Origin of the sequence: Actinomyces minihominis, from assembly GCF_900187855.1 — a bacterium.
Lineage (GTDB): Bacteria > Actinomycetota > Actinomycetes > Actinomycetales > Actinomycetaceae > Scrofimicrobium > Scrofimicrobium minihominis.
Genome location: NZ_FYEG01000009.1, coordinates 1 through 57671 on the forward strand (window position 1 = coordinate 1; position 57671 = coordinate 57671).

The 57671-nt window shown below is 60.6% G+C and carries 48 protein-coding genes and 1 tRNA gene (1 of these 49 running past the window's edge); 11 read left to right on the top strand and 38 right to left on the bottom strand.

What is annotated here, in order from left to right; all coding sequences use genetic code 11:
• The 16 genes from CS903_RS08190 to rpoB form a co-directional block, all read right to left on the bottom strand.
• Window positions 1–223, bottom strand: a 223-nt coding sequence (locus tag CS903_RS08190; protein ID WP_242491819.1) for a GTP-binding protein, incomplete at its 3' end; no start/stop codon positions are given.
• A 199-nt stretch (window positions 224–422) separates the two neighbouring features.
• Window positions 423–2546 (bottom strand): elongation factor G, encoded by a 2124-nt coding sequence (fusA, locus tag CS903_RS08195; protein ID WP_099333074.1) that lies wholly within the window; start codon window positions 2544–2546, stop codon window positions 423–425.
• 36 nt (window positions 2547–2582) lie between these two features.
• The gene (rpsG, locus tag CS903_RS08200; protein WP_099333075.1) at window positions 2583–3053 is read right to left on the bottom strand and encodes a 30S ribosomal protein S7; all 471 of its coding nucleotides are present in this window, start codon (window positions 3051–3053) and stop codon (window positions 2583–2585) included.
• Window positions 3053–3427, bottom strand: a complete 375-nt coding sequence (gene rpsL / locus CS903_RS08205) for a 30S ribosomal protein S12 (protein WP_099333076.1) — start codon at window positions 3425–3427, stop codon at window positions 3053–3055. The genes rpsG and rpsL overlap by 1 nt, the downstream gene beginning before the upstream one ends.
• A gap of 361 nt (window positions 3428–3788) precedes the next feature.
• Window positions 3789–4298 (bottom strand): SixA phosphatase family protein, encoded by a 510-nt coding sequence (locus CS903_RS08210; RefSeq protein WP_099333077.1) that lies wholly within the window; start codon window positions 4296–4298, stop codon window positions 3789–3791.
• A gap of 449 nt (window positions 4299–4747) precedes the next feature.
• A complete protein-coding gene (locus CS903_RS08215) occupies window positions 4748–6001 on the bottom strand; it encodes a Gfo/Idh/MocA family protein (RefSeq protein WP_099333078.1) in 1254 nt (417 codons plus the stop codon).
• 95 nt (window positions 6002–6096) lie between these two features.
• The gene (locus CS903_RS08220; protein ID WP_099333079.1) at window positions 6097–7092 is read right to left on the bottom strand and encodes an ABC transporter permease; all 996 of its coding nucleotides are present in this window, start codon (window positions 7090–7092) and stop codon (window positions 6097–6099) included.
• On the bottom strand, window positions 7089–8078 hold the full coding sequence (locus CS903_RS08225; protein WP_099333080.1) for an ABC transporter permease: 990 nt from the start codon (window positions 8076–8078) through the stop codon (window positions 7089–7091). The genes CS903_RS08220 and CS903_RS08225 overlap by 4 nt, the downstream gene beginning before the upstream one ends.
• Entirely contained in the window at window positions 8075–9619 is a 1545-nt protein-coding gene (locus CS903_RS08230; protein WP_099333081.1) for a sugar ABC transporter ATP-binding protein, read from the bottom strand. The genes CS903_RS08225 and CS903_RS08230 overlap by 4 nt, the downstream gene beginning before the upstream one ends.
• 62 nt (window positions 9620–9681) lie before the next feature.
• Entirely contained in the window at window positions 9682–10785 is a 1104-nt protein-coding gene (locus tag CS903_RS08235; RefSeq protein ID WP_099333082.1) for a substrate-binding domain-containing protein, read from the bottom strand.
• A 299-nt stretch (window positions 10786–11084) separates the two neighbouring features.
• Window positions 11085–12266, bottom strand: coding sequence for an ROK family transcriptional regulator (locus CS903_RS08240; RefSeq protein ID WP_099333083.1), 1182 nt, complete (start codon window positions 12264–12266; stop codon window positions 11085–11087).
• A 199-nt stretch (window positions 12267–12465) separates the two neighbouring features.
• Window positions 12466–13377: a class C sortase gene (locus tag CS903_RS08245; protein WP_099333084.1), complete on the bottom strand. Its 912-nt coding sequence runs from the start codon at window positions 13375–13377 to the stop codon at window positions 12466–12468.
• Window positions 13378–13493: 116 nt separating this feature from the next.
• A complete protein-coding gene (locus tag CS903_RS08250) occupies window positions 13494–14930 on the bottom strand; it encodes a SpaH/EbpB family LPXTG-anchored major pilin (protein ID WP_099333085.1) in 1437 nt (478 codons plus the stop codon).
• Window positions 14931–15051: 121 nt separating this feature from the next.
• A complete protein-coding gene (locus tag CS903_RS08255; RefSeq protein ID WP_099333086.1) occupies window positions 15052–17619 on the bottom strand; it encodes an LPXTG cell wall anchor domain-containing protein in 2568 nt (855 codons plus the stop codon).
• A gap of 588 nt (window positions 17620–18207) precedes the next feature.
• On the bottom strand, window positions 18208–22116 hold the full coding sequence (locus CS903_RS08260) for a DNA-directed RNA polymerase subunit beta' (protein ID WP_099333087.1): 3909 nt from the start codon (window positions 22114–22116) through the stop codon (window positions 18208–18210).
• Between the two features lie 30 nt (window positions 22117–22146).
• Entirely contained in the window at window positions 22147–25647 is a 3501-nt protein-coding gene (gene rpoB / locus CS903_RS08265; RefSeq protein ID WP_099333088.1) for a DNA-directed RNA polymerase subunit beta, read from the bottom strand.
• Window positions 25648–26078: 431 nt separating this feature from the next.
• Between rpoB and CS903_RS08270 the strand changes: the two genes are divergently transcribed.
• Complete coding sequence (locus CS903_RS08270; RefSeq protein ID WP_099333089.1) at window positions 26079–26792, top strand: YggS family pyridoxal phosphate-dependent enzyme; 714 nt, start codon at window positions 26079–26081, stop codon at window positions 26790–26792.
• Window positions 26793–26923: 131 nt separating this feature from the next.
• Here CS903_RS08270 and rplL read toward each other — a convergent pair whose 3' ends face one another.
• From rplL to CS903_RS08290, 4 genes are all read right to left on the bottom strand, one after another.
• Window positions 26924–27307: a 50S ribosomal protein L7/L12 gene (gene rplL / locus CS903_RS08275; RefSeq protein ID WP_099333090.1), complete on the bottom strand. Its 384-nt coding sequence runs from the start codon at window positions 27305–27307 to the stop codon at window positions 26924–26926.
• 88 nt (window positions 27308–27395) lie between these two features.
• On the bottom strand, window positions 27396–27917 hold the full coding sequence (rplJ, locus tag CS903_RS08280; protein ID WP_099333091.1) for a 50S ribosomal protein L10: 522 nt from the start codon (window positions 27915–27917) through the stop codon (window positions 27396–27398).
• A gap of 308 nt (window positions 27918–28225) precedes the next feature.
• Window positions 28226–29158, bottom strand: coding sequence for an MIP/aquaporin family protein (locus CS903_RS08285; protein WP_207203794.1), 933 nt, complete (start codon window positions 29156–29158; stop codon window positions 28226–28228).
• A gap of 39 nt (window positions 29159–29197) precedes the next feature.
• Window positions 29198–29623: a GNAT family N-acetyltransferase gene (locus tag CS903_RS08290; protein WP_099333092.1), complete on the bottom strand. Its 426-nt coding sequence runs from the start codon at window positions 29621–29623 to the stop codon at window positions 29198–29200.
• 40 nt (window positions 29624–29663) lie between these two features.
• Here CS903_RS08290 and CS903_RS08295 point away from each other — a divergent pair, with 40 nt between their 5' ends.
• The 3 genes from CS903_RS08295 (at window position 29664) to CS903_RS08305 (ending at window position 32002) form a co-directional block, all read left to right on the top strand.
• A complete protein-coding gene (locus CS903_RS08295) occupies window positions 29664–30428 on the top strand; it encodes an alpha/beta hydrolase (RefSeq protein WP_099333093.1) in 765 nt (254 codons plus the stop codon).
• 156 nt (window positions 30429–30584) lie between these two features.
• A complete protein-coding gene (locus CS903_RS08300) occupies window positions 30585–30914 on the top strand; it encodes a PadR family transcriptional regulator (protein WP_099333094.1) in 330 nt (109 codons plus the stop codon).
• Window positions 30914–32002: a permease prefix domain 1-containing protein gene (locus CS903_RS08305; RefSeq protein WP_099333095.1), complete on the top strand. Its 1089-nt coding sequence runs from the start codon at window positions 30914–30916 to the stop codon at window positions 32000–32002. Before CS903_RS08300 ends, CS903_RS08305 begins: the two co-directional genes overlap by 1 nt.
• A gap of 70 nt (window positions 32003–32072) precedes the next feature.
• On the opposite strand, the gene rplA is transcribed toward CS903_RS08305, so the two are convergent.
• The 5 genes from rplA to CS903_RS08330 all read right to left on the bottom strand — a co-directional run bounded on the left by rplA (window position 32073) and on the right by CS903_RS08330 (window position 34902).
• Window positions 32073–32795: a 50S ribosomal protein L1 gene (rplA, locus tag CS903_RS08310; RefSeq protein WP_099333096.1), complete on the bottom strand. Its 723-nt coding sequence runs from the start codon at window positions 32793–32795 to the stop codon at window positions 32073–32075.
• A 74-nt stretch (window positions 32796–32869) separates the two neighbouring features.
• Window positions 32870–33301, bottom strand: a complete 432-nt coding sequence (gene rplK, locus CS903_RS08315) for a 50S ribosomal protein L11 (RefSeq protein WP_099333097.1) — start codon at window positions 33299–33301, stop codon at window positions 32870–32872.
• 190 nt (window positions 33302–33491) lie between these two features.
• Complete coding sequence (gene nusG / locus CS903_RS08320; RefSeq protein ID WP_242491820.1) at window positions 33492–34340, bottom strand: transcription termination/antitermination protein NusG; 849 nt, start codon at window positions 34338–34340, stop codon at window positions 33492–33494.
• 99 nt (window positions 34341–34439) lie between these two features.
• A complete protein-coding gene (secE, locus tag CS903_RS08325; RefSeq protein ID WP_099333098.1) occupies window positions 34440–34766 on the bottom strand; it encodes a preprotein translocase subunit SecE in 327 nt (108 codons plus the stop codon).
• Between the two features lie 63 nt (window positions 34767–34829).
• A tRNA-Trp gene (locus tag CS903_RS08330) sits at window positions 34830–34902 on the bottom strand.
• Between the two features lie 193 nt (window positions 34903–35095).
• On the opposite strand from CS903_RS08330, the gene CS903_RS08335 reads away from it, so the two are divergent.
• Genes CS903_RS08335 through CS903_RS08345 form a run of 3 tightly spaced genes read left to right on the top strand, consistent with a single transcriptional unit; the run spans window position 35096 to window position 38215 of the window.
• Window positions 35096–36301, top strand: a complete 1206-nt coding sequence (locus CS903_RS08335; RefSeq protein ID WP_099333099.1) for a pyridoxal phosphate-dependent aminotransferase — start codon at window positions 35096–35098, stop codon at window positions 36299–36301.
• Window positions 36302–36338: 37 nt separating this feature from the next.
• Window positions 36339–37145, top strand: a complete 807-nt coding sequence (locus CS903_RS08340) for an alpha/beta hydrolase (RefSeq protein ID WP_099333100.1) — start codon at window positions 36339–36341, stop codon at window positions 37143–37145.
• Window positions 37136–38215, top strand: a complete 1080-nt coding sequence (locus tag CS903_RS08345; protein ID WP_099333101.1) for an adenosine deaminase — start codon at window positions 37136–37138, stop codon at window positions 38213–38215. Before CS903_RS08340 ends, CS903_RS08345 begins: the two co-directional genes overlap by 10 nt.
• Here CS903_RS08345 and CS903_RS08350 read toward each other — a convergent pair.
• The 6 genes from CS903_RS08350 to CS903_RS08370 all read right to left on the bottom strand — a co-directional run bounded on the left by CS903_RS08350 (window position 38176) and on the right by CS903_RS08370 (window position 47567).
• Window positions 38176–38532, bottom strand: coding sequence for a DUF3017 domain-containing protein (locus tag CS903_RS08350; RefSeq protein WP_164996718.1), 357 nt, complete (start codon window positions 38530–38532; stop codon window positions 38176–38178). The two genes, CS903_RS08345 and CS903_RS08350, sit on opposite strands and share 40 nt — an antisense overlap.
• The gene (locus CS903_RS09395) at window positions 38525–39937 is read right to left on the bottom strand and encodes a cell division protein PerM (protein WP_164996719.1); all 1413 of its coding nucleotides are present in this window, start codon (window positions 39935–39937) and stop codon (window positions 38525–38527) included. The genes CS903_RS08350 and CS903_RS09395 overlap by 8 nt, the downstream gene beginning before the upstream one ends.
• Before the next feature lie 61 nt (window positions 39938–39998).
• Window positions 39999–40931, bottom strand: a complete 933-nt coding sequence (gene sucD, locus CS903_RS08355) for a succinate--CoA ligase subunit alpha (protein ID WP_099333103.1) — start codon at window positions 40929–40931, stop codon at window positions 39999–40001.
• A gap of 6 nt (window positions 40932–40937) precedes the next feature.
• Entirely contained in the window at window positions 40938–42161 is a 1224-nt protein-coding gene (gene sucC, locus CS903_RS08360; RefSeq protein WP_099333104.1) for an ADP-forming succinate--CoA ligase subunit beta, read from the bottom strand.
• Between the two features lie 144 nt (window positions 42162–42305).
• Complete coding sequence (locus tag CS903_RS08365) at window positions 42306–44852, bottom strand: ATP-dependent helicase (RefSeq protein WP_099333105.1); 2547 nt, start codon at window positions 44850–44852, stop codon at window positions 42306–42308.
• A 72-nt stretch (window positions 44853–44924) separates the two neighbouring features.
• Window positions 44925–47567, bottom strand: coding sequence for a rhomboid family intramembrane serine protease (locus CS903_RS08370; protein WP_099333106.1), 2643 nt, complete (start codon window positions 47565–47567; stop codon window positions 44925–44927).
• A 160-nt stretch (window positions 47568–47727) separates the two neighbouring features.
• Here CS903_RS08370 and CS903_RS08375 point away from each other — a divergent pair, with 160 nt between their 5' ends.
• On the top strand, window positions 47728–48636 hold the full coding sequence (locus CS903_RS08375; protein WP_099333107.1) for an alpha/beta fold hydrolase: 909 nt from the start codon (window positions 47728–47730) through the stop codon (window positions 48634–48636).
• A 9-nt stretch (window positions 48637–48645) separates the two neighbouring features.
• On the opposite strand, the gene CS903_RS08380 is transcribed toward CS903_RS08375, so the two are convergent.
• Window positions 48646–49296, bottom strand: coding sequence for a response regulator (locus CS903_RS08380; protein ID WP_099333108.1), 651 nt, complete (start codon window positions 49294–49296; stop codon window positions 48646–48648).
• Window positions 49293–50666 (bottom strand): ATP-binding protein, encoded by a 1374-nt coding sequence (locus CS903_RS08385; RefSeq protein ID WP_099333109.1) that lies wholly within the window; start codon window positions 50664–50666, stop codon window positions 49293–49295. Before CS903_RS08385 ends, CS903_RS08380 begins: the two co-directional genes overlap by 4 nt.
• A 138-nt stretch (window positions 50667–50804) precedes the next feature.
• Between CS903_RS08385 and CS903_RS08390 the strand changes: the two genes are divergently transcribed.
• Entirely contained in the window at window positions 50805–51680 is an 876-nt protein-coding gene (locus CS903_RS08390; RefSeq protein ID WP_129587640.1) for a M48 family metalloprotease, read from the top strand.
• Window position 51681: 1 nt separating this feature from the next.
• The gene (locus CS903_RS08395) at window positions 51682–52269 is read left to right on the top strand and encodes a hypothetical protein (RefSeq protein WP_099333111.1); all 588 of its coding nucleotides are present in this window, start codon (window positions 51682–51684) and stop codon (window positions 52267–52269) included.
• Between the two features lie 9 nt (window positions 52270–52278).
• On the opposite strand, the gene metG is transcribed toward CS903_RS08395, so the two are convergent.
• The gene (gene metG / locus CS903_RS08400) at window positions 52279–54141 is read right to left on the bottom strand and encodes a methionine--tRNA ligase (protein WP_099333123.1); all 1863 of its coding nucleotides are present in this window, start codon (window positions 54139–54141) and stop codon (window positions 52279–52281) included.
• Between the two features lie 104 nt (window positions 54142–54245).
• On the opposite strand from metG, the gene CS903_RS08405 reads away from it, so the two are divergent.
• The gene (locus CS903_RS08405; RefSeq protein ID WP_099333112.1) at window positions 54246–54851 is read left to right on the top strand and encodes an isochorismatase family protein; all 606 of its coding nucleotides are present in this window, start codon (window positions 54246–54248) and stop codon (window positions 54849–54851) included.
• Here CS903_RS08405 and rsmI read toward each other — a convergent pair.
• The 4 genes in view from rsmI to CS903_RS08425 are tightly spaced (at most 17 nt apart) and all read right to left on the bottom strand, a layout consistent with a single transcriptional unit that may run on beyond the window.
• A complete protein-coding gene (gene rsmI / locus CS903_RS08410; protein WP_099333113.1) occupies window positions 54848–55696 on the bottom strand; it encodes a 16S rRNA (cytidine(1402)-2'-O)-methyltransferase in 849 nt (282 codons plus the stop codon). The genes CS903_RS08405 and rsmI overlap by 4 nt on opposite strands.
• 17 nt (window positions 55697–55713) lie before the next feature.
• Window positions 55714–56643, bottom strand: a complete 930-nt coding sequence (locus tag CS903_RS08415) for an N-acetylglucosamine kinase (RefSeq protein ID WP_099333114.1) — start codon at window positions 56641–56643, stop codon at window positions 55714–55716.
• Complete coding sequence (locus CS903_RS08420; RefSeq protein WP_207203795.1) at window positions 56640–57566, bottom strand: MurR/RpiR family transcriptional regulator; 927 nt, start codon at window positions 57564–57566, stop codon at window positions 56640–56642. Before CS903_RS08420 ends, CS903_RS08415 begins: the two co-directional genes overlap by 4 nt.
• 13 nt (window positions 57567–57579) lie before the next feature.
• Window positions 57580–57671, bottom strand: the 3' portion of a protein-coding gene (locus CS903_RS08425; protein ID WP_207203796.1) for an ABC transporter ATP-binding protein. It continues 778 nt past the right edge of the window; 92 of the gene's 870 nt are visible here — the last part of the coding sequence; its start codon lies beyond the right edge, outside the window; its stop codon occupies window positions 57580–57582.

A 57671-nucleotide genomic window follows, 5' to 3' on the forward strand; every position in this document is an offset into this window, starting at 1 on the left:
CGGTCTGGTACTCAACGTGAGAAACGTTGATGGTAATGCCACGCTCGCGCTCTTCAGGTGCGTTGTCGACCTGATCGAACGGGCTGAAGGTGTTGAGGTCTGGGTACTTGTCAGCCAGAACCTTGGTGATCGCTGCGGTCAGCGTCGTCTTGCCGTGGTCAACGTGACCGATGGTGCCGACGTTGACGTGCGGCTTGTTGCGCTCAAACTTGGCCTTCGCCACTTTTTGTCCTCCTGGACTCGGGGTAGTTGATTCAAGCCTATGGGCCGATGTAACTCTACAACGGGGGCTAGCAACTACGGGGTTTCCTATTATTTTTGTGAGGGAAAACGCGGTTTCATAGGCGGCGGTCCTTCTCCGGAGCGATCGTCTCGCCACCGTCAAAGTTAGGCCGCCTATGACCCACGTCTATACCCCGGGGTTACTCGCCCCGAGACTTACCGATAACTTCCTCGGCCACGTTACGTGGAACTTCCGAGTAGCTATCAAACTGCATGCTGTAAACAGCGCGACCCTGGGTCTTCGAACGAAGGTCACCAACGTAACCGAACATCTCCGACAGCGGGACGAGGGCGCGGACGACGCGAACGCCGGCTGCTTCATCCATGGACTGGATCTGACCACGGCGACTGTTAAGGTCACCGATCACATCACCCATGTACTCCTCAGGAGTACGGACCTCAACGTCCATGACCGGCTCGAGCAGCACGGGGTTCGCCTTCTTGACGGCCTCGCGCATTGCCATGGTACCGGCGATCTTGAACGCCATTTCAGAGGAGTCAACGTCGTGGTAAGCACCGTCGAGCAGGGTGGCCTTGATGCCAACCAGCGGGTATCCGGCGAGAACACCGGACTCCATGGCAGCCTGCATACCCTTGTCGACCGAGGGGATGTACTCGCGGGGAACGCGGCCACCAGTGACCTTGTCCTCGAACTCGTACTCGGCCTCTGCGTTTGCTTCCATCGGCTCGATCGCGACGATAACGCGAGCGAACTGACCGGAGCCACCAGTCTGCTTCTTGTGGGTGTACTCCAGCTTTTCGACGCCCTTGCGGATGGTCTCACGGTAGGCAACCATCGGCTTACCGACGTTGGCCTCAACCTTGAACTCACGACGCATACGATCAACGATGATGTCCAGGTGAAGCTCACCCATACCACCGATGATGGTCTGGCCGGTTTCCGGATCCAGCTCAACGGAGAAGGTGGGATCCTCTTCCGCCAGTTTCTGGATGGCGGTGCCCATCTTTTCCTGGTCGGCCTTCGACTTGGGCTCGACTGCCACGTGAATCACGGGCTTGGGGAACGACATGGTCTCAAGGACGATCGGCTTGTCAATGGCGCACAGCGTGTCACCGGTGGTGGTGTCCTTCAGACCCACAACCGCGTAGATGTGACCCGCATGTGCCTCATCAACCGCGTTCTCCTTGTTGGAGTGCATCTGGAAGATCTTTCCAATGCGCTCCTTCTTACCCTTGGTCGAGTTGAGAACCTGCGAACCGGTGTCAACCTTTCCGGAGTAGACGCGGATGAACGTCAGCTTGCCGAAGAAGGGGTGAGCAGCGACCTTGAATGCAAGAGCCGAGAAGGGCTCATCCTCGCTGGGCTCACGGACCTCGGTGTTGCCGTCTTCTTCGTGGCCGGGCTTGAAGCCCTCCATTGAACCAATGTCCAGGGGTGAGGGCAGGAAGTCAACGACGGCGTCGAGGACGGGCTGCACACCCTGGTTACGCAGTGCGGTACCACAGTAGACGGGGAAAGCATCGCCCACGACAGTCAGGGCGCGAACTCCGGCCTTGATCTGCTCGTTGCTCAGCTCGAGGTTCTCAAGGTAGATATCCATGAGTTCCTCGGAACCTTCCGCGGCAGCTTCCATAAGCTTCTCGCGGTACTCCTCGGCCTTCTCCTGCATGTCAGCGGGGATCTCGCCCTCAACGATCAGGGCACCCAGGGTCGGGTTACCCTTTTCGTCCTTGGCTGGGAAACGCAGAGCCTTCATTTCGATGAGGTCGATGACGCCCTCAAAGTCGCTTTCAGCGCCAATGGGAAGTTCCATGACGATGGGCTTTGCACCCAGGCGATCGATGATGGTCTGGACTGAGAAGTAGAAGTTCGCGCCCAGCTTGTCCATCTTGTTGATGAAGCAGATACGCGGAACGTTGTACTTGTCAGCCTGGCGCCAAACGGTCTCGGACTGAGGCTCAACGCCTTCCTTACCGTCAAACACCGCAACAGCACCGTCGAGGACGCGCAGCGAGCGCTCAACCTCAACCGTGAAGTCAACGTGACCGGGGGTGTCGATGACGTTGATCTGGTAACCCTTCCAGAACGTCGTCACAGCAGCTGAAGTAATCGTGATGCCACGTTCCTTCTCCTGCTCCATCCAGTCGGTGGTGGCGGCGCCGTCGTGGGACTCGCCAATCTTGTAGTTGATGCCCGTGTAGAACAGGATGCGTTCCGTCACGGTGGTCTTGCCGGCGTCAATGTGCGCCATGATGCCAATGTTGCGGACCTTGTTGAGGTCGGTCAACACGTCAAGTGCCACAGGTAATCCTTACTTGTCGTTCGCGGAAACTCGCGACTACCAGCGGTAGTGCGCGAAGGCGCGGTTGGATTCGGCCATCTTGTGCATGTCTTCGCGACGCTTCACAGCAGCGCCAAGACCGTTTGAAGCGTCCATGATCTCGTTTGCGAGACGCTCAGTCATCGACTTCTCACGACGCTTGCGCGAGAAGTCAACCAGCCAACGCAGACCCAGCGTGGTTGCACGCGAAGCGCGAACCTCAACCGGAACCTGGTACGTGGCGCCACCAACGCGGCGTGAACGTACCTCAAGTGCGGGGCGGATGTTATCAAGGGCGCGCTTCAGAACAACGACGGGGTCCTGGTCGGTCTTTTCACCGACGATTGCAAGCGCACCGTAAACGATGCCCTCAGCGATGGACTTCTTGCCGTCCAGAAGGACGCGGTTGACCAGCTGGGAAACCAGCTTCGAGCCGTAAACCGGATCGTCAACCAGGGGGCGCTTGGGAACTGGACCCTTACGAGGCATTACTTCTTCTCCTTCTTGGCGCCGTAGCGGGAACGAGCCTGCTTGCGGTCGCGAACACCCTGGGAGTCCAGTGCGCCACGGACGATGCGGTAGCGAACGCCGGGGAGGTCCTTAACACGACCACCGCGAACCAGGACCATCGAGTGCTCCTGAAGGTTGTGGCCTTCGCCGGGGATGTAAGCGGAAACTTCCATGCCGCTGGAAAGGCGCACACGTGCGACCTTACGCAGAGCTGAGTTCGGTTTCTTAGGGGTGGTGGTGTAAACGCGGGTGCATACGCCACGACGCTGGGGGGAACCCTTAAGCGCGGGGGTTGCGACCTTGCGAGGCTTGGGCTTGCGGCCCTTGCGGACCAACTGCTGAATTGTTGGCACTACTGCTCCGTCTCTTCTGACATATCGGGTGGTGTTTGATCTTCCCGTAAAGTCCCCTGCGCGCACCGGAGACCGCCAGGGGCCGGCTCGCCATGACTGAAACCTTGACCAAACTGATTGGTCGGGGCCAGGAGGATGACGCCCGGAGCTCCGACGGAGATGGAGCCCGCTGCTGCTCTTTCATCCAACCAAATGGCTGGAACCCGGCACAAAACCGGTGCAGACTGGGAACCCGACGAGTCGAGTACCGAGAAACAGCGTAGTTGCAACGCTAACTCCCGGTCAATGCAATCCCTGTGCGATCCGACGCACTTTGCTGCCGATCCCCCACCAAGATGCGCCTAAACCAGTCCGCAGCTCTCTACTTCCCGCCGTGTTTGCGCTCCGGGACGTGGAAGTCCACCAGGGTCATATGCCCGGTCTCCAAACCAGAAAAAGGACGGGATCCCTTGAGCAGTGCGACGCCCGAGGTCGGGTACTTGGCCTCCATCTGCCGCGCCGCAGGATCGGCGCGATTACTAATGAGTGCCAGCGCAGTCGCCGCGATAGCCGGTTCGTGTCCGACCACAGCGATACGGGAATGCTCCCCACCTTGGGCGCGGATGACGTCGATGTACGCCAGGTGCGATTCATCGTAAAGATCGTCCAGGTACACCACCGGACCCTCCAGTCCAGCGTGCTCCAGGGTTTTACGAGTCCGGGTGGCAGTGGAACAGAGAATGAGGTCGAATGGCCCCACCTTGTCATTGATCCACTGGCCCGCAAGCGTCGCTTGCCTCTCCCCTCGGGCAGCCAGGGGCCGGTCATGGTCGGGCACCCCGTCGGGATATGCCGACTTGCCGTGCCGTAGGAAAACCAACTTCTTCTTCATAATCGCCCCCAGAAGTCAGCCCCACCACTCGACTTGAGGATGGGGCTGACCAAAACTAGATCCTTATCGACCTGTCTCCTAGAGAGGAAGACCGGCCTTCTTCAGTGCTTCACGAACCGGCTGGAACTGGATGGCAACAACTGCGCCACCGGCAAGCAGGCCCATGCAGAAAAGTGCCTTGAACAACTTCTTCATACCCGTACCTCTTTTCATAGACCGTCACCCGAGACCTCAGGATGAGGACTGCGGACAGGTTGACTCACCCCACTTTAGTACGGCAATGACCTGCGACACGTAGGACCAGACACCTACAACAGACCAGATATCCCGACTTCGCGCTAGGCGGAGCTTTCCAGATACCTCATCCACAGCAGCAGAGCGGCCCCACCACCGCAGACTCGCAGCAGGTGGGGCCGTAGTAGAAGTGCTGGTTGATGATTGGCTGTTGGTTAGGCGCGGGGGTTCCACTCCCCCTTGGCAACGGCGGGGACGAAGTCTTCCAGGTCGAGGGGCCAGGTGATGGTGCGGCCCTGTTCGGCTGACTTGTAAGCGGCCATTAGTAGTTCGATGACTTCGAGGCCCGAGTTGAGGTCCTCTAGGGGTTGCTCGCCCTTGAGGAACATGGTGGTGAGGTGAGAGTTCTCGCCCGTGTAACCGTAGGAGACGGCCTCATCAGAAAGCAGGGGCATCAGACCCTGTTCGGCGTTTTGCTTTTCAATCATGTCCTCACCCTCGACCTGCTGCAGGTTGCGGGAAAGGAACAGCTTGGATTCGGTGGAGAGGGTGTCGTTCTCCATGGAGTACTCCGGACCCAGTAGTTCAAATGACAGCCTGAGGCCGGCCCCAACGAAGGACCAGGAAGTGGTGGCCTCCACGACCACGGGTTCACCATCACCGTTGATGAACTCAAAGACGGCGTGAGCGTAGTCCTCTGACGGGGTCTTGGTGTAATCCACTACGCCCTCATAGTTATCCTGCAGCCACTTGGCGTACTCGGGACGCCCAAACTTCAGGGAGGCGATGGTGGCGGTGACGGACACCGGGGTCAGCCATTCCGAGAGGCGCATGCCCGGAGGGGTGAGCAGGAAGCGTCCGGCCTCAACCGAGTGGCACATCATGTCGTTGAGGACGCCACCGCCCTCGGTCACTCCGTTCCAGAACCAGGTGTTGTGAGGACCCGAGTGTTCCTCGGCGGCGCGGGCCAGGTAGGGGGAACCTGAACCGGCGGCTCCCCTGGCCCAGACGATCTCACGGGAGCGGACGAGGCCGGGGGCATACACCTGGTTTTCCAGGTAACCGTGGAGGAGGCCGGCGGCCTGAACCATCTCAAGAACTTCACGGGCTTCGGCGACCGTGCGGCCCAGGGGCTTCTCGATGGCGATGGCCTTCAGTTCGGCGCGCCCCGCAATCACCTCGTCAGTAATGGCTTTGACGACCTCAACCCTGGTGAAGTTGGGGGTCAACACCCAGATGGCATCCACGCGGGGGTCCCGTACCAGCTCAACCACATCGTCGTACGCTGCTACGTCGAACCCGATGCCGATCTCTTCGGCCTTGCGTGCTAGTTCCTCTGCCTTGTGAAGGCGCCGGGAAGACACAGCCACCAGATCCCCGTCCCGGACGCCCCGGAATGAGTCAACGTGGAAGTGACCAATAAACCCCGCACCAAGTATTCCGACGCCCAGCGTCTTTCGATTTGCCATTGTCAATCAATCCTTTCCAGCCCCCTGCCGAAGCAGGATGCGTCAAACTGCAGAACTCGAGTAGAACCTAAGAAACAGTTGTCAAATGTGCCGGGCTAACTGCGCAGCTTGCGCTGCCTGCCGTAAACCGCCAGAAGCAGAATCAGTACCGTGCCGTTGATGATGATGCGTCCTGATTCCGGCATGTTGATGGTGGTGAGGAAAGAGGACAGAACCGTGAGCAGGACGGCGCCGATGGCCGAGCCCACGTAACCGCCGATTCCCCCGGCCACCAGTGTTCCGCCAATCACCACCGCTGCCACCGAGGGCAGAGTCAGGTTGTCAGCCAGGTTGAGGAAGACGGTTTCCGTGTAACCCAGAAGCATCAGACCACCCATGACTGCAAAGAATCCGGAGAGGACGTAAGAAAGCAGAACCGTCCTCGTCACCGGGATGCCAGAAAGTCGGGCGGCAGTGCGGTTCGCTCCCACCGCGAAGATGTTCCACCCGGTCCAGGTGCGGCGCAGGAAGATTGTCACCAGGATGGTGGCGATGACCCACAGGTAGAGGACCCCCGGGATGTTGAACAGCCAGCGTCCGTTGACGAGGGCGGTGAGGGCCGGGGCGCTTCGTCCTCCGGCAACGCCGCCGGTGTAAGCGAGGATGATGCCGGTAACCACACCCGACATACCCAGGGTCATTACGAAGGGGGGAATCCGCAGCAGCAGGATGCCGAGGCCGTTGAAGAAGCCAATCGCGCAGCCAACCGCAAGCGGAATCAGGATCCCCAGGATCAGGTTGTCGTTGGACCCCTCCATGATCTTGGAGGCGACGATGGCCCCGAGGGTGGCCACCTTCCCCACCGAGAGGTCGATGCCGTCCCCGCCGGAGAGGATGACGATGGTCTGTCCGATGGCGATGAAGCCGAGGAAGGACGCCACCCGCAGCATGGCCAGCACCTGGTTGTAGGAGCCAAAGCCGGGGGAGACAATCTGTCCCACCACGATGAGCAGGATGGTGATGACGAGGGCGATGAGGACCGGGTTCTTCAGGAACCCGAGGTTGCGTTCGCGGGTCAGATCCTCAACGGGAGTGTCGATTGCGGTGCTCATGCCTTACCCCTCTTCGTCGTCATCACGGAAAGTGCCAGGGCCACGATGATGATGAGGCCGGAAGCCAGGGCCCGGTAGGTCGTCGGGACGTTCAGGAAGAAGAGGATGTTGGAGGAGATGGCCAAAATCAGTGCGCCCGCAACAGCCCCGAACGGTGATCCCCGACCGCCCGACAGTGCGATGCCGCCAAGGACGACGGCAGCGATGGAGTCGAGCGCCATGTTGGCTCCGATGAAGGGGTCCCCGGATCCGGTGTTGGCGAGAACGGTCAGCGCGGCAATGCCCACGAACATGGAGGCAAACACGAAGCTGCGGAAGGTCACCGAGGTGACGGGTACCAGCGAGGCATAGGAGGCCTCACGGTTACCACCGACGGCGTAGAGCTGGCGGGTGTAACGCGTCCTCGACATCGCCCACCACAGCAACATGCCGAGGGCGACCAGCAGGATGGGCACGGGGATAGCTGCCACCGCCATGCGGTAGGTGGAGACCATAGCGGCCGGGACTGCCCCACCCGGGGTTGGCAGGACCACGAGGGCCAGGCCAGCGAAGACGGATGAGGTGGCGAAGGTGGCGATCAGGGGTTGCAGGCGGATGACCGCAACGATGAAGCCGTTGAGGGCGCCGCAGGCGGCCCCGGTGACCAGGGCTGTGATGACCCCCAGCCAGATCCGTGAGTCCTGACCGTCCATGACCCTGAGCGTCACCACGCTGATGAAGGCTACCTGTGCCCCCAGGGAGAGGTCGATGCCGCCGCCAATGATGATGATCGCCTGGGCAATCGCCGCGAAGACCAGCGGGGCGAAGGTGGCGAAGTTACTGGTCAGGGAGTACTGGGTAAAGAAGGTGGGTTGCAGCGCGGCGTTGATGACCACCGCCAGGATGAGAAGGCCGAGTGTGACGGCGTAGTTGAGGCGGAAGTTAAACCGCTTCGTCCACGATCCGTCACGCAGGACGTCCGTCAGGTCGGTTTTGGTTTCAGTCATCGCTGCCCTCCCTCAGTTGCGGCGGGTTCAGTGGTGCCGAAAAGTAGTGCGGCTGAGACCAGGTTGTCCTGGGTGACTTCAGAACCGTTCAAAACCGTGACGACCTCGCCCTCATACAACACGAACACCCGGTCGCAAAGTGCTACCAGTTCCTGGTCATCACTGGAGTTGAGGATGACGGTGACCCCGCTGGCGGCCAAGGTGCGGATGATTTCGTAGATTTCGGCCTTTGCACCGACGTCAACCCCCTTGGTGGGGTCATCGAGGAGGACGACGCGCGGGTCGTTCATCAGCCACTTGCCAAGCACGATCTTCTGCTGGTTGCCACCGGAGAGTGTCGAGACGGCGTCGCGTAGGCTGCCGATTTTGATTTGGAGGCGGTCGACTTCGGCGCCGGCCGCCTGCTTTTCGCGTCCAATGTTGACGAACCACTTGGCCATGAGGCGCTTGCGTCCGCTGATAATGGAGAGGTTCTCAAGGATGGGGCGCTTCATGAGCAGGCCCTGGCTGCCGCGGTCGCCGGGGACGAGGGCGACACCGGCAGAGATGCCGCCGCGAGGGCCACGGTAATTCTGGGTCTCACCGGCAATCTTGACCTCACCCGAAGTCTTGGGGATGTCGCCGAAGAGGACGTGCAGTAGCTCTGACTGCCCTTGACCCTGCAGGCCTCCCAGTCCCACGACCTCACCCTTACGGGCGTCAAGGTTGATTCCGCGCAGGGTGGCGGAGTGGAGGTTACGGGTTTCCAGCTGCACCTCTTCACTGAGGGCGGCGCGCTTGGTCTGTTCTGTTCCCTCTACCTCTTCCTCAACCAGGTCACCAACCATAAGGCGGACCAGGCGGGCTTCAGACATGTCCTGCATATCGACGGAGGCGACGGTTTTGCCGTTGCGCAGAATGGTTGCCCTCTGGCAGATCTGCCGCACCTCTTCAAGGCGGTGCGAGACGAAGACGACAGCGACGCCCTCATCAACCAGTTGACGCACCATCGAGAAGACCAGTTCGACCTGGTCGCGGCGCAGTGAGGCGGTGGCTTCGTCGAGGACGAGGATGCGGGGGCGGCGGGCCACGGCCTTAGCGACCTCGACCAGCTGCTGGGAGCCCGGTGAAAGGTCGCCGACTTCCGTGTTCAGGGTGACCCCATCGTCCATTCCTGGAAGGAAGTGCGCCAGGGCTTCTTCCGCGTACTGGCGTGACTTTTTCTGGTCAACGAAACCGGCGCGGGAAATCTCGGTGCCGAGGAGCAGGTTGTCGGCAATGCTCAACTCGGGGACCAGCGACAGCTGCTGGTAAACGGAGGCGACGTGGTGGCGGTGAGCATCGATGGGGCGGGTGATTCGCACCGGCTGCCCAGCGATAGAAATGGTCGCCTGGTCAGGATTAACGGTGCCTGACAGCACCTTGTTCAAGGTGGATTTGCCAGAGCCGTTAGCACCCAGCAACCCGTGGACCTCACCCGCATTCACCTGAAGGCTGGCACCCTGAAGAGCCCGAACGCCGCCAAAGCGTTTGGAGACATCTTCCATAACGAGGAAAGGCATTGAGAGTCTGCCCCTTTGCTGATGGTGGGGTGGGCCGGATGCACCGACCCACCCCGGGTTGGTTACTTGAAGTACGCCATGACCTGGTCGGCGGTCAGGATTGAGTCCAGAACATAGGTGTCTGGCTTGTCCTTAACCGGCTCCCAGTACTCAGCAAAGTTGGCGTCGGTGATGGTCGGATCCAGGGGCAGGATGATGGAGTGGCCGTCCTCAGCCAACTTCGATTCATCCAGTTCAAGGCCCTGCAGCTGGTTGACAGCGAAGTGCAGGGCGGTGGCACCCGTGCCCGGGGGGTTGATGACGCCGGCGGTCTTGAAGCCGGTGTCAAGCAGGTCGTTCCACATGCGCATGAAACCAACGCGGGCCTCACCCGTGGTGATGACGGAGTCCGTCTTACCCGCAGCTTCAATAGCCTTCAGTGTGCCCTGGGCCATGCCGTCATAGGTCCAGATTCCGGCGATGTCCGGGTAGGTGGCAAGAAGGTCGGTGGCGACCGTCTGACCGGTGGTCTGGTCCCAGCCGCCGTCACCGCGGGTCAGAACTTCGATGCCTGCGGCTTCGAAGATGGGTTCCGCGCCGGCCCAACGAGCCTCGGTTGCCGGGTTGCCCGCGGCGCCCTCTACGGTAACAATCTTGGCGCCGTCCCCAACGGCCTCAGCAAACCAGGTGGCCGAAGCGGCCCCGAGGTCCTGCTGGGAGATACCGACGTTGAGGACCTCTTGGGTCTCTACCGCCTGGTCAATGGCGTAAACCTTGATGCCCTGGCCGATGGCTTCCTTGAAGACTGCGTCGAGGGCGGTGGCCGAGTTGGGGTCGATAATGATGGCGTCGACGCCCTTGTTAATGAGGTTGCGAACCTGCTGGATCTGACCGTTTACATCCGTGTCAGCGTTCTCCATGACCAGTTCGTCGAGGACGCCCTGCTCTTTGTACTCATTAAAGACTTCCTCGATGGCCTCAATCATCTGGGTTCTGTACTCAGAACCCACGAACGCGTTTGAGACACCGATGGTGAACGGGCCGGCACTGGTAGAGGTTTCCCCTCCCCCACTCTCGGTACCTTCGGTACCGGAGTCCGTGCCCGCCGGAGTAGGTGATGAACAAGCTGCGACCAGCGACAGGCCGGCCACAGCAGCTAGTGCTGCGACTGTCTTCCTTATCTTCACTGCGTCCTCCTTTGGACCATGAACTGTTCCACTTTGGACACCGGACGAACCCAGATCATCGTTCGCCTGGCGCTTCAGTTCTGTCTTTTCAGATCTGCGGTGCAACTCCAACGCTGGTGGTTATTTTTGCACTGCAAATAACTGGTTATTCTATTCTACCTAGCTTTTATGTTTGATAGGTCATAAATCAACTGAAAGATTGTCTCAGTTTTGTAAAGGCCAGGTCACGCACAAGCTTGCCTAAAGCGGTTGCGGAGGGCAACGGACCGCCCCGCTGACAAGCGAAACGGTCAAAGTCTCTAGTTGGTAGAGAGAAGTGAACGGATGCCCCCGGCTTGACGCAAGGCGAACATTCCGGCACCAATAATCTTGCCTTCATCACCGAGGGCGGCAGTGCGCAACTCTGGCATATGAACGACATTGCCCTGCAGGCGTTCAGCGATCATCGGGATCAGCAACTCTGACCAGCGCTCAAAAAGGCCACCGAACACCACGATGTCGGGGGCAATCATGGCGCAGACATTCACCAGGTGGAAAGCGTAGTCATCAGCCACGGACTCAACCATCGCCAGGGCTTCCTGGTCGCCTTCTTCAGCGGCGCGGAAAACAGAATCAGCCGAATCCACCTCGGGTGATACCACGCGGGCATCGATCGCCCTTTGCAGCAAGCCCTGCTCTCCCAGTTCGGTTTCTAGGTGACCGAAGCCGTAACGCTGGTGCTTGAGGCCCGAAACATCGCGCAGCATACGACCGAACTGTCCGGCTGCACCGTGGTTGCCCCGCCACAGGCGCCCGTCCTCAACAATGCCGGCACCAACACCCTGGAAGACCGCCATGGCGACCAGGGTCTTGTGATTCGCCGACTCTAGATTGAGATACTCGGCCAGGGCAATCAGGTTGACATCATTCTCAACCGTGACGGGAGCGCGTGTCACAGCCTTGAGCGGGCTGACCACCTGCAGGTCGTACCACTGCAGGGCGGGAGCAATCAGAACAGCCCCATCTTCGGAGACGGGCCCGGGGACGGAGACTCCGACAGCTGCCAGGTGATCGCCCTCTCGGGCGTCCCATTCCGCGACAGTCTCTACCAGCAGGTCGAGCTTGCCCTGAGCGTCCGTACCATCAAGCGGAACCCGATCCCTCTCAATCTCTTCACCAGCCAGGTTGAGAAGCGCCACCTCAATGGCGCTTTCCCAAATATCAATGGCCAGGATCGAACGGGCGTCCGGGTTGAAGCGGACCATCAGTGAGGGGCGGCCCCCCGTGGCCTCATTACTACCGGCCTCAACGACTAGGTTCTGGGCCATAAGTGAGGTGGTCAGACGGTTGACGGTTGCAGGTGACATGCGCGTCAGACGCGCAATCTCTACCCTTGAGAGCTCTCCCCCGGCAACGAGGGTTTGAATGATGCGCATCCGGTTGTACTGAGACAACTCTGGCAGGCCCGCGTCTCTTGCGTACGCGAGTTCCTTCTTGAGCACCAGACACTCCTAACCCTGAGCCAGCGATGAAGTTGTGATCGAAACCAAACATTCGAGCGCGACTACCAGAGATTTTTCACCGCTGATCAGATCACATTAAGAGTTATATCAGGCCATTAGCTAACGGGTTAGTAAAGGGGCCTAACGATCACCCGAAGGTTCACCAACCGAAGCCTCAGGTCAATCCATTTATGGGACCTCAGTCGGACCCGCGTCGCGAGGCTGCGTAACCGGAGCGCCAGACGTAGAGGCCACCGATGATGGCAGTGCTGGTCCACGCGACCATCCACCAGGGGAAGTTCGGCAGGCCGGAGGGTTGGCCGACCTCAGCAACCGCTGCGCTCGGCGTGGGAAGAACACGTTCGCCGGTTACGAGGATCCGCTGGGTGTTGATTCCAAGAGGTGTGCAGGTCACCAGGGTGACGAGATCACGGGACGGGTCGGCAAGGAGCTCCTCAGACTCATCGGGTTCCACGATTCGAATATCGGTGACGGCGTAGACCAGCGCTTCACCCTGCACCTCGATCGTAAAGGTATCCCCTACCTTTGCTCGGTCCAGGTAGGTGAACATGGCGGCATCGGCAAGGCCGCGGTGCCCCGTCAGCACCGACCTCGTTCCCACCCCACCAACCGGAAGGGAGGTCCCTTCGAGATGACCGATACCCTTTAGTAGGGTGGCATCCGCGGTGCCGTGGTAAACCGGCAGGTCGACCCCCGCCTTTTCGTAGCGGATTCGAGCCATCACCCCGTCGACGGACTTGAGCATATCGTCATAGATAAAGCTGTCAGCACCTGAACCTTCCCCCGTGGGGACATTCGTGTTGGCACCCACGAAGGCCCCGCTGGCAAGGGCGTCGTTATAAGCATGGGCCTCGTCAACAACGGCCCTGCGTTCCTCAGCTGCCTCACTGAAGACACTGGCGGTGTTCTTGGCGAGGGCGTTCGCCTGGTTAACCTGGAAAGCCCAGGACGAGGCGCTGGGATAGAGCAGGACAGTCACCCCGATCAGGACAACCAATGCCCCCACCAGCGCGGGAACGGGTAGCTTCCAGCGGTGCGCGGGGGCAGTGGCCGATGGTGTAGTGCGCCTGCCGACTCTGCTGGAAGTCATGTCCCAGACCTTTCCTTATATATATGTCTGTATATGTCCCAAACGTGCCGAGGCGCTGGGGCCGTGACGAATGGTTACGCCAGGGCCCCAGCACTGTTCGGCTAGGCCTCTAACACCTACTCGGAAACAGACTTCCTACGGCTACGACTTGCCAGGGCAATACCGCCGCCGATGGCGATGATTGCGATGCCGCCCATGGTCATCAGCATGGTGCCGTTGGCGCCCGTGACTGGCAGACCCGGAACTGTCTTCTGGGTGTTGGTTACAGAAACCGCCTTCGTGGATGCTGCGGCTGTAGCACCGGCAGCAACGTCGACTGTTTGCTTAAAGGTACCCGTGTAGCCTGCAGGTGCCTTCGTCTCCTTCACACAGTAGGTGCCAGCCTTAAGGCCGGTGCTGGTAGCCACACCGTTCACGGCTGGCGTGCCGCCACCGGTGGTAATAGTGTCAACCAAGACTGCGTCCGTAGCACCACACTCTCCCGTACGGATCTCGAACTCCGCACCATTTAGAAGCTTGGATGCGTTAGCAGCATCAGACTTGGTGATCTCAATGGCCCCCCACAGGGTCTGGGCAGTGTTCGTATCGAACCCACCGACATTCGCCAGGTTGGTTATGGTGCCAATCCCGTGGACTGTCGTCTCAAAGGTGAATGTCAGGTAGTAACCAGCCTTGAGAGCGTTGAGAGCAGTGAAGCTGGTAGCGGTAGCAGTCAGGGTGCCCCCCTGCCCCGTCGTTGCGTTGGCACCAGTAACAGCGGTGGTGAATGAGCTAGTCACATCTGTAGCTCCCGTAACCCCCGGCTGGTGAGCTTCAACAAGCATTGAGTCCGCGACATACTTCAACCGACCATCAAGAACGTCACTCATAACAAAGGTGCTCAGCGGTGCGTTGATGTTCTTGGATGTGACGGTCCAGCTCACAGCATCGCCCTCTTTGACCGCGCCTGCGTCATCCACAGTCTTCCCCGTTTCACCCTCGGTGAGGAGGTTCTTCGGGTAGGCGTGGATATCGTAGCGCCAGCCGTTTGCCCCAGCGGGCATCGGGACTGTCACGATGAACGGAGCCGACTTCTCGGTGACGTTGGCGGGGGCGCCAGTTTCACAAACCAGGTAAGCCCCAACGGCAAGGCTCGCAGAAGCCAGGCCCGCGTCACTGGTCGGACCAATGGCGGTGCCGGCACCAACAGTCTGTCCGGTCACCTCTGGCGCAACCGATTCCCCCCCACATGAGTAGGAGAGGCTGTTCAGCAGCTCCCAATCCAGTGGATCAGCCAGATCGATGCTGGTGATCGGGTAGGCCGTGAATGTCACTCCCCCTAAGGGAAGCTTGTCCGAAATCGTTACGGGTGCGCCAGTACCTGTAAAGGCTGCGTCGACCCCGACAAACTTGTGGATGTTGAGGGTTCCCGATGTGGGAGCCTCCGGCTGACCAGGACCCGAACCGTACTCAATCGGATCTGCAGCGGCGATACCGGCCAGGGCTGTGAGTGCCAAGCCGGCAACCCCAACACCCGCAAGGGTTCTCCCTACGAGCCTGTTGCGTGTTGTCATGGGAACTACCTCTCTCTACCTGACTGCAGTTGCTAGTCAGCATTTCTTTTGGGCTGTCGTGCCCGGTTTTTGAAGATGATTTCTTTTTGGTGGACCCGACCCTTCTGGTCGGGACCCTTTTCTAGGAGTGAAGTTGGGGAAGGCTGGAGCCGCGTCGCCTACTCCAAACGAGGTAAGCCAAGCCACCACTGAGGAGCACTCCACCGATAATGAGGAAGGCATCCGTACCCAGACCACCTGTGATCGGAAGTCCCGGAGCTATCGGCTTGAAGTTGACGAATCTGTAGTAGTCGTGTTGGCCATCGGCCACGGTCACTGCCGCTGCTACATCAGTAACATTGACCCAGCAGGAATCATCATCAAGATCAGCCTGAGTCGGAACAGCTGGACAGGTGTCGCTAACCGTGTACTTCTGCAAGGAACGCTGCAGGTAGGCAATATCCGCATCCTCACTCAGCGTGTACTCCTCCCCCGCCACCACCTCGATGGTGTTGGCAGCCGAGACGCTGGTAGAACCAGCAGTGCTAATTGAGGCGGAACCCGTAGGCCCATTTGCCATGACGGTGAAGTCAGCGGGCATGAACCCCTCTTCCTCGGCCTCGACAAACTTCAGCAGCGTCAAGTTCTGAGAACAGGTGACGTTGTTAGTAATAACCACGGTGTTGCCCGTGGGGTTCATCGTGTACTCAAACCCAGCAGAGGAAACATCAACCGGTGATTCCAGAGCCTGCCCGTTGACGCTGGTGACCATCTGGGACTCGATCACACACTTCTCATTAGTCGGGGCAACCACGGTCTCACCAACGGTCACCACTGAGGTATTCGGGAAGTTGTAGGAACTCGACCAAGCCGGGTTGGTCACCCCGGATGGAAGTGGGTACAGCGTCAACGCGGCCGTGCCATACAAAGCTCGCTGCGCATCAGAAAGTGCTGCCCGGTCCGCATCCGAAATCGGGTTCTCACCATTCAACGTCCACTGCTTATTCACCGTGAGCCCAACCAGAGGCTGGTTAACCACCGGGTTACCCTCGTTGATGACTGGCGTCAGGTTGCCACCGTTAACCGTGAACTGGAAAGAAGGCGCCGGGCTCCCCATCACAAACCCTTCGGGCGCAGCAGTCTCAGTCAAGACATAATCACCCCAGGCCAAACCGGTCAGACTGAAACCACCGGGAGTGGGATCCTTATCCAAGCCCGTACAACCGGCGACAACACAGTCCTCCACCGAAACCCCCGGAGCCGCATACCCCGGCCCCACCAGGTTCCACACCGATCCGCCGACCAAAGTAGTCCCATCAGCACCAGTGGCCTTGGACCACGTCACCGAGCCGGGCTGGTCCGTGTTCGTAATCGAACAGGTGACATCGGCTTTGGAGGCAACAGTGATCGTCGGTTTACCATCGACCGTCGTCACTGGAACAGAGCAACTCCAGGTCGTCCCGTTCGTGTAACCAGGGACTACACCAACTTCTGACAGGGCATACTGACCCGGCTTGACCTGGGTGAACACCCCACCGCCCGCACCGGAGTATGAGGCCCCTAGGGCTTCACCACTCAAACCAGTAGCCGTGAGCGTCCAACTGGTCTTACTAGGCGCGAGAGTCCCCGCAAACTGGCTTCCGACCACCTTGTCAAGAGTGAGCTTCCCACAGGTCGACTCCGGTGTGATTCCGACTGGGTTGGCCCAGTTGCGGATGTTGCCTGTAGCCCCGCTGCCGTTGTTGTGGGTACGGATAAAGCCGCTACTGCCAAGTAATGGCGGGCAAGAATCGGTACCACCAAGCCAGGAAAGGCTGAGCTCCACCTCGACTGTCGGCCTGGGGGTCGGACCTGAAGAAGTGCCAAGGGTGAAGGTGAAGTCGCTCAGCGTGGTACATGTACCCGGGTAATCCCCCGGGTTGGCATCCGGACCCGTGTAGGTGATCGGATCATAGTTGCAGGCAATCGGGGCCTGCAGGGTGTTACCGTTCTGAACGATATAGATCACCTGACCACCCTGCGACCTGTCTGGTCGTGGAACAGGGGTCGCAGATCCATCCGGTCCCCACCGTTCCGGTGCAACCGTGTACTCAATCGCCCACGCCTGGGAACCTGACACCCCGTCGCGTTCCCATTTAGCAATCAGCTTGGCGCCAGAAGGATAGGTCGTGAAGTTCCACAGTTGGTTCTGCTTAGGAGTTTGCTGAGACCAAGACCCAGTCCAGGTAGCCGGATCTGAGTTGTCTGTACCGCCTGAGTAGGTACCACCTTCGGCCGGAAGCGGGTCCGGCGCAGCCATCAGCAGACCGACATTCGGGGTCGACTCCGTCACGACTTCTTCACCCCCGGCGCTCTGAACCACTGGTTCATCCACTATCAGGGGATCGGAGCCCGAACTATCCGGCGCAGGGTCAGCCAAACCACCATCTGCTGGGGCTTCTGCGAGAGAGTCGGTCGGGGCACTTTCCTCGGGAACACGCACCGGGTCGGTGATTACTTCTGAGCCTGATTCCGGGAGGGCCTCACTGCTCTGGGGGCCCTCGAGTGTTTCAGTGTTGAGGGTGATGGCTTGCACCGGACCCTCTTTGCTGGATGTTCCGTCCTGTGTGGCTGCTACCGCGAGTGAGCCTGTGACGGTCAGAGCTAAGGCAGCTATGGCTGCAATGAATCCGCGCCTGAGGGGAACACCCCCGGTGCGCGAGTTTTTCACTATCTGCTTCTTCGTCGATCTCACGACGCCCCCAACCATATTGACAACGCTTTGGCCCGAGTTGTCGCGGGGAGGACCTTAGGCCTTCAACCCACAAATGCGTATGTGACTCACGACACCTCTGTGGGAAAAATAGTTAAGTTGAGAACTCTTTACCATCCTAAAATGCGTAAATCACCCGTTTTTTCACCCATTCCAAGCAGACTCTTAAAGGCCTTTCTTGATATTCAAGATGGCTTTTTGGCGAGTTTATAGGGAAAAACTAGATTTTTACCCTAGGACCTTGACACGAAGCGTCGGTTTCTGGATCAGATTTCACCTGGGAATGCAATTTCTATTCGCTTGCATAGTTTTTCTCTCCCCTTTTTTCTGCCCCGCCGTTAAACATGGCGAACGCACGGTCGAGGGGACGGCGCTTTTCAACAGCAGTTTGACCTTCTGAAGCCCAGCCTAAGCACCACCCACCAGGTCACACCTTGAACCCACTTGTTTTAGCTTGGAGAGACAGCCTGGCACTGTTCCAGGTAACCCAAAGGGGCGGGTCCCGGAACGAAAATCCCGTGGACCCACCCCTGGTGGTAACTACTACTAGTTGTTGGAGAACCCGAATCCGAAGTCGATGTTCTCGAGCGAGTGGACGAAGTCCTCCAGGCCGGTACGACCATCATCAAGCGAGAAGTCGAGCGGGCTGTAGTTCATCTCTGCCATGGCCTCAGGCGTCGGTTCGACCTCAAGGTCGCCGTAACGGGCCAGGCCGGTCCCGGCGGGGATCAACTTACCGAGGATGACGTTCTCCTTTAGGCCCAGCAGGGGGTCCGTCTTGGTGTTCATCGCTGCCTCAGTCAGAACCTTGGTGGTCTCCTGGAACGAGGCCGCCGAGAGCCACGAATCGGTCGCAAGCGACGCCTTCGTAATACCCATCAGCATCGGACGACCCTGGGCAAACTTGCCACCCTGGGCTGCGATGCGACGGTTCTCTTCGCGGTAAACCATCGAGTCAACCAGCTCACCCGGCATGAACGAGGTGTCCCCCGGCTCAAGAACCGTGACACGACGTGTCATCTGACGCACGATAACCTCGATGTGCTTCGCGTGGATATCCACACCCTGGGAACGGTAGATCTCCTGAACCTCATCGACCAGCAGGCGCTGAGCCTTCGAGGCACCGCGCAGACGCAGCACCTCCTTCGGGTCCAGACGACCAGCCGAAAGCTGCTGACCGGTGACGACGTGATCGCCCTCTTCAACAAGCAGCTTCGAACGACGAGAAACATCAATCTCTACGTCTTCCTTGTCATCGTCACGCTTGATGATGATGACGCGGTAGTTCGGGTTGTCCTCGTTGATCTCGATGGTGCCATCGGCCTCAGCCATACGGGCCACACCCTTCGGGGTGCGTGCCTCAAAGAGCTCCTGGACACGCGGCAGACCCTGGGTAATATCCTGACCACCCGATGCAGCACCACCGGTGTGGAAGGTACGCATCGTCAGCTGGGTTCCGGGCTCACCAATCGACTGAGCCGCGATAATACCCACGGCCTCACCGATGTCGGCGCGCTTACCGGTGGCCAGTGAACGGCCGTAGCAGGCGGCGCAGGTACCAACCAGGGACTCGCAGGTCAAAACCGAGCGAACCTTGATCTTCTCCACACCCGCAGCGATCATCGCATCCAACGACTCTCCGGTGACATCCGAACCCTTCTCTCCGATGATGTCACCATCGGCGTTGGCTACATCAGCAGCCAGGGTACGAGCGTAGGCCGTGGTCTCGAGGACCGCGGAACGGTGCATCTCACCGGTCTCTTCGTCACGCTTCGCGATCTCGACCTCAACACCACCGCGGGTGCCACAGTCTTCTTCACGAACAATAACGTCCTGCGAAACGTCGACCAGACGACGGGTCAGGTAACCCGACTCAGCGGTACGAAGCGCCGTATCAGCGGTTCCCTTACGGGCACCGTGGGTCGCAATGAAGTACTCGAGGACGGTCAGGCCCTCACGGTAGTTCGCACGAATCGGGCGCTCGATCAGCTTCTGCTTCGGGTCAGACACCAGACCACGCATACCTGCGATCTGCTGGATCTGAGACCAGTTACCACGGGCCCCGGACTCAACCATGCGGAACACGGTGTTGAGTTCGGTGAAGTTGACGCGCATATCGTCGGCAACCACCTGGGTGCACTCGGTCCACACGTCAACCAGTTCGCGGTAGCGGTCCTCGGCCCCGATTAGACCGCGGTCGTACTCCGACTGGATCTTCGACGCCTTCTCCTCGTACTTCGCAAGGATGGCCTCCTTGTTCGGCGAGGGCTGGATATCGGTGAACGCGAAGGTGACACCGGACCAGGTGGCCCAGTAGAAACCAGCGGACTTCAGTGCGTCCAGTGACTCAGCCACGAGGACGTTCGGGTAGCGCTCGGCCAGGTCGTTGACGATCTCCGAAAGCTGCTTCTTCTTGACGTTGAAGTTCACGTAAGGGTAGTCAACCGGCAGCGTCTCATTGAAGAGTGCGCGACCAAGCGAGGTCTCAAGTTCGATAGTCGAACCCTCAACCCAGTCCTCGGGTGCCACGAAATCAACCGGCGGAACAACGCCTTCGAAACGCAGGCGGATCTTCTGGTTCAGCGTGATCTCACCGGCATCGAAAGCCATGATGGCTTCAGCGATGGTGCCGTAGCGCAGGACGATTTCCTTGCCGTCCTCATCCAGAACCGGGAAGTCCGGGTCAGCGGTGAGGTAGAAGAGGCCGTAGACCATATCCTGAGCCGGCATCGCGACGGGACGACCGTCAGAGGGCTTGAGGATGTTGTTGGTCGACAGCATCAGAATGCGGGCCTCAGCCTGAGCCTCTGCGCCCAGCGGCAGGTGAACTGCCATCTGGTCACCGTCGAAGTCCGCGTTGAAGGCGGCGCAGGCCAGCGGGTGCAGCTGGATAGCCTTACCCTCAATCAGCTGCGGTTCGAAAGCCTGGATTCCAAGTCGGTGCAGGGTTGGTGCACGGTTCAGCAGAACCGGGTGCTCGCGAATGACCTCATCAAGGACATCCCATACCTCGGGACGCTGGCGCTCAACCTTACGCTTGGCGGCCTTGACGTTCTGAGCGTAGTTCTTATCAACCAGGCGCTTCATGACGAACGGCTTGAACAGCTCCAGAGCCATCTGCTTCGGCAGACCACACTGGTGCATCTTCAGCTGCGGGCCCACAACGATGACCGAACGGCCCGAGTAGTCCACGCGCTTACCAAGCAGGTTCTGACGGAAACGACCCTGCTTGCCCTTGAGCATGTCAGAAATCGACTTGAGCGGACGGTTACCCGCACCGGCGACCGGACGACCGCGACGACCGTTGTCGAAGAGGGCGTCAACCGACTCCTGCAGCATGCGCTTCTCGTTGTTCACGATGATCTCGGGGGCACCGAGGTCAAGCAGACGCTTCAGACGGTTGTTGCGGTTGATGACACGACGGTAGAGGTCGTTGAGGTCGGAGGTCGCGAAGCGGCCACCGTCCAACTGGACCATCGGACGGATGTCCGGCGGAATGACCGGAACCTTGTCCAGAACCATCGTGGCGGGTGAGGTGCCAGTCGAAAGGAACGCGTTGACGACCTTGAGGCGCTTCAGGGCCCGGGTCTTACGCTGGGTAGAACCACTGCGCACGGTTTCCTTGAGAATCTCTACCTCTGAGGCGAGGTCGAAGTCCTGCAGGCGACGCTGGATCGCTGCCGCGCCCATGTCACCCTTGAAGTAGGTGCCGTAGTTGGTGGTCATGGCATGGTAGAGACGCTGATCATCGATCAGGTCACCCACCTTGAGGTCGCGGAAACGGGTCCAGACATCTTCCATGCGGTTGATCTGATCGTCGTAGCGACGACGGGTCTGGGTCATCTCACGCTCAATGAGGCGACGCTCCTTGCGGATCACGTCGGACTTGGCGTCCTCGGCCTCAAGCTCAGCGATGCGGGCTTCCAGGCCAGCCGCGATCTCATTGATCTCGGTGTCGCGACGGGTCTCAAGGCGCTTCTTCTTCACAGCCAGTTCATCACGGAGCATGTCCGTGTCTTCGCGGCGGCCTTCCTCATCGACCTCGGTGATCATGTAGGCGGCGAAGTAGTTGACCTTCTCCAGGTCCTTCGGCGCCAGATCCAGCAGGTAACCGAGGCGTGACGGAACACCCTTCAGGTACCAGATGTGGGTGACGGGGGCGGCCAGGGTGATGTGACCCATGCGCTCACGACGAACCTTGGAACGGGTCACCTCAACACCACAGCGCTCACAGGTGATGCCCTTGTAACGTACCCGCTTGTACTTACCGCAGGCACACTCCCAGTCGCGGGTCGGGCCGAAGATCTGCTCGCAGAACAGGCCGTCACGCTCTGGCTTCAGGGTGCGGTAGTTGATCGTCTCCGGCTTCTTCACCTCACCGAACGACCACCTGGCAATGTCATCGGACGTGGCCAGGGAAATCCTCAAACTGTCAAACGTCTTTGCGTCTAGCAAGACTTACTCCTTATTTCCGTAGGTCACGTCTCAGATGATGTCGAGGGAACCGGATGCAGACAGGGGGCGCGCATCCAGGGTGATCCCCAGTTCCTCGCCAGCTCGCATGTCTTCTTCCGTTTCCTGGAGGTCGAGGACGTTGCCCTCGGCGTCCAGGGCCTCAACCGCCAGGCACAGCGAACGCATCTCTTGGATGAGGACACGGAACGACTCGGGAATACCCGGCTCCGGAATATCCTCACCCTTGACGATCGCCTCGTAGACCTTGACGCGGCCCGACGTATCGTCAGACTTGATGGTCAAGAGTTCCTGAAGGGCGTATGCGGCACCGTAAGCCTCAAGTGCCCACACCTCCATCTCACCGAAACGCTGTCCACCGAACTGGGCTTTACCACCCAGGGGCTGCTGCGTAATCATCGAGTAGGGACCGGTCGAACGAGCGTGGATCTTGTCGTCAACCAGGTGGTGCAGCTTCAGCATGTACTTGTAGCCAACCGCAATCGGGTGCGGGAAGGGCTCACCGGAGCGGCCGTCAAACAGCTGGGCCTTACCCAGTTCGTTGACCAGTTGCTCACCGTCACGGTTCGGGTTGGTTACCGAGAGCAGACCAAGCAGCTCCTCGGCCTCAAGACCATCGAAGGACGGGGTGGCGACCCGGGAGTTACCCGGAGCCTTCAGTGCATCCGCGTGCAGGTGCTGCGTCCAGGCTTCACCGGCTTCGCGTGCCCCGGTGGCATCCCAACCCTGCTTGGCAATCCAGCCCAGGTGGAACTCAAGAACCTGACCGACGTTCATACGGCCCGGAACACCCATCGGGTTGAGGATGATATCAACCGGGGTTCCGTCGGCAAGGAACGGCATGTCCTCAATAGGCAGGATCTTCGAGACGACACCCTTGTTACCGTGGCGGCCAGCCATCTTGTCACCGATGGTGATCTTGCGGCGCTGAGCAACAAGGACACGGACCGACTGCTTGACGCCCGGACCCAGATCGCCGTCGTCCTCGTTCAGTTCGCGAACATCGATAACGATGCCCTCTTCACCGTGGGGAACGCGCAGCGAGGTATCGCGGACCTCTCGTGCCTTCTCGCCGAAGATGGCGCGCAGCAGGCGCTCTTCCGAAGTCAGCTCGGTCTCACCCTTCGGGGTGACCTTACCGACCAGGATGTCGCCCGCACGAACCTCAGCGCCAACACGGATGATGCCGCGCTCGTCGAGGTCAGCCATGGCCTCTTCCGAAATGTTCGGAATATCGCGGGTTACCTCTTCGACACCAAGCTTGGTCTCGCGGGCATCGACCTCATACTCCTCAATGTGAATCGAGGTCAGAACGTCGTCCTCAACCACGCGACGCGACAGGATGATCGCATCCTCGTAGTTCAGGCCCTCCCAGGACATGTAGGCCACCAGCAGGTTCTTACCGAGGGCGAGCTCGCCGCCGTCAGTTGAAGGACCGTCGGCAATGACGTCACCGGGCTCAACCACATCGCCCTCGTTGACGAGGACGCGCTGGTTGATGCAGTTACCCGGGTTCGAACGCTTGAACTTGGCCAGGGTGTAGCGCGACTGGGTGGCGTCATCGTTGGCGATAACGACCTCATCGGCCGACACGTAGGAAACGACACCGGCCTTGTCGGCGGTCTCAAGTTCCATGGCGTCGTGGGCGGTGCGGCGTTCCATGCCGGTTCCGACAAGCGGAGCCTCGGTGGTCAGCAGCGGCACAGCCTGACGCTGCATGTTCGCACCCATGAGGGCGCGGTTCGCATCATCGTGCTCAAGGAACGGGATCAGCGAGGTCGCGACAGAAACCATCTGGCGTGCGGAGACGTCCATGTAGGTCACCTCGTCACGCTCGATCAGCGTGGGATCCTCACCAGCGACACGGCACAGAACCAGGTCGTCGGCAAAGTGGCCATTCGCATCGGTCGGGGCCGAAGCCTGAGCGATGAACTGGCCGATCTCTTCATCAGCGGTCAGCCAGTGGACCTCATTGGTCACCGTGCCGTTTTCGACCTTGCGGTACGGGGTCTCAATGAAACCGAACGGGTTGATGCGCGCAAACGCAGCCAGTGAACCAATCAGACCGATGTTCGGACCTTCAGGGGTCTCAATCGGGCACATGCGGCCGTAGTGAGACGGGTGAACGTCACGAACTTCCATGCCTGCACGATCACGGGACAGACCACCGGGGCCCAGAGCCGAGAGGCGCCTCTTGTGCGTCAGGCCCGCCAGCGGGTTGTTCTGGTCCATAAACTGCGACAGCTGGGAGGTTCCGAAGAACTCCTTGATAGCCGCGGTGAGGGGGCGAATGTTGATCAGCGAGGTCGGGGTGATCGCCTTGGGATCCTGGGTCGACATGCGCTCACGAACCGTGCGCTCCATGCGGGACAGACCGGTACGGATCTGCGCCTGGATCAGTTCACCAACCGAGCGGACACGACGGTTACCGAAGTGGTCGATATCGTCGGTCTCAACGCGGATCTCAGCAGGCTCTCCGTTGCGGAAGCCCGGCAGGACCTTCTCGCCCTTCTGGATGGCCAGCATGTACTTCACGGTGCCGACAATGTCGTCCTCGGTCAGGGTCTTAGCCTTCGGAGGGACGTCGAGGCCGAGCTTCTTGTTGATCTTGTAGCGACCAACCTTGCCCATGTCGTAACGCTTGGGGTCACGGTAGAAGTTGTAGAGCAGCGCATCTCCGGCCTCAACCGAAGCGGGCTCGCCGGGACGAACCTTGCGGTAGATCTCTTCGAGAGCTTCCTCGCGGGTCTCAACCGAATCCTTGGCAAGGGTCTCAAGCAGCAGCGGGTAGTCCTCGAAGAGAACCTCGATCTCCGGTGCGGTGAGGCCGATGGCCTTGAGGAACAGGGTGACGGGCAGCTTACGCTTCCGGTCGATACGAACCGAGACGGCGTCGCGGCGGTCAATCTCAAACTCAAGCCAGGCACCGCGCGAGGGGATAATCCTGGCGCCGTAGGTGTCGCGGTCTGAGTTCGGGTCCGACTGGCGCTCAAAGTAAACACCGGGGGAACGAACCAGCTGCGAGACAACGACACGCTCGGTGCCGTTGATGATGAAGGTGCCGTCCTCGGTCATCATGGGGAAATCACCCATGAAGACGGTCTGGGACTTGATCTCACCGGTCTCGGCGTAGGTGAAGTCGGCCTTCACATACATTTTTGAGGAGTAGGTCAGGTCCCGTTCGCGGCACTCTTCCGGAGAGTTGGCGGGGGGCTCAAGGGTGGGCTCACGGAACTCGAGCAGCATCTCCTTGCGGGCATCCTCAATACCTGAGGTCTCCTCGAAGATTTCGTCTAGTCCGGACTCACCATCGACCTCTTCACCGCGGGCAACGGCCTGCTGAAGAGCGGTCTGTGAGTACTTGCTCCAGCTGCGGGTGCCACAGAGCCAGTCGAAGCTGCGGATCTGCAGTTCGAGTAGGTTCGGGGGCTGAAGCGGCTCTCGGAGTTTCGCAAATGAAATACGATGTGTGGGTTCGTATGCGGCAGAAGCCGCGTTTGAACTGGCAGCCAAAGGGGGTCCTTCCCGGCAGTCTCTGACCTAGTCCCTGACGTTTCTTGCCGGCTGAACCGAAGCGCTGGTCTTGCGACCATGACCCGCCTCATCTTCACCCAACTAGTCGTCAGTTCCTATGTCTGCATGCGGTGCGCGCGATGCACCCGGCCCCTAACTAACTCTGTCCTGCACGCTTGGCGCTGATTCGGCGTGTGGATACAGGTCACCTCGGACACATGGGTGCAAATGTTGAGTTTATGCAGTGCGGTGGTGTATAGCAACAGATGCATTAGTGAGTTCGCGCACGGCGCAACTCAGAAGCTTGCCGGTGGGGCCTACCAGAGCGCACTCCGGTCGTCCGTATCCCCACAGGAAATCCGCTGCGTTGACGATCGCCTACTGTTAAAGAGCCTAGGTGTAAAGAGCCTAGGTGAAAAGGAGCTTCCGCAGTGTCCCCAACTGTTCAGCCAGACCTCTCCGCACGACTAGAGCAGGTGCGCCAGCAGATCGCCCTCGCTGCGCAAAGTGTTGGTCGCAATCCTGCAGAAGTGCGGATCCTGCCGGTTACCAAGTACACGGATGAGGACGCCATCCGCGCCATCCGCAGGCTCGGATTTCAGGAGCTGGCAGAAAACCGAGTGCAGCAGTTGACGGCACGCGCCGGAGACCTGGCAGCCCTTGAGATTGACTGGGTCCTGATCGGACACCTGCAAACCAACAAGGCGGCCCAGGCGGTGCGCGTTGCGCAAGAGGTGCAGTCTGTTGATTCGGTGCGGGTTGCCAACGCGCTCAGCCGACACTCACAGAACCTAATGAACGAGGGATTGAAAGTCGCCCCCCTCAGGGTTCTGCTGCAGGTCAACACCTCGGGGGAGAGGGCCAAGTCCGGGTTTGAACCCGATGGGGTGCGGGCCGCGCTGGCCGAGCTCCTCAAACTGCCGGCGCTGAACATCGCGGGGTTCATGACGATGGCACCCCTGACGGCTGATGAAGGAGTGGTGCGCAAAACGTTTGCGGATCTGCGTGGACTCCGCGAAGAACTGGCGGCGCTTCACCCCGAGTGCGACTTCCACGAACTCTCCATGGGGATGTCTCAGGACTACCGAATCGCCATTGAGGAGGGCGCCACCACCGTGCGCCTTGGCTCTGTTCTTTTCGGCTAGGTCGACCACCCCGGCCCACTTGGCACAGACGCGAAAGACCCCATCCACTCGCAAAAAGCGAACTGGATGGGGTCTTTCAGTCGGTGTCTAAACACCAACCAGAGTCATTGACGCGCCGCTAGGCGCAGCAACTACTTCAGGACGACGGTGCCGCCAACAGCTTCGATATCAGCCTTGGCCTTCTCAGCGTCTTCCTTCTTGGCGCCCTCGAGCAGGACTGACGGAACACCGTCAACCTTCTCCTTGGCTTCCTTGAGGCCCAGGCCGGTCAGGGCGCGAACGGCCTTGATAACCTGGATCTTCTCGGAGCCGAAGGACTCAAGAACTACGTCGAACTCGGTCTGCTCTTCTTCAGCAGGTGCATCGGCGCCCGGAGCAGCAGCAACTGCAACAGCAGCCGGAGCAGCAGCGGTAACGTCGAACTCCTCCTCGAACATCTTTACGAAGTCCGAGAGCTCAAGAAGTGTCATTTCCTTGAACTGTGCAATCAGTTCATCATTTGTCATTTTCGCCATGATTTTTCCTCCCACAAAACGAAACTTAGTTTGCTAGGCCACAACCATCCAGGCATCTAACCAAAGACGGTCCGGGAACAGCAGTTCCTTACGCGGCTTCTTCCTGCTTTTCCCGCAGCGCATCGGCCAGACGTACCACCTTGACGGGCAGTGCCTGGAATGCGTATGCAGCCTGCGAAATCTTGGCCTTCATTGCGCCGGCAGCCTTAGCCAACAGCACCTCGCGGGACTCAAGATCAGCGAGCTTCTGTACTGCTTCCTGTGACAGAGCAGCACCTTCCATCGCACCTGACTTCAAAACCAGCTTGTCGTTCTGCTTTGCGAAATCGCGCAGAACCTTTGCTGCCTCAACCGGTTCACCGGTCACGAAAGCAATAGCGGTCGGTCCATTCAGATCTTCTTCGAGGAAATCGAATCCAACCTTCTTGGCAGCCAGAGTTGCAAGGGTGTTCTTGACAACGCGGTATTCGACGCCTTCGCCCAGAGCACGACGCAGATCCTTCATCTGTCCAACACTCAAACCACGGTATTCAGTCAGAAGGACCGCCCCGGAGTCCCGGAACTTGTCCGTAAGCTCTACAACTACGGCATCTTTATCCATCTTCGCCATCTTCCACCTCCTGACATTCAATATTCACCAAACGGTTTACGCCGCCGTAAATGCAAAAATCCCGGAACGCTAGGCGCGCCCCGGGCAATCCAGATCTCTGGAGCAGGCATTCCGGATAAATCCAGTCCACACTGCTGCTCGTTTCACACCTACGTCGGTAACTTTCAGTTCCCACATCTTCACGAATGAGGATGAATCGGGAAACACCTACGGTCTTCGGCTTTGGTTAGCGTAGCAGGGCGCGGGGGTGCGACAAACCCCCGCGGAACGTAATCAGCGGTGAAGCTGCCCACAGTCCCCCACGCGGGCTACTTGGCGGGCCGGGCTTCAGGCGGCAGACCGAGGGTTCCCTGCGCAGCCACTGAACCGTACCAACCGCCCCCTTTACCGCGAAGCAGATAGCCGACCCCGACCGCCAGAAGCGCACCCGCAAGCGGACCAACCACGTAGACCCAGTAGGAGGTGAAGTCCAGGGAGGCCAGTGCCGGACCAAACGATCTGGCGGGGTTCATCGAAGCCCCGGAGATAGGGCTGGCCCACATGCCCGCCAGGGCGATGTAGCTGCCGACCCCAACGGCACCGATGATGCCGATGTTCTGGGCTCCGGATGCTGTTCCGAGGATGATGGTGACGAGGCCGAAGGTGAGGATGAACTCCATCAGCACGGCCTGAACATCACTGAACCCGGCTGCCGGGTAGTTGCCGCCGTGGGAGGCCGAGACCCCGAGGACGGCCGTGAGGAAGTAGGCGGCAGCTGACGCACCGAGAATCTGGGTGACGACATAGGGAACCACCCTGGGCCAGGGAAAGTCACCGCGCAGAGCAAACGCCAGGCTGACCGCCGGGTTGAGGTGTGCGCCGGACACCTTACCGAAGGCCATGATGATCGCCATGACCATCATGCCCGGGGCAATCGTCGCCACAGCCCTCTCCACCGATCCCTCAACAGCCACATTCATCATGGGGCCACCAGCCGCAACCAGGACGAGGAAGAATGTGCCGACAAACTCGGCCACAATCCGTCTTGGACCTCGCTTGGGGTCCTCAAAGTTGCTGAAGACCTGGTCGAGGTCGGTGACCTCACCAAGCGCTGACGCCTTGATGCGCTGAGCTGAGCCGACCGGGGCATCCAGGGCCGCGAGGACGGGGACCTTCGGCTTATCGGTAACGTGGGGGGCCCCGGGTGAATCCGTGCTCATCCCGCCCTCATCAGGCTGCGTTGATGCGTCAGGGGTGTCCATCCCTTACTCTCTCCTTGAAACTAGGCAGTGTTCGGCGGGTTAGGACCCGAAGCGAATGAAAGCCCTGGTGGCATGGTCGAGGTCGCGAATCTCCTTGAAGCCAAGCGACTCGTAGAACAGCCGCTGCCGGGCTTCATCATCTGTAAGGAGGACCTGTTGGCGCACGTTCTTGTAGGGAGCGAAAACCTCTTCCATCAGCCAGCGTCCCACCCCCGTGCGCTGCCACTGGGGACGGACCAGCACGTCCTGTAGATAGACGATGGTGAAGCCGTCTCCGACGATACGGGCCAGGCCGACCAGCTGTCCGCCCTCATCCCAAGCGGTGGCGACCCGCAGCGAGTTCTGCACCCCCTGACTGAGGGCCTGGGGGTTGGCTGTATACAGGCTCCAACCCACGGAATCGTAGAGGCTCACCAGCTCTGCTGTAGTGGGCATGCGGCTGGTGCTAATAAGCGTTTCAGCCATGTTTTGACTCCCCTCCTCTGCAACCGGCTAACGTTGACGTATGACAATGCAGACTTGGAATGATGTTCGTTCGCAAACTCTTGATATGGCAACATCTTGCACCGTTTTCACGCCGGAGTCGATGGGAAGGCCGGGCGCGTCGGACCCCGCCCTCCTCATTCTCCTTCACGGCCTGACTGGAAACCACGCCGTTTGGGCCGTGAGGACCGATCTTCAGGCCCTGGCGGACAAACACCACATGGTGATCGTCCTCCCCGACGGAGAACGGTCGTTCTGGATCGATCAGGAGTACGGGTTGAAGTGGGGAACGTGGGTGGGAGAAGAACTTCCGGCCCTGGTTCGCCGCACCATGCGAGTCAGTGACACCCGCGCCAAGACCTTCATCGGAGGACTGTCCATGGGGGGTTATGGCGCTTTCCGCGCGGCTTTTGACCACCCCGAAACCTTTGCGGGCGCCTTCTCCCTCTCCGGCGTCCTTGACGTCTCAGAAGATGCCTTCCGCACCCGGCACGGCGACCTCTACGAGATCGGCTTCGGCAACCCCGATTCGCCCCGCCCCCAGGATGACCTGGTGGAACGCCTGAGAAACAAGAAGCAGGTGACCCGCCTGCACCACTCTCACTTCTTTGCCTGCTGCGGTGAGGATGACGCTCTGATCAACATGAACCGCGTGTTCGTCGATGCCGCCAAAGCGGTTCACCTCAACCTCGTCTACCGCGAATCGGCGGGCGAGCATAACTACAGGTACTGGAATGAGTGGCTGCCCGTCGCCCTCGACAAGATTGTCGGCCTGCCTGACCAGTAGGTCGACTCGGCCCTTCAAAACTAGAAGTCCACGCTGCAACATTACTACTTGACACATACTACGTCTGTCGTAATACGCTAGACGTAATGTTGTGGTGCTAAGGGGTTCTCCCCGCCCGGCAGAAATGCAAACCTACCGGGCGAAGGAGGACCCCTTTTGATTAGCGCCGACTCGATCCGCGGCTACATCGACATCCTGATTCTCTCGCAGCTGGTCGAAGAGCCCTCCTACGCCTACGCCATGGTCAGCACCATCGCCCAGGTCTCCGGAGGCCTCTACACCATCAAGCAAACCACGCTCTACTCTGCGCTCAAGAGGCTTGAAGCCGCCTCTCTGGTCGAACCATTTGCGCAGGACTCAGAGTCCGGGAAGACCCGGACCTACTACCGAATCACGGCTGTTGGGCGCTCCGCACTGGCTCAAAAGTGCGCCGAGTGGCAACAGACCAAGGCGGTCGTCGACCGCTTTGCGGAAGGACTTTGCTAATGGACATTATCGACAACTACCTGGACGTCATGTTCAGCTCCTACCCCCACACCCCCCAGGTTGCGGAGGCGAAGGCTGAGTTGCGGGCCATGATGGAAGACGTTTACAACGGGGCGCTTTCGGCGGGGAAGAGCCAGACCGAAGCAGTGGGTCAAGCGATCGCAGAGTTTGGCAGCATCGAAGAGGTCGCTCCCCTGCTGGGGATGGGAGCTCTACCCGGCGCTGCCCCAGAAGTTTTGGTGGGTGAGGAGACCGGAGCCTACCGGCAGATTCCGGCCCAACTCCCTCTCGCGCTTCCCCCAATTTCGCTGCGTCAGGCGCAAAACTTTGTGGAGGTGCGCAGGCAAACCCGCTGGATGCTGGGATGGGCGGTGGCCCTGTTCGTCCTCGGGTCCGTTCCCCTACTCTCCCTCAGTATCGCCACTTCCAACCCAAACTTTGCCCTCACCGGGGCTCTGGCGGGGACCCTCGGGATAGCCGTCATTATCCCGACGGTTGCGGCCGGGGTCGGCATGCTGATTTGGCGTAGTCAAAAACTAAAGCCCTTCAACCTAATCAATGAGGGGCGCGGTACGACTACCCCCGAAGTAGAGGCCTATGCCTACCACCTGATGGATAGCAACGCAGCCAGTCGCACCAGAGCGCTAGTCATCGCAGTCGTTCTGTGGGTCCTGGCCGGCTTGCCACTGATTGTCGCCGGCGTCTTCACCCAGGAGATGCCCCAGATCAAAGCAGACCAGTACATCGCCGTAGGGATGGCTGCGACCCTCATTCTTGTGGCGGCCGGACTGCTGGTCTTCCTGCCGGCCAACTGGGCTCACTCGGCTGGAAAGAGACTCACCGCCGAGGGGCTCGCTGAGGTGCGCTCAGAGAACTACAGCGATGTGGACCGCTATCCGGCGGGAGTACGCGGGTTCTTCGCAGGCTACTGGCCGCTTATGGTTGTCCTCTACCTGTCCTGGAGTTTTGTCGGAAACGCCTGGGGTATCTCATGGATCATCTGGCCGATAGCGGGTGTCCTGTTTGCTGCAATCGCGGCTGTGCTAGCGGCCGTCTACCCGGTCCCCCGAGAACAGCGTTCCCGCTAGGGGAACCTGAGAGCACTGAAGGTCCGGCACCAGGTGGTGTCGGACCTTCAGTTTGATGTCAAACGAGCAGTTACGCCGCTGCCTCATCCTCTTCAACCAGCGCCCGGGTCTTGGTGGTATCAACTGGGATACCGGGACCCATCGTGGTGGAAACGGTGATCTTCAGGACGTAGCGACCCTTGGCCGTGGTCGGCTTCAGTCGCAGCAGCTCCTCTAGGACGGCCGCGTAGTTCTCAGTCAGAGCCTTCGCGGTGAAGTCGGTGTTACCGAGGACGAAGTGGACGTTCGCGTGCTTGTCAACACGGAACTCGATACGGCCACCCTTGATGTCCTTGACAGCCTTGGCCACATCCATGGTCACGGTGCCGGTCTTCGGGTTGGGCATGAGGCCACGGGGACCGAGGACACGACCGAGACGGCCGACCTTACCCATCATGTCCGGGGTAGCAACTGCAACGTCAAAGTCGACGTAACCCTTGGCTACCTTTTCAATCAGCTCGTCGCCACCGACCTCGTCAGCGCCGGCCTCTTCAGCCTGAGTTGCCTTCTCACCAACGGCGAAGACCAGGACCCTAGCGGTCTTACCGGTGCCGTTCGGCAGGCTGACGGTGCCACGGACCATCTGGTCCGCCTTGCGGGGGTCAACGCCCAGACGGACGGTGCCCTCAACAGTTGAGGGGAACTTCGTTACTGAAGTCTCTTTAGCGAGCTTCATTGCCTCAAACGGGCTGTAGAGAACACCGGGAACGATCTTCTCTGCGGCTGCCCGGTACTTCTTCGAGCGCTTTGCCATTCTGCTTTTCTCCTTGCAGTTGTGGTGAAACGGGCTGCGCGGCCCTACCACCTAAGTTCTGTTGTCCTGAGTGATCAGGCTTCGACGGTGATGCCCATGGAACGGGCGGTGCCTGCAATGATCTTCATCGCCGCTTCAACGTCGTTTGCGTTCAGGTCGACCTGCTTGGCTTCAGCAATCTCACGAACCTGCGCCTGGCTTAGCTTGCCAACCTTGTCGGTGTGAGGGGTTGCGGAACCCTTGCCAACTCCCGCTGCCTTCTTGATCATCTGCGAGGCCGGAGGCGTCTTGGTGACGAACGTGAATGAGCGGTCCTCGTACACGGTGATCTCAACGGGAACAATGTTGCCGCGCTGTGATTCAGTTGCCGCGTTGTAGGCCTTGCAGAACTCCATGATGTTCACGCCGTGCTGACCAAGAGCCGGACCAACGGGCGGCGCAGGGTTGGCTTGACCGGCGGGAATCTGGAGCTTGATCAGCCCAGTAACCTTCTTCTTCGGTGCCATAGTTTTTTGGGTCCTTCACTACTAATGCATCACTCTTCACACCCGGTTGATCCCGCGGTTACGGGGTAATCCAGAATCTGAAGAGCCGCCTCATAATGAGGCGTTCACGCGCGCTGACAATGACGCACGCAAGCTGCGATTCTACTCGCCTCAGGGGCCCGCAACGAACCCCCGTGGGCGACTTCACTAACTACTTGTTGAGCTTCTGCACCTGATCGAAGCGAAGCTCAAGCGGCGTCTCTCGCTCAAAGATGGTGACCAGCACCTTGAGGCGCTGTGTTTCAACCATAATTTCGGAAATCTCTGCGGTCAGCTCAGCGAACGGCCCATCGGTGACCCGCACGATCTCACCAACCTCCCAGTCGATGACAGCCGGGGCCGCCTTCGCCGCCGCGGTCTTAGCCGCTTCCTTACCGACCAGGAGGCCGGGGGCAAGCATGTTGATAACCTCTTCAAGGGGAAGGGGCATCGGGTTGTACTGGTCGCCCACGAAGCCGGTGACAGCGGGCGTCTCCTTGATTACGCGCCACAGCTGCTCATCCATCTCATCGTCGTAACCGGTGCCCTGCATCTGGACGAGGACGTAGCCCGGAATGCGGCAGCGCATGACCTTCTTGCGCACCGTGTTGCGGATTTCCACGACCTCTTCCATGGGAACCTCTACGCGGGTGATCCGGCGCTGCAGATCCTCATTTTCAACGCGACGCTCAAGGTTTTCCTTCACCTTGCGTTCGTGACCCGAGAAGGTGTGAACAACATACCAGTCGCCCCCCTGGTCCTCAAACTCTTCGCGGAGCGCCTCGAGGGGATCCATCTCTTCCTCAGGCTGTGCGGGGTGAATCTCGGACTCTCCGACCTCGTCCTCAGCAATCGCCTTGGCTGCCGCTGCCTCTTCGGCCTCAGCATCCTCATTCACTACCTCTGGACCAGCCGGAGCCGAACCGTCAGCGTCGTCAAACCCCTGTAGCTGCGCATCCACGGCTGCCACCGCATCAACGTCGTCATTCATGTCAACACCGCTGAAAATTTCGTCGGCCATTGCCCGTCCTCCCGATTACCTGTGCTCCGTCAGTCACGGGCACGTAAGTGCAGTTTCAAAAAACCCGCCTGCAGATTCCTGCTGGCGGGTTCTTGATTACTAACCAAATACTAGCTTAGACAACTCTTTCGAACCAAGATCTACGAGGCCGGTGAAGAGCATCATCAATGCCACAAAGACTATGACCACAAGGAAGTAGGTCCACAGCTCTTCCTTAGAGGGATAGGTGACCTTCTTCATCTCAGCCACAATCTGGCGGACAAACAGCGCGATGCGCTGGAAGATGTTGGGCTTGGATTCAGCAGGACGGTCATCACGCTTACGGGTGGCACCGGACTTGGTCCGGTCCTTGGGCGCCGCCGCACCATTCAGATTCGCCTCTGGCAACAGCTCACCATCACCGGGAAGGCTGGTTGTCTGGCTCATATCGATCTCCAGTGCTCGTCCATTAACTGGTTCCTAGACTAGCAACGGAACCCCCACAAGGAGCAGGGCAGGCGAGACTCGAACTCGCAACCGCCGGTTTTGGAGACCGGTGCGCTACCAATTGCGCCACTGCCCTACACACTTTCCCGGGATCACCAGGCAAGTGCTTGACCGAGTGTAATAGCGCCGTGGACCGCTGTCTAATCCGCCCGACTCCCCAGCACCCACGCCCCGTAGAAATTGGCCGAAAACTGGGAGGAAGACGATCTGTAGTTTCCAAATTTGTGTCCAATGCAACCTTGGGGACAATCATCTGGCAACCTTAGGTCATGAGTAAAAAGCCGATTCACCGCGTCTCCAAGAGACTCTCAGCCATCACACCCTCAGCGACCCTTGCTATTGACGCCAAGAGCAAGGCACTCAAGGCAGCCGGTCAGCCAGTGATCAACTTTGCACCGGGCGAACCAAACTTTGACACCCCACGCAACGTGGTTGAGGCCGCACTGGCAGCAACCGAGGATCCGACCTCGTACCGTTACACCCCGGGTAACGGCCTGCTAGCCCTTCGTGAAGCGGTCGCCCAGTCGATCGGCGTGTTTGGCAATGCGGTTCCTGCCGCGACCGACGTCCTCATCACCAACGGTGGCAAGCAGGCGGTCTACCAGGCTTGCGCGGCGATCATTGATGAGGGCGATGAGGTGCTGCTCCCAGCCCCCTACTGGACCACCTACCCCGAAACCGTGAAGCTGGCCGGTGGCGTTCCCGTGGACGTTGTTGCCGATATCTCCACCGGATACAAGGTCACGGTTGAGCAGCTTGAAGCCGCGCGCACCGACAGGACCATCGCCCTGATCTTCTGCTCGCCCTCGAACCCAACCGGTGCGGTCTACTCACCCGAAGAAGTCACCGCGATTGGCAAGTGGGCCCTTGAGAACGGCATCTGGGTCATCGCAGATGACATCTATGAGGCCCTCGTCTACGACGGGGTCGAGGTACTGCCGATGTACCGCGCGGTTCCGGAACTGGCAAACCAAATGGTCGTCCTCAGCGGAGTCGCCAAGAAGTACGCCATGACGGGCTGGCGGGTGGGCTGGATGATCGGCCCCAGCGATGTCATCAAGGCCGCGGGGGCGCTGCAGTCACACCTGACTTCCAACGTCAACAACATTGCCCAGAAGGCAGCCATAGAAGCCCTCACGGGCCCCCAGGGAGCCGTCGAAGAGATGCGGGAGGCCTTTGACCGGCGCCGCAGACTGATCGTCTCGATGCTGCGGGAAATTCCTGAGTTTGACACCCCGATGCCCGAGGGCGCCTTCTATGTCTACTCCTCGGTAAAGGGGGCGCTGGGACGCGAAATCAACGGAAAGGTTGCCAACACGTCATCAGAGCTGGCTGACCTCATCCTGGACGAAGCGTTAGTCGCCGTGGTTCCGGGTGAAGCATTCGGTACCCCCGGTTACATTCGGCTCTCCTACGCAGTTTCTGACGAGGATCTCATCGAAGGAATCACCCGCATCCGGAAACTGCTCGCCTAGGCGCAGGCACCCGCGGCGGTTATGGAAGACTTGAAGCATGAGTTCGAAGCACAGTTACCCCGAGTTGTTCTCCGCGCCGGCTCCGCTTACGGAGCCCCGTGGCACGGTCCTTCTAGCCCACGGCTTTGGTGAACACCGGGGCCGCTACACCCGCTTCATCACCGCGCTGAATGAGGCCGGTTACGACGTGTGGAGCTTCGATTTCACCGGTCACGGCACCACGTCCGGGCGACGCGCCACCGTGGATGTCCGGAAACTGATCGGAGAGCACATTGAGGTTCGACGTGAGGTGCTGAAGCTGGCGAGGACGCCTGAGCTGCTTCTGTTTGGGCACTCCATGGGAGGGTTAATCACCCTGGCTTCAACTCTGATCAACCCGACGCGGGTGGTCGCGGTGGCCGTCACTGGGCCAGCCCTGGCCCCCCGCCCCCCTGTGGCCTCCCTGGTTGCCTCTCTCGGGGCACGGGTGGGCGCTCTGCTGCCCTGGGTCAAAACCGTCAGCCTGGACACGAACCTGCTGTCGCGGGACCCCGAAGTCATCTCGGACTATGAGGCCGATTCGCTGGTGTTCCACGGTCGCGTTCCCCTTCTGACGGGCGCATCCATGGCCACCCAGGGGCGCCAGACCATCGATCACGCCAAGATCCTGGCCCGACCCGTCCTCATCCTGCACGGTGAGGCCGACGGACTGGCGGATGTGGCCGGTTCAATCGAGTTCGCAGAGAACGCTGCCGATCTGGTTGAAATTAGGACATTTGAGGGCGCCTACCACGAGCTACTCAATGAACCCGAGCAGGGGATCTACACCGAGGCGGTCATCGACTGGTATAACCGGTGGTCGTAGGCGAAAGGGGTTCCCGCAGGGACCTCGTCACCCTTCCCAAGGCACACCTTCACCTTCACTTCACCGGTTCCATGCGCCCGGCCACCATGCTGGAGCTCGCTGAGAAACAGGGGGTGCGCCTGCCCGGGCACCTGCTGGAACAGGACCCCCTGACGGTTCCCGCCGACGCACGCGGTTGGTTCCGATTCCAGCGTTCCTACGACTCCGCCCGCTCCCTGGTCCGCTCCGAAGAGGTTATGCGTCGCGTGGTTCGGGAGGCTGCCGAGGACGATGCAGCGGAAGGGTCCGTGCGCCTGGAGATACAGGTCGACCCCACCTCCTACGCCCCCTACGTCGGGGGAATCACCCCGGCCCTGGAGATCGTCCTCGACGAAGCGAACACCGCCACGCGCGAGACCGGAGTGGAAGTTGGTGTCATCGTTGCTGCCTCCCGCACCCGACACCCGCTCGATGCACGGGTCCTTGCCCGCCTCGCGGCCCAATACGCCGGAGACCAACCGGGCGAAGTCATTGGCTTCGGCCTCTCCAATGACGAACGAACGGGTTCAACTGCCGAGTTTGCCAACGCATTTCAGATCGCACGTCGCGCCGGTCTGGCCCCGGTCCCCCACGGCGGCGAACTTCTCGGGGCAGAGTCGATACGTGAAGTCGTCAACCACCTGGCCCCCCAGCGCCTCGGGCACGGGGTGCGGGCCAGTGAGGACCCGGAGCTCCTGATGCGACTGATTGACGACGGGATTGCATTCGAGATCTGCCCGTCCTCCAACGTCTCTCTGGGGATCTTTCAAGAACCGGCTGAGCTTCCCCTGCAGAGTTTTCTCGAGGCCGGAGCCACCATCGCCCTCAGCGCGGACGATCCCCTACTGTTCCGGTCCCGTCTGGTTGACCAGTACAGAACTGCGCGCGACGTTCACGGACTTTCAGACCGGCAACTGGCCAATCTGGCCCGTGACAGCATTGACGCCTCCATGGCCTCGAAGGAGTCAAAGCAACGCTGGCGGGGACAGGTCGAGCAGTGGTACTCCGAGCCTCAGACAGGTGACAGCAGAGCGGTCCAGGGCGCCAGGTAGAGGATGGCCACCCCGGCCAGCGCATACACAAGGGCATCTGACCAGCGGTTACGAGCAGAGAACCACGGGCGGCCGGGCCAGGCCAGGCGCAGCACTCCCATAGCGACCATGCCGAATCCAAGAAGAACACTGGCGGCGTAGGGGCGCTCTAACAGTGCCAGGAGGACAACTGCGATGACACCCAGGATTGCCCCGACGGCCGTAATGACTCCGAACACCAGCGAGGCGTTCTTCGATGCCCCCTGCTTACAGCCGGGCAGCTCAGGTCGGGACGGGGCAGGCTGACCGTCCTCGACACCCGCACCTGCGCTAGTCACCAGATCCCTCCTTTGCTGGACCCTTGAGGGCCGCACGGAACCTGCGACCCAGTTGCATTCTTGCACCATCAGCTGTCGACGTGTCTGCGGAGTTGGCGTCGACCTCAACCTCACCGGTCGGTTCATCATCTTCAACCGGTGGGGCAACGGCGACTTCTTCCCCGGCATCGGCAGTTTTATCCTGCTGCGACTCACGCACCCTGCCAAACCCCTCCGCCACGTAGCGGCGCGTTTCGGGGTGCAGGGCAAGTCCGGAGATCAGGGCCACCCCACCGATCAACCCGCTGAGCGCCAACCAGGTCAGGGGCGTGGGGCCCAACTCTGCGAGCAGTCCCCCTCCGAGTCCGCCGCGTGAGGTCTGCATCCACAGGAACACAAGGAGGGCGAAGACCGTGAGCGCGACCCCTCCCCTTCGGGCTGAATCGGCCAGGGTGAGGCGAGCCGTCGTCACGGAAAAGAACACACCGAGCAGGATCCCCAGGAGGGCAAGCAGCAGGGTGACCCACACACCGGGAGCAGTCACCGGGATCGTCGCGACAATGGGCAGATAGACGGGGATGTCCTCCGCAATCGGCGTGCTGGCACCCACCACCACGCCGGTGAGGACGGTGAAGCCGGTGCCTGCCATCCACGCCAACGCGCAGGCCAAAAAGAGCGGCAGGTACATGGCTTGCAGCAGTCCCAGGCCAAAGTTCCCGGTGGTATCAAAGCCGAACATTGAGGTTGAATCGAGCACGCCCTGCCACGAGGTGGTCAGGGTTGCGATGAATGCAATGAGGGAAACTCCGGCGGTGACCGCCAACCACAGCAGCGCGGTCCGCACCCCGATCCAGATCCAGCGCTGCCGCTTGGCCCAGCGGGGAAACTCCCCGGTCTGCCTGGCAACTCCCCACCCCACGGCGAGCAGTCCCAGAAGGAGGGCGCCGAGAAGAGACCACCAGATGCTCACCTGTGCACCGGTGGCAAGCAGGATGATGACAACAGTCAAAAGGTAAAACGGCAACGACATCCACAGGGCGGCAGAACCAAAGTTGCGCCCGGTAAGCAGCAGGGCGCGGTAGAGGACGAGCTGCACCAGGGTCCACGTCAGTGGGACCAGACTGACAGTGAGGCCCCCGAAGGTGGCGGATGCCCCCAGGGTGGTGGCCCAGAACTCGGTGCCCGCCCGGCTGGCGCCCCCAATGGTCTGCTCGCGCAGCCATGGGTTTGAGGCCTCAACCAGGAAAGCCACCGCAAAGAGCAGTGCGGGAACCAACCAGCCCAGAAGGGCCGCCTCAATGCCCGCAAGCGCACTTCTCGCCCACCCGGGGGGAAGGGAGATGGTCAGGGTTGGGCGTTCGCGATAGGTTGCCTTTTCGCTGGCGCCCAACCCCTCGGTGTCCTGGTTCGTGCTTGCGGTACTCATTCCCTCAATCTTCGACCCTCAGTGGGAAGTGTTGCCCGTCGGCACGCGGCATGTCGGATGACTAGTTGATCTCCAAGAAGGTTGCCCGCGCCAGCTCGGCGGTCTGGCTGGGGGTGCGACCCACCTTCACCCCGACCTTTTCCAGGGCTTCCTTCTTAGCCTCCGCTGTTCCCGAGGAACCGGAGACAATGGCACCCGCGTGGCCCATGGTCTTTCCCTCCGGGGCGGTGAACCCGGCGACATAGCCGATGACGGGCTTGGTGACGTGGCCTGCAATGTACTCGGCGGCGCGTTCTTCCGCGTCTCCGCCGATCTCTCCGATGAGGACGATGACCCGGGTGTCGGGGTCCTCTTCAAATGCCTTGAGTGCATCGATATGGGTGGTTCCCACCACCGGATCTCCGCCAATGCCAATGCAGGTGGTGAATCCGATGTCCGATAGTTCGTACATCATCTGGTAGGTCAGAGTGCCCGACTTCGAGACCAGTCCGATCCCGCCGGCCCCCGTGATGTCTGCCGGGGTGATGCCCACGTTGGAAAGTCCCGGGCTGATAATCCCGGGGCAGTTCGGCCCAATCAGACGCACTCCCTTGTCGAGGGCGTGCTGGACGAAAGCGACGGAGTCGGCAACCGGGATCCCCTCGGTGATGACAACCACCAGCTCAAGATCGGCGTCGATAGCTTCCATTACCGCACCCTTGGCGAATGCCGGGGGAACGAAGACGACAGAGACGGTGGCGCCCGTTGCTTCCTTCGCCTCAGCAACGGTGCCGAAGACGGGGATGTCTACCTCTCCGCTTTCAACCAGGCCCCGGTCGTGGCGGTGCCCGTAACCATTGACCTCGAAGTGGACGGAAGTTCCGGCCTTGCGCGGGTTGACGCCGCCGACAATATTGGTTCCTGAGTCCAGCATGCGCTGGGTGTGCTTCATACCCTCAGACCCTGTCATGCCCTGAACGATGACACGGTCGGCTTCAGTCAGAAATACAGCCATTTCCGTTTACTTCCCCTCTGCTTCGATGTCGATCGTGACGGTTACCTTGGCGTCTTCGCGACCCAGGGTGACGGCGGCGAACTCTGCCGCTGCAGCTGCTGCCGCATCCATGGTGTCAACCATGGTCACCAGTGGGTGACCTGCTTGGCCCAGGATCTCGCGTCCCTCTTCGACAGAGTTTCCGTCCAGTCGGACCACGATCGGCTTGGTGGCCTCATCGCCCAGGATCTCCAGGGCACCGATAATCCCCCGTGCGACCTCGTCACAGGCTGTAATACCACCGAAGACGTTGACAAAGACGGACTGCACCTGCTGGTCATGCAGGATGACTCCGAGGCCCTTGGCCATCACCTCCGCAGAGGCACCACCACCGATGTCAAGGAAGTTAGCCGGGCGAACATCGTAGGGCTCACCAGCCATGGCAACCACATCCAGGGTCGACATAACGAGGCCGGCGCCGTTACCGATAATTCCGACCTCACCCTCAAGACGGACGTAGTTGAGCCCCGCCTCCTGGGCGGCGACCTCAAGGGCATCATCTGAACGTCGGTCTGCCAGGGCAGCGTGGGCTTCGTGACGGAACGAGGCGTTGTCATCCAGTGAGATCTTGCCGTCGAGGGCGATAATCTTACCGTCGGTCGCCTTCACCAGGGGGTTGACCTCAACCAGTGTGGCGTCCTCACCCTGGTAGACCTTCCACAGGTCGACGATGACGGGTGCGATAGCTTCGGTTTCTTCGGCATCGAAGCCGGCTTCACCGAGAATGGCGCGAGCCACCTCGGGGTTGATTCCAATCGCTGGATCAAGGGAGACGCGTGCCAGTGCTTCGGGTCGTTCCTTAGCCAGGGTCTCAATGTCCATTCCGCCCTCTTTGGAGCAGAGGACGATATCGCAGCGTTCGGCGCGGTCGAGGAGGATCGAGAAGTAGTACTCTTCGGCGATGTCCACCCCTGCGGCCACCAGCACCGAGTAGACGGTGTGACCCTTGATGTCCATCCCGAGGATTTGACGAGCCCACCCCTCAGCCTCATCGGCACTCCACGCCAGTTTGACGCCGCCGGCCTTGCCGCGACCACCAATCTTGACCTGTGCTTTGACGACCACGGGGAAGACCCCGACGCTCTCAGCTGCCTTCCTCGCCTCCTCCGGTGTTGTACAGACGACGCCGGTAACCACCGGCACACCGTAGGCATCGAAAATATCCTTAGCCTGGTATTCGTAAAGGTCCACTCCGTTGTTCCCTTTCTGGGCCTGTAGTGCAGGGACATGCGGCCGGGCTCCTCAAAAGATGAAGTACACCACCCACAATCTTGCCTCTCCAAGATAGCGCTTTAGGCCCCCTGCCGCACCGAAGTGTCCGACGAAAGTCCCCAACTAGAGTTTTGTGAGAGGTGCCATACGGAGCAGAAGGCGTTTCGTGACATTGCCGAAATCAATCTTGGCCACGGCGGAACGACCTGTTCCCTCGTTTCCAATCACCACTCCCTCACCGAGGGTGGCGTGGAGGACATGGTCACCGACGGCAAGCGACAGGGTGGCTGGTTCTTCAGTCTGGGTCTTAGTGACCTCAGGCTTTTCTGCCTGGACGCGAGAGGGGCTGCGGGTTGCTGAACGGGCTGCACTGCGAAGTTTGGCTGCCTTCTTGACCAGCGACTCTCCCTCGCTGTCATCTGCCCCCCACGATGAAGTTGCCCGTGCGCCGGCCGGTCTGGATACAGCTGGCCTTGACCCCCACGCGGAGGCAGAGCCGGATCCCCACGACTTGGCGCGTCCCCCGCCGATCACCGGAGCGGAGTCTGATCCGTACCCACCCCAGTCGCTGTCATCGAAGGAACGGTGTCGGGCCCGCTCATGCGAGGTGTTCCACATCTGCTCACGGGTCGATTCGCTGCGCACCTCTACCGCCTCGGAGGGAAGATCATCCAGGAAGCGCGAGGGTGGAAGGTGCTCTACTGAACCCCAGGCACTGCGGGATGCGGCGCGGGTGATGTAAAGCTGCTTCTGGGCGCGGGTGAGAGCCACGTAGGCCAGGCGGCGCTCCTCTGCCAGTTCGGCCTCATCGTCCATGGAACGCTTGTGGGGGAAGGTCCCGTCTTCCATTCCGGTGACGAACACATAGGGGAACTCAAGGCCCTTGGCGGTGTGGACAGTCATCATGGTGACCTGGCCGCGTCGCTCTCCCTCTGCGGGAATCTGGTCTGCATCAGCAACCAGGGCGACCCGTTCGAGGAAGGCCAGCAGGTCCACCTGGTCAACACTGCCCTCATTGGCAAAATCCTCGGCGACCGAGACCAGTTCTGCAAGGTTCTCTACCCGCGAGGCATCCTGGGGGTCCTGCGAGGCGCGTAGTCCGGCCAGGTAGCCGGTGTCATCAAGGATCTTCTCAAGAATTACGGCCGGTTTGGCACCCGCCGAGTTCATCGCACGCATCTCTTCTAGCATCCCCCAGAACTGGGCAGCAGAAGCACGGGCGCGAGCCGAGAGCCCCTCAATCGAGCGCTCACTGTCCTGCAGCGTGTCGGCCAGTGCGCCGCCGAAGGAGAGTCCGTAGCGGTCCGCATGGGCCGCGATAGCCGCCTGCGCGATGTCGCCGATGCCTCGGCGCGGAGTGTTGAGAACGCGGCGCAGCGCCACGGTGTCATCTGGGTTCACCACCGCCTGGAGGTAGGCCAGAGCATCCTTGATCTCAAGGCGCTCATAGAAACGAGTACCCCCGACGATGCGGTAGGGAATGCCCGACCTCAGCAGCAGTTCTTCAATTACTCGGGACTGCGCGTTAGTACGGTAGAAGATTGCGATGTCGCCCCAGTCGACATTCTTCATATCGAGGTCACGCAGCTCAGAGATGATCACCCTGGCCTCATCATGCTCAGAGTCACCGGCGTGAAGCACCACCTGCGGTCCGGTTCCAGCTGCCGTCCACAGATTCTTAACCCGGCGGCCTTTGTTCCGCGAAATCACCGCATTGGCTGCGTCAAGGATGTTCTGAGTGGAGCGATAGTTCTGTTCCAAGAGGATGGTGGTGGCGTTGTCATAATCCTTCTCAAACTCTTCGATGTTACGAATCGAAGCACCACGGAAGGCATAGATCGACTGGTCTGAGTCACCCACCACGGTCAGCTGGGCCGGGGGGACACCGTCCGAACCGTCCCCCACCAGTTCACGAACGAGGACGTACTGCGCGTGGTTCGTGTCCTGATACTCATCAACCATGATCTGGCGGAACCGACGGTGATAGGCCTCAGCTATCCCCGGATGCGCCTGCAGCATCTCTACCGTCAACATGATGAGGTCATCGAAGTCCACGGCATTGGCCTGGCGCAGCCGCTTGTTGTACTCACGGTAGGCGGTGGCAATCATCTGTGACAGGGGATCTTTCGGTGCCTCTTCGGCGTACTTAGACGGAGTGATCAGCTCATTCTTGAGGTCCGAAATCTTGCCCGAGACAAAGCGGGTGGTAAACCGCTTGGTGTCAACATTTTGATCCTTGAGGATCATGCCGAGCAGGCGCTGGGAATCCTGGGCGTCGTAGATGCTAAACGTCGACTTGAGCCCCGCCGCACCGTGGTGCTCTCGCAGGATGCGCACACAGGAGGAGTGGAAGGTGGAGACCCAGACCCGCCGCCCCTCAGGCCCAATCAGCTTCGCCGTGCGCTCACGCATCTCAGCGGCCGCCTTGTTGGTGAACGTGATGGCCAGGATCTCTCCGGGTCGGGCCTGGTGGGTTTGCAGGATATGGGCAATGCGGTGCGTTAGCACCCGGGTCTTACCGGAACCTGCCCCCGCCATGATCAGCAGCGGGGTTCCGGTGTGAACCACCGCGGCAGCCTGCTGCTGGTTGAGTCCTGAAAGGATGTCGGACGGCGCCTGCTCTACCGGTTCGGGAGGAAGCGCGTCGAAGAGAAAGTTCTGGAAGTCCATGGCGCCTCTACCTTAGGACAGCCCTCCGACATCCACTGACCGCAGCACCGGGTCCGTGGACAACCCCGCTTCCTAGTGACCGCTGATTGTCTTGGCAAGACGCGCGGTTTCCCCAATCGACATGTGCGGCACATAGGCGTGACCTATGGCCAAACCGACAGTTGCCAGGGAGCCCACATCAGGCAGGCAGAGGTAGACCGGTTCGTAGGCGGGCTTGAACTTGGCCTTGAACTGGAGCAGCGAGCGGAAGCCATAAACCGGTTCCAGCCCCTTACCCAAAATCTCTAGGATGAAGTCCAGTGCAGCTGAGGAAGATCCTTCAACATCCTCCCCCTCCGGTGCTCCCCGATCAGAGGTCTGGGCTTTAGCCAGGGGGGCACCGGACAGGGAAACGATGCGGTACCCCCTTCGCTGCGCCTCAAGCGCCGCCTGGGCAATCATGTACTCCATCACCGGACGGAAACCATCTTCGCGCCGACGCATGAAATCAAGGGTCCAGCCGATGATCTCCCCGCCCTCATACACGGGCATCCATGAGGTGGCACCGTGCATCTTGCCCCCCTCATCAACCGCGAGAAGGATGGGAACATCCGGATCGTCCAGTTCTTTGACTCCGCCGAGGGTAAAGCCCATCTCAGGCAGGCCCTTGTCCGAAGCCCACTCTTCTGACATGGCTTCGACCTGCATACGCAGGTCCATAGGGGTTTCACTCCAGTAGCCCCAGACCGGGTTGATCCCTTCTTTTTTGGCGCGATTGAGGGCGGTGCGAACGTTCTGGAAGGCCTTTCCGGTAAATGCCAGTCCATCCAGGTTGAGAATGGTTTCTTCCGCGACCTGCAGTCTGGGCCAACCCCAGGAGGAGGCGATGTCCGCGGTTTTAGGGTGTACCGAGTAGAAGGCGGGGATCAGGTCCTGGGCGGAGCAGAACTCTGCAAACTCTTTCATGACGTGCTCAAGATCCTCGGGGTGAGCCGCCGGATCTGTCACGGTCAGCGCCACCCCTCCGTCAGCGCGGTAGGCAATCGCTGCCTCCCGGGTTGGAGACTCCCAGAACAGGTTGCCGTCCCAGGTCGACATCCAAGCCATGGTGCCGGCATCGGTCGCCTTGACGATCTCTTTGTAGCGTTCCTGAGCCAGCGCACTGGCCACATCGCGTTTGGTAAACGCCTTCAGGAGAAGTATGACGGCCGCGACCCAGGGGATCAGTGCCAACCAGTCGGAGAACCTGGTGAGGAACCAGGAGTCCGAGAGAAGGTGCGGAGTGATCAGATAGAGCGCGGGCGCCGGGAGCAGACGCAGGGCAAAATCACCGATGAGGCCGAAGAACGTCGCCTCCGGGGTGAAGGTGTTCCGCATGATCATGCCGACGATGAGGTAGGCGATGAGGGCGACGGCGGTGAGGCCGCCGATCCAAGCCCAGAACCTCCGGTAGGCACCCCGGGGCGCCCTCACCGTGAACATGGGGTAGGACGCGATAACAAGGAGCAGCAGAACCAGGGGCACAACGATGGGCACGATGAAGTTCGCGGTCAGGACCCCGGTCCCTTCAAGTCCAAGGGCACCGGCAGCGGCCTCCCACCCGTGAACCTTGCTGCGCACGATGATGAGGTGGGCGGCCGCAATGGCTGCCGCCCCACCCTGCAGGATGATCGTTCCCCAGAATGCGGCACGTCGCCCTCCGCGAAGCCCCCAGGCAAGGACCAGCTGCACCAGAAGCGGCAGAATCGTCATGAGGCGTGCGGCAAAGCCGGTGGAGCGCAGCATGTACGACAGGTTGGCGCACTGTGAAGCCAGTCCATCGGTGGCACAGATCGTCTCTACTTCCCCCGGTGAGACATCGGTGAGCAGGTCACCGCGCAGGTTTGCCAGAGCCCCAACCATCTCTGTTGAGCGCAGCGAGAGCAGGGTTCCGATGACAACACCGGCGACGATGGCCGCGACCAGCACCCTACCTTCACGCCTGGTCCCCGTAAGTGGGCGACGATCCCGCTGCTTGCCCCAGAGGATCACTCCGATTCCCCAACCAACCAGGGCCGCCACCAGGGCGGTCACCGCATTGATGGATCCGGAGAAGAGGACAAAGACACCGAGGACAGTCAGGGCAATGATCTGAACCCGGCGACGCCACAGGGTGTCAAGTCTGATGGAAAGGGCAAGGGCGGCGCCAACCAGGAACGCTGTCATCCCCGAACTGGTCTGAAGCGCAAGCATCTGACCCCACTGGTGGTCCAGATCTGTGATCAGCCAGGCCACCCCGAGAGTCAGCAGGGAACCCACCCAGGCTGACAGCAGACCGATGATGGCGTAGTCCCGTGAGCCGATGCGGCGTTCCACCCAAATACCAAGACTGAGGAGAAGAACCACATCCACCACAACGTGGATCCATGTCGTCGCCCAGAGGATGTAGGTAAACACCGTCCACCACGGAGAGCCGGTACTGGCCGCAACCAGACCTTCCATTCCCAGCGAGGGAAAGGCCTGACCCACCACCCGAACTGCCACCAGCAGAATCGCTAGGACCAAGGAGACGGGACCGCTGACAACCCAGCTGCCAAAACGTCTGGCTAGTGAGGTGGCGGAGGACAACCACTGACTGAGGCGGGAAGGTCGCAGCTCGGCTTCGACCTCAACGTTCTCTTCAGACAGAACGATGGCGTCAGCTACCGGTGACCCGGTGGGCTTGGAATCTGGAGTGGGGAAAACTTGATCCGGCACAGAGGTTCCTCTAACTGATTGATCTACTGTCACAGCGAAAGAAAGCGCCGCAACACGTCATCTACTGGGTGTTCAGACAGAAGCCTAAGCCACATGTCCGACACAAGCGGCCTACCCTAGTCATTACGGAAAGGTTGCCAAGCAGGGAGGGGCCTGGGAGATGAGCTGGAGCAACAGTGGGGTTGGACCCGAACACGTCTTCGAGGGACGTCCCTTCCACATCCGACTACGGGATGGGCGCCGCATCGACTGGCGTGAGTACGGCAGGGAAGACGGCTTTCCGATCTTCTACTTCCACGGCACCCCGGGTTCAGCACTGGAAGGGGGAGTTTTTGAGGATGCCGCCCTTGAACACGGCGCGCGCATCATCGCCCTCGACCGGCCCGGCATGGGCAAATCAGACTTCCTACCCGGCAGACGAATCGTCGACTGGCCCGCAGATGTCAGCGAGGTGGCACGTCACCTCGGGATCAAGACCTACTCCATAGTCGGCTGGTCCGGGGGTGGGCCGCACGCCCTGGTTTGCGCTCTTCCCCTCGCCTCCCAGCTTCGCGCACTCGGCATGGTCGCCCCCCAGACAGAGCACGCGATCTTCAACAACGACGTGGAGCGTTGGGCCGGCCGCCTGTGGATGCCCGCCCTAAAACTATTGACGAAGATCCCCCAACTCGGTGAGGACATTCTTGAAATGGGCTTTCGCCTATCAGATCGGCGCCGCGCAGCCCGCAGCGACAAGGGCATCTACAGACGAATCTTTGCCCGCTCTAACGCCCACGCTCAACAGGCCTCAAGCAGGGGTGTGATCCATGAAAATGATGCCCTTCTGAGCGACTGGGGAATCACGATCAGTCAGATCGCGGCGCAACTCCACGAGGTCCGACCTCCCCTCCCGATCACCGTCTGGCAGGGCGGTAAGGACACCTCGGTCGATATTTCAGGCTCTCGTCACCTCGCGGCCGTCCTCCCCGACTGCAACCTGAAGTTTGACCCGAAGGCAAGCCACCTCGACATCCTGCTGGATCAGGCCGAGGACATCGTGCTGTCCATGATGCACCCCGAGCTGGACTAGCCGCGACGGCTAGACAATGTTGCGCTTAACCGCCCAGCGCGTCAGTTCGTGGCGGTTGGAAAGCTGCAGCTTACGAAGCACCGCAGAAACATGGCTCTCAATAGTCTTGACCGAAAGGAAAAGATCGGAGGCGACCTCCTTGTAGGTGTAGCCCCGCGCGATCAGGCGCATCACCTCAGCCTCCCTGGTTGTCAGTAGGTCCAGTTCGTCCTCTTCGTTCGGGTCCGTCTGCTCGGTGCCGAAGGCGTCGAGGACGAACCCCGCCAGTCGCGGGCTGAATGCGGCGTCCCCCGCGGCGACGCGTTCAACGGCTGCAACCAGCTCGGGAGTAGAGATCGACTTGGTGACGTACCCACGGGCCCCGGCGCGAATGACGGCCACCACGTCGGCTGCCGCATCGGAGACCGACAGCGCGAGGAAACGGGTTTCCGTGAGGTCCGCGCAGCGACGCGCCACCTCGGGTCCCCCACCGCCGCCACCGCCGGGGAGGTGCACGTCAAGAAGAGCTACATCGGGACGCAGAGCGTGGCAGGCCGCAACCGCCGTTTCCACGTCAGCTGCTTCACCAACCACCTCAACCGCGTCGCTCTTGTCGAGCTCGGCGCGAACCCCTGCGCGCACCATGGGGTGATCATCAATGACGAGGACGCGGATAGTCATGCCGTCTCTCTTTCTGACTCGTGCGAACCGACGGGAAGGACCTGGTCGTCCGCGGAACGTGGAAGCCTGATGCAAACTTCGGTGCCTCCGAACCGGGGGGCGGAACCACTCCCTTCGCCGTTTCCGACGCTAGCACCTGCCGCGCTATCCTCGGCGAACATGAAGGGCGATGGTTCACTGGGCGGAAGGAAGCGGACATCGACCTCACCCCCCACACGCTCGACCCGACCGATAATTGAGTTGCGCAGGCCATGGCGGTCCGATGCGATCGCATCGATATCAAAGCCCGGGCCGGCATCTTTGACGTAAATCTCCAGGTTGCCATCCCGCGCCTCCTGGAAGACTGTGATCGGGGGGCGCCCGTGGCGAACGGCATTGGTCATCGCCTCGGCAGCGGCAGCGATGGCGGCGCTCTGGCGCGGCCCAGGCGTCATGTCGCCAACGGTGACGACCTCGATCACAGTGCCATAGGTAGCCTCAATCTCCGCAGCCTGCTTAGCGAGGGCTTCTGCCACGGAAACCTCAGGTTCAACGCTGCCCGTGTAGAGCCAGGCGCGCAGCTCGTGTTCCTGGGTGAGGGCGAGGGCGCGTACGCGGGCCGGGTCATCAGCAGCCCCCCTTATCAAGGTCAGGGTCTGCAGGACAGAGTCGTGCAGGTGAGCCGCAATATCAGCTCTCTCTACCTCGCGAGCCTCGCGGGCCTGGGAGGTGGTGAGGTCCCGAACCACCCGCAGTGCCAGGGGGGCCAGGGTGAGGGTAGCCACGATGAACACGACCAATGCGGCGGTCAGCCCCGATGAGACCGTCGGGATGAGGCCGAAGGCATATAGCGTGTTCAATGCCCCAATAACGGCGACCAGGGTGCCGAGGACGACCAGACCGATGGGTCCCAGTTTCCTCCCGGCCACCCGGGGTGCCTGGAACCACACCAGCCACATTCCGGCCACCGTCAGGACCGGCCAGAAGATCCGCAGCCCCGAGGTTCCAAAGAGGGTAAATAGGAAGGCCGTAACAGCAGCTACGACAAGGAACGCCACCCCGACGACAAAGAGGCGTCCGGCCACGACCTGGGTGTCACGCCGTTCTCCCACTTCACGCATCGGTGCCCGGTAGGCCTGCGTCGCGGGCCCGGCAACCTGGGTTTCAGCTGTGATCTGCTCATCTGTAGAGCTGGTCAACCACAGCCAAATGTAGAGGGCGACCCCGAGTCCTCCCAGGAGTCCAAGGGCAACGAACGCAGTCCGCACCGCAGCAACGGGAAAACCGTAGCGTGCAGCGATGCCGGAGGCGACACCGCCGACCCAGGGCGGCGCCATTCCAACACTGTCCGACTGCGCCAGTCTCAGGGGGGTGCGTTTACTTTTGGCCACGTCCTCATGGTGTCAGATCCAGCCCGCCACTCCCACCCCCTAGGGACGGATTGGGGGACCAATCAGGGACCTACCCCATGCCGCCGGGCCACCCTGGTGGCGCAAGATTGAAACATGAATGAAACGTACCCACCCGGGATGCCCCCGCAACCGCGGAAGCAGCGCACCCTAAGCAATACCGTTACCTACTCTGCCGTTGGAGCCATGCTGCTGATCGCTGCCATCGGCTTCCTGATCATGTGGAACACCTATGGTTCATTCCAGGGAAATGTCATCCTGGTGGCAACCGGCCTCATCATCCTGATCGGCGGCGCAGTCATCGTCTATGCGGCAGCCACCAGGCAACGACCCGGCTGGTTCCTCCCCTTCACCATCGTCGGTGCTGTTATCTCAGGCCCCATTCTCCTCGGTGGCTACTCAATTAGTGCCCTGTCGTACTACGACACCGGCTACACGAGCGAAGTGACCTACGAGGAGTCGTACGAACTGGAAGAAATGCCCACCACCTACCTCGACTACACCGAGGAGGAGATTTGGAGTTCCGGGGAGAACAACATCCTCGACCTGCGCCAGGTTCCGGAGGGGGTGGACTTCGACTATGACGTCGAGCTCTATAACGCTGAGCTGACTGTCTTACTCACCTCGGAGCAGATGCCAGTCATCGAAGGCATGGAAGTTTACGACAGCACTTTCTTTGAGGCCCTGACCTCAGATCTAAGCGGCGGTGAACTCGGTGAAATTGACGCGAAACTCGAATACTGGGCCAGCTTCGGGATGTCCGAGGGCGACTACCCCTGGGACTTTGGCAGACGTAGCCAGGATGCACGCAACGTGTTTGGCTTCGACGTCTTCGCAAGCGGATACTCGGCCATTCGCTTCGTGATTGACGTTAAGGACGATCCGACGGCATCCGTGGACTCGTCACAGTCCGGCGCCAAGGACGACTCGCAGCAGTCCACTGGCAAGGATGAGACCCCCCAGTCCGCGGACACTTCGAAAGATGGGAAGAACTGAGATGACCAATCCGACTCAGGGCCCACAGCCCCAAGAGAACCACACTGAGCAGCTTCCCCACACGGAGGCCCCCACGCAGTTCTTCAACAATCCCTATGGACCGAACCCAACCATGCCCCCGGTTACCAAGGTTTTCGTTGCTCCCGACGGAAGTCGGATCTCCATGCAGGACCTTCCGCTGGGGGGACCGAGGGTTCCCACCACACCCACCCCGCACGGCGCTGCCACCACGGGGATGCCGTTTGCTAGCCCCGCGCCGAGTCCCGAGGCTCCGGCACCCGACTTCTCCGCCGCAGCTGGGTACTACGCTGCACCCCTGTACCCACGCGCCGAGCCAGGTCCGGCCCCAATCAGCGTGGGAATGCTGGTGTGGGGTGTTATTCTGATGATTCTCGGCCTGATGGTTGTCTTCAGCCCCATCACCGGGGCCGGCGGTTTCCAGGCCCTGATCATCCTGCTGTTCGCGGGAGCCGGTATCGCCTTCCTAGTGCTGGCCTACCTGACCTCGCAGAAGAAGGGTCCCTTCGCTGAGAACACTGAAATGGGGTCGGCACCGTATACGGCACCAACCCCAGATCAAGGTCACTAGGACAGCGGACTAGAGGTCCCTGTACCTCTCAAGCTCTTCCTCAACGATGCTGGGATCCAGCTTCGTGAACACCGGGGCGGGTTTGGCAATGGGGGTTCCCACAGGAACCTCTCGCCTCTCCCACCTCGGTGTTTCGCTGTAATCACCGGTGATCACCGGGTAGCTACCCGGGGTCACCTCAAGGACCGAGTCCGGGTTGTCGTCCTGAGCAGTTCCGGGAGCTTCGGCAAGCAGCGCCTCCCCCTCGGCCCCCTCTTCGGAAACCCACACCAGCTTCGGCATCGGAGCTAGCTTCCCTTCCCCACCCATGACCCTGTCGACCGCGTTTGCCGAATGCGGCAGGAACGGAGCCAGCATGGTGTTGAGGTCAGAGACGCACTGGGCCAGGACCCAGAGGACCGTCCGCAAGCGCGGCTCCTCTTCCTCAGACTTCAGCTTGAACGGCGCGGTATCCGTGATGTAACGGTTCACCTCACCGACCAGGCGCATCACAGCTGCGATCGCAGCCTTCTGGTGGTGTCCCTCAATCAAGCCACCCACCTCCGTGAATCCACTGGCGAGGGCGTCGAGCAGTTCGGTGTCGATCTGCTGCAGCTCTGCCGGCTCTGGAACCTCTCCGAACCTCTTGTGGATCATGGTTGCGGTGCGGTTGACCAGGTTGCCCCATCCTGCGACCAGTTCGTTGTTGGTGCGCCTCAGAAACTCTTCCCACGTGAAGTCAGCATCCGAGGTCTCTGGTCCCGCAGCACTGATGAAGTAGCGCAGGGCATCAGGCTGGTAGCGGGCCAGCATGTCCCGCACGTAGATGACAATGCCACGGGAGGTAGCAAACTTCCGTCCCTCCATGGTGAGGAACTCAGAGGAAACGACCTCGGTCGGTAGGTTCAGCCTGCCCAGCGGTCCCGGCTCTCCCCCCAGGGAACCCTCGCCGTTGTAGCCCAGTAGCTCCGCGGGCCAGATCTGAGCGTGGAAGACGATGTTGTCCTTACCCATGAAGTAGTAGGTCAGCGCCTCAGGGTCGTTCCACCACTTCCGCCATGCCTCTGGGTCTCCGGTTCGCCTAGCCCACTCGATTGAGGCCGACAGGTAGCCCACCACGGCATCGAACCAGACGTAGAGCCGCTTGGTGGGTTGGTCCTCCCACCCCGGAACAGGAATACCCCAGTCGATATCTCGGGTCATGGCGCGGGGGCGAACCTCTTCGAGGAAGTTCTTGGCAAAACGGATGACATTGGGTCGCCATCCCGCTGCCTCACGACCATCAAGCCACCTGGTGAGAGCGTCGGCCAGTTCCGGCAGGTTCAGAAAGTAGTGCGTGGTCTCTACAAACTCTGGCGTCTCCCCATTAATGGAGGAACGCGGGTCGATGAGGTCGATGGGATCGAGCTGATTGCCACAGTTGTCACACTGGTCACCTCGGGCTCCCGCGGCCCCGCAGAGGGGACAGGTGCCCTCAATGTAGCGGTCTGGCAGGGTCCGCCCTGTCGACGGCGAAATGGCTGCCTGCGCCGTCTGCTCCAGCATGTAGCCGTTGTCACGCACCACTTCAAACATGGCCCGGGTGACGGCATGGTGGTTTGCCGTGGTCGTCCTCGTAAACAGGTCGTAGGACAGACCCAGGTTCACCAGGTCCTCAGCAATGATCAGGTTGTTCTCGTCTGCCAGTTGACGGGGTGTCTTTCCCTGCTTCTCGGCCTCAACCAGAATCGGGGTCCCGTGTTCATCGGTACCCGAAACCATGAGGACGTCATGGCCCGCCATTCGTGCGTAGCGGGAGAAAACATCCGAAGGAACGCCGAAGCCAGCAACGTGCCCGATATGGCGGGGTCCGTTGGCGTACGGCCATGCAACTGCAGAAAGAATATGGCTCATGCCCACAGCCTAGTTGCGTCCGTGGCACCAAGAAAACAAAGATGAGTCTAGGCTGGGGACTGAGGTGTATCGAACTTATTGTGGAAACCGTTTGGAGGACTTCCATGACCCGCGCTCTGATAATCGTCGATGTACAACCGACGTTCTGTGAGGGTGGAGCACTCGGCATCGAAGGCGGCAACGACTGCGCCAAGAGAATTGCCAAGTATGCCCTGAAACATGAGGACGACTACGACGTCATTATCACCACCCAGGACTGGCACATCGACCCGGGTGATCACTTCTCCGACAACCCCGACTTCATTGACACCTGGCCCCCACACGGAGTGGCAGACACCACCGAGGCCGAACTCCACCAGTTCCTCGAACCCGTTTCCATCGACTACCACTTGAAAAAGGGCCAGTACGAGGCCGCCTACTCTGGCTTCGAAGCTGCGTGCCCCAGTGGGCAAACCATGGAGGACGTCCTGATTGATGAGGGCGTCAACGAAGTCGATATTGTCGGCCTCGCCCTGTCGCACTGCGTCAAAGAGACCGCCCTGGATGCAGCACGGCTGCGCTTCCTCGATAGGGTGCGCGTCCTGGTTGACCTGACCGAACCGGTCTCACCTGAGCAGGGCGAAGTAGCCCTCGAAGAGCTGGCCAAAACCCGCGTCAAGCTGGTGCACAGCCACGAGACCTCCCCTAACCAGATGCGGCCACGTCCCTAGCCCGCGCCGAGGGCCTCCTTGAACACGGCGTTGGGGCGGTGGCCGCTATCCTCTGCCACGGTCGCAGCTGCCTCCTTGAGGCGGATTCCCTCACGCTCCGCAAGTGCCAGTGCCTGCTGGGCGAGCTCCTCAATGCTGGTGGTAGCCCGCTTGGGAGCGCCCTCAATCACCAGTGTCACCTCACCCAGCACGGGTTCAGCCTCAGTGTGCACCACCAGTTCGGTGAGTGTGCCCCGGGTGACCTCCTCATAGGTCTTTGTGAGCTCACGACAGAGGGCAGCGCGCCGATCACCCCCGAGGGCGTCGCGCAGGGCGCGCAGCGTCTCGGCCGTCCGCCTCGGCGACTCAAAGAGGATAAAGGTGCGGGGTTCATCGGCTAGTTCGGCCAGGTGGGACTTGAGCTCGGAGTGTTTCCGTGGCAGAAACCCCTCAAATACAAAGCGATCTGAGGGCAGGCCCGAAACACTGAGGGCCGCAAGCGCAGCGCTCGGTCCCGGCAGGGGTGCCAGGCGAACCCCGGCTTCCGCTGCCTTCACCGAAAGGCGATAGCCCGGGTCTGAGACGGTTGGGGTCCCGGCATCGCTGACCACAAGGACGGTCTGCCCCTTCTGAGCGGCCTCAATTAGGTCCGCAGCGCGTTCGTCCTCGACATGTTCGTGGAAAGCCAGAATGGTTCCGGTTAGGGCGACTTCCATGCGGGCACACAGGTTACGCAGTCGGCGCGTGTCCTCCGCCGCGATGATATCCGCGGAGGCTAGCAGTTCACGAAGACGCAATGATGCGTCGTCAACGTTGCCGATGGGGGTTGCGGCCATGTAGATGATGCCGGGGGCTTGCTCACTCATAGCCCAAGTATGCCGTCTCAGAGGCTGCGTGCCGCAAGCGTCAGTGCGCCGCGCAGTCCCGACCCACCCAGGCGGTAGGAGCGCCCCTCCTCTTCCAACCGGTTGCGCAGTCCTTCTCCGACCGGATTATCGCCTGCGGCAACTCCCCCGACGAGGACGAGCGGCCGTGTGGTGTCAGTCTGGGGAAGTGAGTCGATGGTGTCGATCAGCTCGCTGACTGCGCGATCAACAATCGCAACTGCCACTGCATCCTCGGCTTCGACGGCGCCGGCTAAAAGTTTGGCGTAGCTACCTATCTCCCGCGGCGCCTGCCCGTAGACCTCCGCGATGAGCTGGGTTCGATCGCGTCCCTTAAGTACGAGGTCGGTAAGGAGGGTTTGGGGTCCACGCCCGGACGCACCGTCGAGGGCTGCTCGCACCACTTCGATCCCCAGCCAAACCCCGGCCCCACGGTCACCCAGCAGATAGCCGTACCCGTCAGCCAGGGCGATCTGCTGCGCCCCTTCGATCAGAGCTGCCACGGCGCCGGTTCCGCCGATGAGGACGGCTCCCCCCGAGGTTTGTGCTCCGGGCTCTTCAACCCAGGCCACCCCGGACCAGAAGGCGACGACGAGGTCGGAAACCACCGTAACCTCTCCGGCAAGCCCAGAATCAGACCAGGCCTCCAGGGTGGCAGTGCGAAGCGGTTCCGGTCGACTGAGGAACCCGGCCAAACCAGCCACCCCGCCCACAATCCGCGCGGGGGCACCTGCGGGGGCCATGGACAGCGCTCTTCGCAGGGTCTGCCCGATCGCCCTAGGATCACCACCTGAGTTGGGGTTGATACCGGGACCCTCGGCCTCGGCAATGACGGTGCCCTCAAGATCGGCGATTGCGACCCGAACAGAAGTCCCCCCACCGTCTATTCCAACGATGAGGGGTCCGGATGGAGAACTACTGTCGGTCACCGACCGGCCCGCAGTTCTTGCAGCTGCTGGATGGCGGCCCGGGTTCCCTCAAGGGCTTCGACACTGGGCCGGAATGTGTGCTGCGCCGTGGCAACGAAAAGGCAGTCAACCAGGGTCAACTGAGCCAGTCGACTGCCCGTGGCACCGGCGCGGAAGTTGGTCTCTCGGGCGACAGTAAACAGCGAGTAGTCGGCCTGCTCCACCACCGGTGACCCCGGCGTGTTGGTGATGACAACCGTGGTGGCACCGGCTTTCTTGGCCGCGGCCAACCATTCGACTATTTCTACGGTTCTGCCGGAGTTGGAGAACCCAACCGCAACCATGCCCGGCTTCAGTAGTGAAGCGGAGGAAAACGCCAGGTGTGGATCAGTAAAGGCGAAACAGATCCGCCCGATCCGGTGCAGCTTCTGCTGCAAATCGAGAGCGGACAGCCCCGAGGCGCCGATTCCGTAGGCTTCGACGCGACTGGCTCTGGCCAGTTCACCCGATACAGCGGCCAGAGTCTCCAGCGACAGGGAGTTGACGGTATCCGAAACAGAGCGCGCGTCCGTGTAGGCAATCTTCGAGATGGCCGTGACAACGTCATCGCCCTCGGAAATGTCCCCTGACTCTTCCAGGCGAATGTCTTCTTTACTGCGCCCCCCGATCTCGGTTGCCATCTTGAGGCGCAGTTCTGAGTACCCACTCAGGTTCATCTCACGACAGAACCGAATCACAGTGGTCTCAGAGGTATCCACCTCGCGGGCCAGGGCTGAGATGGTCAGCCCTGCCGCGCGGGATGGGTTGCGAACGATGTACTCTCCCACTCGCCTCATCGCCGGCTGGAGGCCGGGCAGCTGGGCGCGAATGCGGGCGGTCAGGGGAACCTCCTGCCCGACGAAGAGCTCAAGAGGTTCCGGACCGCTGTCTTCGTTGGCAGACAACTTCAGCCCCCCTTTAGTCTTCGTTGAGAACGTTCTTACCGAACTGGTCGAACTCGCCGCCACTGGCAAGCTCTGCACGTACCGAGTCGCGGAGCTTTCCGTGGT

Excerpts from the sequence above, each read along its gene's own strand:
- rpsG (WP_099333075.1), bottom strand. The coding sequence starts at position 3,053 with ATGCCTCGTAAGGGTCCAGTTCCCAAGCGCCCCCTGGTTGACGATCCG.
- CS903_RS08210 (WP_099333077.1), bottom strand. The coding sequence starts at position 4,298 with ATGAAGAAGAAGTTGGTTTTCCTACGGCACGGCAAGTCGGCATATCCC.
- CS903_RS08215 (WP_099333078.1), bottom strand. The coding sequence starts at position 6,001 with ATGGCAAATCGAAAGACGCTGGGCGTCGGAATACTTGGTGCGGGGTTT.
- CS903_RS08220 (WP_099333079.1), bottom strand. The coding sequence starts at position 7,092 with ATGAGCACCGCAATCGACACTCCCGTTGAGGATCTGACCCGCGAACGC.
- CS903_RS08225 (WP_099333080.1), bottom strand. The coding sequence starts at position 8,078 with ATGACTGAAACCAAAACCGACCTGACGGACGTCCTGCGTGACGGATCG.
- CS903_RS08230 (WP_099333081.1), bottom strand. The coding sequence starts at position 9,619 with ATGCCTTTCCTCGTTATGGAAGATGTCTCCAAACGCTTTGGCGGCGTT.
- CS903_RS08245 (WP_099333084.1), bottom strand. The coding sequence starts at position 13,377 with ATGACTTCCAGCAGAGTCGGCAGGCGCACTACACCATCGGCCACTGCC.
- CS903_RS08250 (WP_099333085.1), bottom strand. The coding sequence starts at position 14,930 with ATGACAACACGCAACAGGCTCGTAGGGAGAACCCTTGCGGGTGTTGGG.
- rplL (WP_099333090.1), bottom strand. The coding sequence starts at position 27,307 with ATGGCGAAAATGACAAATGATGAACTGATTGCACAGTTCAAGGAAATG.
- rplJ (WP_099333091.1), bottom strand. The coding sequence starts at position 27,917 with ATGGCGAAGATGGATAAAGATGCCGTAGTTGTAGAGCTTACGGACAAG.
- CS903_RS08285 (WP_207203794.1), bottom strand. The coding sequence starts at position 29,158 with ATGGACACCCCTGACGCATCAACGCAGCCTGATGAGGGCGGGATGAGC.
- CS903_RS08290 (WP_099333092.1), bottom strand. The coding sequence starts at position 29,623 with ATGGCTGAAACGCTTATTAGCACCAGCCGCATGCCCACTACAGCAGAG.
- CS903_RS08295 (WP_099333093.1), top strand. The coding sequence starts at position 29,664 with ATGACAATGCAGACTTGGAATGATGTTCGTTCGCAAACTCTTGATATG.
- CS903_RS08305 (WP_099333095.1), top strand. The coding sequence starts at position 30,914 with ATGGACATTATCGACAACTACCTGGACGTCATGTTCAGCTCCTACCCC.
- rplA (WP_099333096.1), bottom strand. The coding sequence starts at position 32,795 with ATGGCAAAGCGCTCGAAGAAGTACCGGGCAGCCGCAGAGAAGATCGTT.
- rplK (WP_099333097.1), bottom strand. The coding sequence starts at position 33,301 with ATGGCACCGAAGAAGAAGGTTACTGGGCTGATCAAGCTCCAGATTCCC.
- nusG (WP_242491820.1), bottom strand. The coding sequence starts at position 34,340 with ATGGCCGACGAAATTTTCAGCGGTGTTGACATGAATGACGACGTTGAT.
- secE (WP_099333098.1), bottom strand. The coding sequence starts at position 34,766 with ATGAGCCAGACAACCAGCCTTCCCGGTGATGGTGAGCTGTTGCCAGAG.
- CS903_RS08335 (WP_099333099.1), top strand. The coding sequence starts at position 35,096 with ATGAGTAAAAAGCCGATTCACCGCGTCTCCAAGAGACTCTCAGCCATC.
- CS903_RS08340 (WP_099333100.1), top strand. The coding sequence starts at position 36,339 with ATGAGTTCGAAGCACAGTTACCCCGAGTTGTTCTCCGCGCCGGCTCCG.
- CS903_RS09395 (WP_164996719.1), bottom strand. The coding sequence starts at position 39,937 with ATGAGTACCGCAAGCACGAACCAGGACACCGAGGGGTTGGGCGCCAGC.
- sucD (WP_099333103.1), bottom strand. The coding sequence starts at position 40,931 with ATGGCTGTATTTCTGACTGAAGCCGACCGTGTCATCGTTCAGGGCATG.
- CS903_RS08365 (WP_099333105.1), bottom strand. The coding sequence starts at position 44,852 with ATGGACTTCCAGAACTTTCTCTTCGACGCGCTTCCTCCCGAACCGGTA.
- CS903_RS08375 (WP_099333107.1), top strand. The coding sequence starts at position 47,728 with ATGAGCTGGAGCAACAGTGGGGTTGGACCCGAACACGTCTTCGAGGGA.
- CS903_RS08380 (WP_099333108.1), bottom strand. The coding sequence starts at position 49,296 with ATGACTATCCGCGTCCTCGTCATTGATGATCACCCCATGGTGCGCGCA.
- CS903_RS08390 (WP_129587640.1), top strand. The coding sequence starts at position 50,805 with ATGCCCCCGCAACCGCGGAAGCAGCGCACCCTAAGCAATACCGTTACC.
- CS903_RS08395 (WP_099333111.1), top strand. The coding sequence starts at position 51,682 with ATGACCAATCCGACTCAGGGCCCACAGCCCCAAGAGAACCACACTGAG.
- metG (WP_099333123.1), bottom strand. The coding sequence starts at position 54,141 with ATGAGCCATATTCTTTCTGCAGTTGCATGGCCGTACGCCAACGGACCC.
- CS903_RS08405 (WP_099333112.1), top strand. The coding sequence starts at position 54,246 with ATGACCCGCGCTCTGATAATCGTCGATGTACAACCGACGTTCTGTGAG.
- rsmI (WP_099333113.1), bottom strand. The coding sequence starts at position 55,696 with ATGAGTGAGCAAGCCCCCGGCATCATCTACATGGCCGCAACCCCCATC.